Source organism: Arthrobacter vasquezii, from assembly GCF_029455255.1.
Taxonomy (GTDB): Bacteria; Actinomycetota; Actinomycetes; order Actinomycetales; family Micrococcaceae; genus Arthrobacter_D; species Arthrobacter_D parietis.
In genome coordinates this window covers 1-56,930 of record NZ_JAROKN010000005.1, presented here as the reverse complement: position 1 = coordinate 56,930, position 56,930 = coordinate 1, and the positions used below count along the sequence as shown (strand labels likewise).

General features: G+C 63.1%; 57 protein-coding genes (1 of these 57 running past the window's edge). 22 read left to right on the top strand and 35 right to left on the bottom strand.

From position 1 onward, the window contains the following. The 4 genes in view from hpaD to P4U43_RS03790 are tightly spaced (at most 36 nt apart) and all read right to left on the bottom strand, a layout consistent with a single transcriptional unit that may run on beyond the window. A protein-coding gene (hpaD, locus tag P4U43_RS03805; protein WP_056545274.1) for a 3,4-dihydroxyphenylacetate 2,3-dioxygenase crosses the window boundary here: on the bottom strand, window positions 1-911 show its 5' portion. 181 nt of this gene lie to the left of the window's left edge; only the first 911 of its 1,092 coding nucleotides appear in the window; it begins with the start codon at window positions 909-911; the stop codon falls past the left edge of the window. Window positions 912-947: 36 nt separating this feature from the next. After that, complete coding sequence (hpaE, locus tag P4U43_RS03800; RefSeq protein ID WP_277357519.1) at window positions 948-2,483, bottom strand: 5-carboxymethyl-2-hydroxymuconate semialdehyde dehydrogenase; 1,536 nt, start codon at window positions 2,481-2,483, stop codon at window positions 948-950. 24 nt (window positions 2,484-2,507) lie between these two features. Then, window positions 2,508-3,206: a GntR family transcriptional regulator gene (locus P4U43_RS03795; protein WP_277357589.1), complete on the bottom strand. Its 699-nt coding sequence runs from the start codon at window positions 3,204-3,206 to the stop codon at window positions 2,508-2,510. A gap of 1 nt (window position 3,207) precedes the next feature. After that, entirely contained in the window at window positions 3,208-4,710 is a 1,503-nt protein-coding gene (locus P4U43_RS03790) for a fumarylacetoacetate hydrolase family protein (protein WP_277357518.1), read from the bottom strand. Window positions 4,711-4,950: 240 nt separating this feature from the next. On the opposite strand from P4U43_RS03790, the gene P4U43_RS03785 reads away from it, so the two are divergent. Continuing rightward, complete coding sequence (locus P4U43_RS03785; RefSeq protein WP_277357517.1) at window positions 4,951-6,843, top strand: FAD-binding monooxygenase; 1,893 nt, start codon at window positions 4,951-4,953, stop codon at window positions 6,841-6,843. Between the two features lie 363 nt (window positions 6,844-7,206). Beyond that, the gene (locus P4U43_RS03780) at window positions 7,207-9,168 is read left to right on the top strand and encodes an FG-GAP-like repeat-containing protein (RefSeq protein ID WP_277357516.1); all 1,962 of its coding nucleotides are present in this window, start codon (window positions 7,207-7,209) and stop codon (window positions 9,166-9,168) included. A gap of 27 nt (window positions 9,169-9,195) precedes the next feature. On the opposite strand, the gene P4U43_RS03775 is transcribed toward P4U43_RS03780, so the two are convergent. From P4U43_RS03775 to P4U43_RS03730, 10 genes are all read right to left on the bottom strand, one after another. Beyond that, a complete protein-coding gene (locus P4U43_RS03775) occupies window positions 9,196-10,233 on the bottom strand; it encodes a zinc-dependent alcohol dehydrogenase family protein (RefSeq protein ID WP_277357515.1) in 1,038 nt (345 codons plus the stop codon). 27 nt (window positions 10,234-10,260) lie between these two features. Continuing rightward, window positions 10,261-10,704 carry a PRC-barrel domain-containing protein gene (locus P4U43_RS03770; protein ID WP_277357514.1) on the bottom strand — a complete coding sequence of 148 codons (444 nt, stop codon included), beginning with the start codon at window positions 10,702-10,704 and terminating at the stop codon, window positions 10,261-10,263. Between the two features lie 215 nt (window positions 10,705-10,919). Continuing rightward, window positions 10,920-11,210 carry a type II toxin-antitoxin system RelE family toxin gene (locus P4U43_RS03765; protein WP_277357513.1) on the bottom strand — a complete coding sequence of 97 codons (291 nt, stop codon included), beginning with the start codon at window positions 11,208-11,210 and terminating at the stop codon, window positions 10,920-10,922. After that, complete coding sequence (locus tag P4U43_RS03760) at window positions 11,210-11,473, bottom strand: hypothetical protein (protein WP_277357512.1); 264 nt, start codon at window positions 11,471-11,473, stop codon at window positions 11,210-11,212. The genes P4U43_RS03765 and P4U43_RS03760 overlap by 1 nt, the downstream gene beginning before the upstream one ends. A gap of 53 nt (window positions 11,474-11,526) precedes the next feature. Further along, window positions 11,527-11,808 (bottom strand): hypothetical protein, encoded by a 282-nt coding sequence (locus tag P4U43_RS03755; RefSeq protein ID WP_277357511.1) that lies wholly within the window; start codon window positions 11,806-11,808, stop codon window positions 11,527-11,529. Further along, on the bottom strand, window positions 11,798-12,079 hold the full coding sequence (locus tag P4U43_RS03750; RefSeq protein WP_277357510.1) for a hypothetical protein: 282 nt from the start codon (window positions 12,077-12,079) through the stop codon (window positions 11,798-11,800). Before P4U43_RS03750 ends, P4U43_RS03755 begins: the two co-directional genes overlap by 11 nt. Beyond that, a complete protein-coding gene (locus tag P4U43_RS03745; RefSeq protein WP_277357509.1) occupies window positions 12,076-12,333 on the bottom strand; it encodes a hypothetical protein in 258 nt (85 codons plus the stop codon). The genes P4U43_RS03750 and P4U43_RS03745 overlap by 4 nt, the downstream gene beginning before the upstream one ends. Before the next feature lie 172 nt (window positions 12,334-12,505). Beyond that, entirely contained in the window at window positions 12,506-13,921 is a 1,416-nt protein-coding gene (locus tag P4U43_RS03740) for a GntP family transporter (protein WP_277357508.1), read from the bottom strand. A 119-nt stretch (window positions 13,922-14,040) separates the two neighbouring features. Continuing rightward, on the bottom strand, window positions 14,041-14,943 hold the full coding sequence (locus P4U43_RS03735; RefSeq protein ID WP_277357507.1) for an NAD(P)-dependent oxidoreductase: 903 nt from the start codon (window positions 14,941-14,943) through the stop codon (window positions 14,041-14,043). A 50-nt stretch (window positions 14,944-14,993) separates the two neighbouring features. Then, complete coding sequence (locus P4U43_RS03730) at window positions 14,994-16,448, bottom strand: four-carbon acid sugar kinase family protein (protein ID WP_277357506.1); 1,455 nt, start codon at window positions 16,446-16,448, stop codon at window positions 14,994-14,996. A 131-nt stretch (window positions 16,449-16,579) separates the two neighbouring features. Between P4U43_RS03730 and P4U43_RS03725 the strand changes: the two genes are divergently transcribed. From P4U43_RS03725 to P4U43_RS03690, 8 genes are all read left to right on the top strand, one after another. Continuing rightward, on the top strand, window positions 16,580-17,281 hold the full coding sequence (locus P4U43_RS03725; RefSeq protein ID WP_056545251.1) for a FadR/GntR family transcriptional regulator: 702 nt from the start codon (window positions 16,580-16,582) through the stop codon (window positions 17,279-17,281). Between the two features lie 41 nt (window positions 17,282-17,322). After that, window positions 17,323-19,611 (top strand): beta-galactosidase, encoded by a 2,289-nt coding sequence (locus tag P4U43_RS03720; protein ID WP_277357505.1) that lies wholly within the window; start codon window positions 17,323-17,325, stop codon window positions 19,609-19,611. A gap of 293 nt (window positions 19,612-19,904) precedes the next feature. Next, complete coding sequence (locus P4U43_RS03715) at window positions 19,905-21,200, top strand: ABC transporter substrate-binding protein (protein ID WP_404800698.1); 1,296 nt, start codon at window positions 19,905-19,907, stop codon at window positions 21,198-21,200. A 57-nt stretch (window positions 21,201-21,257) separates the two neighbouring features. Beyond that, complete coding sequence (locus P4U43_RS03710) at window positions 21,258-22,382, top strand: carbohydrate ABC transporter permease (protein WP_277357504.1); 1,125 nt, start codon at window positions 21,258-21,260, stop codon at window positions 22,380-22,382. Next, window positions 22,379-23,278, top strand: a complete 900-nt coding sequence (locus P4U43_RS03705; protein WP_277357503.1) for a carbohydrate ABC transporter permease — start codon at window positions 22,379-22,381, stop codon at window positions 23,276-23,278. Before P4U43_RS03710 ends, P4U43_RS03705 begins: the two co-directional genes overlap by 4 nt. Beyond that, complete coding sequence (locus P4U43_RS03700) at window positions 23,278-24,777, top strand: GH1 family beta-glucosidase (protein ID WP_277357502.1); 1,500 nt, start codon at window positions 23,278-23,280, stop codon at window positions 24,775-24,777. The genes P4U43_RS03705 and P4U43_RS03700 overlap by 1 nt, the downstream gene beginning before the upstream one ends. A 50-nt stretch (window positions 24,778-24,827) precedes the next feature. After that, entirely contained in the window at window positions 24,828-25,847 is a 1,020-nt protein-coding gene (locus tag P4U43_RS03695; protein WP_404800693.1) for a LacI family DNA-binding transcriptional regulator, read from the top strand. A gap of 16 nt (window positions 25,848-25,863) precedes the next feature. Next, the gene (locus P4U43_RS03690; RefSeq protein ID WP_277357501.1) at window positions 25,864-26,940 is read left to right on the top strand and encodes a Gfo/Idh/MocA family protein; all 1,077 of its coding nucleotides are present in this window, start codon (window positions 25,864-25,866) and stop codon (window positions 26,938-26,940) included. Window positions 26,941-27,219: 279 nt separating this feature from the next. On the opposite strand, the gene P4U43_RS03685 is transcribed toward P4U43_RS03690, so the two are convergent. The 7 genes from P4U43_RS03685 to P4U43_RS03655 are packed head-to-tail and all read right to left on the bottom strand — an operon-like array spanning window position 27,220 to window position 35,136. Further along, window positions 27,220-28,170 (bottom strand): carbohydrate kinase family protein, encoded by a 951-nt coding sequence (locus tag P4U43_RS03685; RefSeq protein WP_277357500.1) that lies wholly within the window; start codon window positions 28,168-28,170, stop codon window positions 27,220-27,222. Beyond that, window positions 28,163-29,443: a glycoside hydrolase family 32 protein gene (locus P4U43_RS03680; RefSeq protein WP_277357499.1), complete on the bottom strand. Its 1,281-nt coding sequence runs from the start codon at window positions 29,441-29,443 to the stop codon at window positions 28,163-28,165. The genes P4U43_RS03685 and P4U43_RS03680 overlap by 8 nt, the downstream gene beginning before the upstream one ends. A gap of 57 nt (window positions 29,444-29,500) precedes the next feature. Beyond that, window positions 29,501-30,874, bottom strand: a complete 1,374-nt coding sequence (locus tag P4U43_RS03675; protein ID WP_277357498.1) for a glycoside hydrolase family 172 protein — start codon at window positions 30,872-30,874, stop codon at window positions 29,501-29,503. Next, complete coding sequence (locus tag P4U43_RS03670) at window positions 30,871-31,824, bottom strand: carbohydrate ABC transporter permease (protein WP_277357497.1); 954 nt, start codon at window positions 31,822-31,824, stop codon at window positions 30,871-30,873. Before P4U43_RS03670 ends, P4U43_RS03675 begins: the two co-directional genes overlap by 4 nt. Beyond that, window positions 31,817-32,764, bottom strand: coding sequence for a carbohydrate ABC transporter permease (locus P4U43_RS03665; RefSeq protein WP_277357496.1), 948 nt, complete (start codon window positions 32,762-32,764; stop codon window positions 31,817-31,819). The genes P4U43_RS03670 and P4U43_RS03665 overlap by 8 nt, the downstream gene beginning before the upstream one ends. Beyond that, a complete protein-coding gene (locus tag P4U43_RS03660) occupies window positions 32,757-34,067 on the bottom strand; it encodes an ABC transporter substrate-binding protein (protein ID WP_277357495.1) in 1,311 nt (436 codons plus the stop codon). The genes P4U43_RS03665 and P4U43_RS03660 overlap by 8 nt, the downstream gene beginning before the upstream one ends. 25 nt (window positions 34,068-34,092) lie before the next feature. After that, complete coding sequence (locus P4U43_RS03655) at window positions 34,093-35,136, bottom strand: LacI family DNA-binding transcriptional regulator (RefSeq protein WP_277357494.1); 1,044 nt, start codon at window positions 35,134-35,136, stop codon at window positions 34,093-34,095. Between the two features lie 693 nt (window positions 35,137-35,829). Between P4U43_RS03655 and P4U43_RS03650 the strand changes: the two genes are divergently transcribed. Then, a complete protein-coding gene (locus tag P4U43_RS03650; protein WP_277357493.1) occupies window positions 35,830-36,807 on the top strand; it encodes a NosD domain-containing protein in 978 nt (325 codons plus the stop codon). Between the two features lie 54 nt (window positions 36,808-36,861). Continuing rightward, window positions 36,862-37,539 carry a Gfo/Idh/MocA family protein gene (locus P4U43_RS03645; protein WP_404800697.1) on the top strand — a complete coding sequence of 226 codons (678 nt, stop codon included), beginning with the start codon at window positions 36,862-36,864 and terminating at the stop codon, window positions 37,537-37,539. Here P4U43_RS03645 and P4U43_RS03640 read toward each other — a convergent pair. From P4U43_RS03640 to P4U43_RS03630, 3 genes are read right to left on the bottom strand one after another with little or no spacing between them, the layout of a single operon-like run. After that, a complete protein-coding gene (locus P4U43_RS03640; RefSeq protein ID WP_277357491.1) occupies window positions 37,529-38,569 on the bottom strand; it encodes an N-acetylglucosamine kinase in 1,041 nt (346 codons plus the stop codon). The genes P4U43_RS03645 and P4U43_RS03640 overlap by 11 nt on opposite strands. Beyond that, window positions 38,557-39,834, bottom strand: coding sequence for a 6-phospho-beta-glucosidase (locus P4U43_RS03635; protein WP_277357490.1), 1,278 nt, complete (start codon window positions 39,832-39,834; stop codon window positions 38,557-38,559). The genes P4U43_RS03640 and P4U43_RS03635 overlap by 13 nt, the downstream gene beginning before the upstream one ends. 48 nt (window positions 39,835-39,882) lie before the next feature. Beyond that, a complete protein-coding gene (locus P4U43_RS03630) occupies window positions 39,883-40,428 on the bottom strand; it encodes a GNAT family N-acetyltransferase (RefSeq protein ID WP_277357489.1) in 546 nt (181 codons plus the stop codon). Window positions 40,429-40,717: 289 nt separating this feature from the next. Here P4U43_RS03630 and P4U43_RS03625 point away from each other — a divergent pair, with 289 nt between their 5' ends. Both P4U43_RS03625 and P4U43_RS03620 read left to right on the top strand, forming a co-directional pair. Further along, complete coding sequence (locus P4U43_RS03625; RefSeq protein ID WP_277357488.1) at window positions 40,718-40,933, top strand: hypothetical protein; 216 nt, start codon at window positions 40,718-40,720, stop codon at window positions 40,931-40,933. A 140-nt stretch (window positions 40,934-41,073) separates the two neighbouring features. After that, window positions 41,074-41,472 carry an ArsR/SmtB family transcription factor gene (locus tag P4U43_RS03620; RefSeq protein WP_277357487.1) on the top strand — a complete coding sequence of 133 codons (399 nt, stop codon included), beginning with the start codon at window positions 41,074-41,076 and terminating at the stop codon, window positions 41,470-41,472. 56 nt (window positions 41,473-41,528) lie between these two features. Here P4U43_RS03620 and P4U43_RS03615 read toward each other — a convergent pair whose 3' ends face one another. The 3 genes from P4U43_RS03615 to P4U43_RS03605 form a co-directional block, all read right to left on the bottom strand. Further along, window positions 41,529-41,768 (bottom strand): YegP family protein, encoded by a 240-nt coding sequence (locus tag P4U43_RS03615; protein WP_277357486.1) that lies wholly within the window; start codon window positions 41,766-41,768, stop codon window positions 41,529-41,531. A gap of 130 nt (window positions 41,769-41,898) precedes the next feature. Next, window positions 41,899-42,645: an alpha/beta hydrolase gene (locus P4U43_RS03610; protein WP_277357485.1), complete on the bottom strand. Its 747-nt coding sequence runs from the start codon at window positions 42,643-42,645 to the stop codon at window positions 41,899-41,901. 30 nt (window positions 42,646-42,675) lie between these two features. Beyond that, window positions 42,676-43,338, bottom strand: a complete 663-nt coding sequence (locus tag P4U43_RS03605) for an alpha/beta hydrolase family protein (RefSeq protein ID WP_277357484.1) — start codon at window positions 43,336-43,338, stop codon at window positions 42,676-42,678. Between the two features lie 57 nt (window positions 43,339-43,395). Between P4U43_RS03605 and P4U43_RS03600 the strand changes: the two genes are divergently transcribed. Continuing rightward, a complete protein-coding gene (locus tag P4U43_RS03600) occupies window positions 43,396-44,526 on the top strand; it encodes a winged helix DNA-binding domain-containing protein (protein WP_277357483.1) in 1,131 nt (376 codons plus the stop codon). Here the strand turns inward: P4U43_RS03600 and P4U43_RS03595 are convergent. The 7 genes from P4U43_RS03595 to P4U43_RS03565 form a co-directional block, all read right to left on the bottom strand. Beyond that, the gene (locus P4U43_RS03595; protein ID WP_056545215.1) at window positions 44,507-44,845 is read right to left on the bottom strand and encodes a hypothetical protein; all 339 of its coding nucleotides are present in this window, start codon (window positions 44,843-44,845) and stop codon (window positions 44,507-44,509) included. The genes P4U43_RS03600 and P4U43_RS03595 overlap by 20 nt on opposite strands. 133 nt (window positions 44,846-44,978) lie before the next feature. After that, window positions 44,979-45,182, bottom strand: a complete 204-nt coding sequence (locus P4U43_RS03590; protein WP_056545214.1) for a hypothetical protein — start codon at window positions 45,180-45,182, stop codon at window positions 44,979-44,981. 108 nt (window positions 45,183-45,290) lie between these two features. Then, window positions 45,291-46,925, bottom strand: a complete 1,635-nt coding sequence (locus P4U43_RS03585; RefSeq protein ID WP_277357482.1) for a RecQ family ATP-dependent DNA helicase — start codon at window positions 46,923-46,925, stop codon at window positions 45,291-45,293. Next, the gene (locus P4U43_RS03580) at window positions 46,922-47,677 is read right to left on the bottom strand and encodes a ZIP family transporter (RefSeq protein WP_277357481.1); all 756 of its coding nucleotides are present in this window, start codon (window positions 47,675-47,677) and stop codon (window positions 46,922-46,924) included. Before P4U43_RS03580 ends, P4U43_RS03585 begins: the two co-directional genes overlap by 4 nt. Before the next feature lie 2 nt (window positions 47,678-47,679). Then, the gene (locus P4U43_RS03575) at window positions 47,680-49,011 is read right to left on the bottom strand and encodes an APC family permease (RefSeq protein WP_277357480.1); all 1,332 of its coding nucleotides are present in this window, start codon (window positions 49,009-49,011) and stop codon (window positions 47,680-47,682) included. Between the two features lie 13 nt (window positions 49,012-49,024). Next, window positions 49,025-50,140, bottom strand: a complete 1,116-nt coding sequence (locus P4U43_RS03570; protein ID WP_277357479.1) for an AI-2E family transporter — start codon at window positions 50,138-50,140, stop codon at window positions 49,025-49,027. Window positions 50,141-50,276: 136 nt separating this feature from the next. Next, window positions 50,277-50,756 (bottom strand): nucleoside deaminase, encoded by a 480-nt coding sequence (locus P4U43_RS03565; protein ID WP_277357478.1) that lies wholly within the window; start codon window positions 50,754-50,756, stop codon window positions 50,277-50,279. A gap of 78 nt (window positions 50,757-50,834) precedes the next feature. Between P4U43_RS03565 and P4U43_RS03560 the strand changes: the two genes are divergently transcribed. From P4U43_RS03560 to P4U43_RS03530, 7 genes are all read left to right on the top strand, one after another. Continuing rightward, window positions 50,835-51,605 carry a MerR family transcriptional regulator gene (locus P4U43_RS03560; protein WP_277357477.1) on the top strand — a complete coding sequence of 257 codons (771 nt, stop codon included), beginning with the start codon at window positions 50,835-50,837 and terminating at the stop codon, window positions 51,603-51,605. 85 nt (window positions 51,606-51,690) lie between these two features. Next, window positions 51,691-52,788 carry a PLP-dependent cysteine synthase family protein gene (locus tag P4U43_RS03555; RefSeq protein ID WP_277357476.1) on the top strand — a complete coding sequence of 366 codons (1,098 nt, stop codon included), beginning with the start codon at window positions 51,691-51,693 and terminating at the stop codon, window positions 52,786-52,788. Further along, entirely contained in the window at window positions 52,785-52,910 is a 126-nt protein-coding gene (locus tag P4U43_RS03550) for a hypothetical protein (protein WP_277357475.1), read from the top strand. Before P4U43_RS03555 ends, P4U43_RS03550 begins: the two co-directional genes overlap by 4 nt. Before the next feature lie 31 nt (window positions 52,911-52,941). Further along, window positions 52,942-53,259, top strand: coding sequence for a dihydrofolate reductase family protein (locus P4U43_RS03545; RefSeq protein ID WP_277357474.1), 318 nt, complete (start codon window positions 52,942-52,944; stop codon window positions 53,257-53,259). 80 nt (window positions 53,260-53,339) lie between these two features. Continuing rightward, a complete protein-coding gene (locus tag P4U43_RS03540; protein ID WP_277357473.1) occupies window positions 53,340-54,170 on the top strand; it encodes a DUF1206 domain-containing protein in 831 nt (276 codons plus the stop codon). A 145-nt stretch (window positions 54,171-54,315) separates the two neighbouring features. Further along, a complete protein-coding gene (locus P4U43_RS03535) occupies window positions 54,316-54,804 on the top strand; it encodes a hypothetical protein (RefSeq protein WP_277357472.1) in 489 nt (162 codons plus the stop codon). Between the two features lie 28 nt (window positions 54,805-54,832). Continuing rightward, window positions 54,833-56,161 carry a hemolysin family protein gene (locus tag P4U43_RS03530; RefSeq protein WP_277357471.1) on the top strand — a complete coding sequence of 443 codons (1,329 nt, stop codon included), beginning with the start codon at window positions 54,833-54,835 and terminating at the stop codon, window positions 56,159-56,161. Here the strand turns inward: P4U43_RS03530 and P4U43_RS03525 are convergent. Next, on the bottom strand, window positions 56,158-56,930 hold a 773-nt coding region (locus P4U43_RS03525; protein WP_277357470.1), incomplete at its 5' end, for a DMT family transporter. The genes P4U43_RS03530 and P4U43_RS03525 overlap by 4 nt on opposite strands.

The window sequence follows — 56,930 nt, the reverse complement described above, 5'->3', positions numbered from 1 at the left end:
CAGGACGGCACAACCGGATTGCCCCACCAGTCGCGGCGCTGGTTGTCATGCACGTCCCAGGTGATGGTGGGATTGTCGGGATCCCCGGTGTAGTAGTCCTGGGTGTAGATCTCGATGCGGTGGCCGTCCGGGTCCAGGATGTACAGGTAAAACGCGTTGGACACGCCGTGCCGGCCGGGGCCGCGCTCAATCCGGTCACTGATGCGCAGCGCGCCCATCTTGTCGCAGATCTGGATGATGTTGTGCTTCTCGTGGGTCGCGAAGGCAACGTGATGCATGCGTGGTCCGTTGCCGCCTGTCAGCGCCGTGTCATGGACGGTCTGCTTGCGGTGCATCCACGCGGCGTAGGTGACACCGTCTGAATCCTTGATGTCCTCGGAGACGCGGAAGCCGAGGTCCTCGAGGTACTTGCGGCCGCGGGGCACGTCCGGGGTCACCTGGTTAAAGTGGTCCAGACGGACAAGCTCACCTGCGGAGTAGAGATCATAACGCTGGGTCAGGCGCTCCACGTGCTCCACATCGTAGAAGAACTCGTAGGGGAAGCCCAGCGGATCCTCGACTCGGACGGAATCACCGATGCCCTTGGTGAAGCCTTCCTTGCGGCGTTCGGTGCGGCAACCCAACTCCTTGTAGTACGTTTCCGCAGCGTCCACCTCAGCGGGGGACTTCACGCGGTAGGCGAAGGCGGCCACGGCGGCAATCGGTCCCTTGCGCAGCACGAGGTTGTGGTGGATGAACTCTTCGAGGGGTCGCAGGTAGATGGTGTTGTCGTCTTCCTCGGTGACGTGCAGGCCGAGGACGTCAACGTAGAACTCGCGCGACCTGGCCAGGTCGGTGACCACGATCTCCATGTAGGCACAGCGGACAATGTCCGGAGCCGGGGCGGCGGGCGTGGGAACGAAGTTGGTCATGATGTTCTCTCTTCTTCGAGCAGTGCAGGAAAGTTACTAGCCCTCGTTGGCGGCGGAGTCTTCGACGCTGCCGAACTTCGGGGTGTGGACGGCGCCAAGGGTGATGTGTACGGCTTGCTGGTCGGTGTAGAAATCGATGGAGCGGTAGCCGCCCTCATGGCCCAGGCCGGAGGCTTTCACCCCGCCGAACGGCGTGCGGAGGTCACGGACATTATGGCTGTTGAGCCAGACCATGCCGGCCTCCACGTTCTGGGCGAAGTTGTGCGCGCGGGTGAGGTTCTGGGTCCAGATATAGGCGGCCAGACCGTACTTCGTGTTGTTCGCGAGGACCAGCGCTTCGTCGTCGTTCTCGAAGGGGGTGATTGCTACAACCGGGCCGAAGATTTCCTCCTGAAAGATCCGTGCTTCAGGCGCGACGTCGGCAAAGACAGTCGGAGCGATGTAGTTGCCTTCGGGCAGATTTTCCGGACGACCGCCGCCGGCAAGGAGCCGGCCCTCGGATTTGCCGATCTCCACGTAGGAGGCCACCTTCTCGTAGTGGTCGGGGTGGACCAACGCGCCGACCTGCGTCTTCGGGTCATGCGGATCTCCGACGACGATGGTCTTCGCGCGCGCCGCGTACCTCTCGCAGAAATCGTCGTAGATGGCGCGTTCCACGAGGATGCGGGATCCGGCGGTGCAGCGCTCGCCGTTGAGGGAGAAGACGCCGAAGAGCGCGGAGTCAATGGCGGCGTCGAGGTCCGCGTCGGCGAAAACCACGCACGGTGACTTTCCGCCGAGCTCCATCGACAGGCCCTTAAGGTTGGCCGAGGCATTGCGGAAGATCGTTTGCCCGGTGGTGGTCTCGCCGGTGAAGGAAATCAGCGGAACATCTGGGTGCTTGACCAGGGCGTCGCCCGCTTCCTCGCCGAGCCCATTGACCAGGTTGAAGACCCCGTCGGGGAGCCCCGCGTCCTTGAAGATCTGCGCCCAGAGGGAGGCGGAAAGGGGCGTGAACTCAGCCGGCTTGAGTACCACGGTGTTGCCGGTCGCCAGCGCGGGGGCCAGCTTCCAGGATTCGAGCATGAACGGTGTATTCCACGGGGTGATCAGGCCAGCAACGCCGATGGGTTTCCGGTTGACGTAGTTGATCTGGGATCCGGGAACCTTCATGGCGTCGTCGAACTGGGCCACGATGAGGTCGGCGAAGAAGCGGAAGTTCTCGGCTGCCCGCAGCGCCTGGCCCTTGGCCTGGGTGATCGGAAGGCCGGTATCGAAGGTCTCGAGCTCGGCGAGGCGGGCTTCCTGCGCTTCCACGGCGTCAGCGATTTTGTTCAGGACGCGGGCCCGTTCGCGGGGCTTCATCTTCGGCCAGGGACCGTTGAGGAACGCATCACGTGCGGCGGAAACCGCGAGGTCGATGTCTTCCTTCTGGCCCGCCGCTGCGGTCGCGTAGTTTTTGTTGGATACCGGGTCCAGGACATCGAAGGTCTTGCCACTGAGTGAGTCGACGAAGTTGCCGTTGATGTAGTGCTGGATGTGCGTGGGCAGGTCCTTCGGCACGTAATGGGTCTCAGAAACGGTGGACGTCATTGTTCTCTTCCTGACTGCTGGAATCTACTGGGTGGTGGCGGGCGCTTGCGCGAGGTAAGCGTCGAGAGTGGCAGAGCGGTGTCTTCGCGCCGCGCGTTCAATGGTGTCGGCGTCGGCATCCGATTCGATGAGTTGGAGCAGGTCTTCGTGTTCGCTGACCGATTCGCGTGCGCGTCCGGGGACAAACCGGAACGTTGAGGACCGCAGCGTTGCGAGTCGATTCCAGCCCCGATGAACCAGATCAAGGATGTGCGGGTTGGGGCAGTGCTCAAACAGAACGCTGTGAAAGTCCTGGTTGAGCCTTGTGAAGCGCACGGGGTCGAAGTGATCAAGGCAGTCGTGCATTTCCTTGTTGACGGCCCGCGCCCGCGCGACCGCCGCGGAGTCAATCAGCGGCGCGGACAGCGCGGTGGCCGCCCCCTCCACAATGCTGAGCGTCTGCATTGTATAGAGGTACTCCGTAGGGTCGATCCCGGAGACTGTGGCGCCGACGTTGCGCTCGAACTTCACAAGCCCTTCGGCTTCCAGCCGCCGAATCGCTTCCCGCACCGGCACCACGCTGAAGCCGAGGTCCTCGGCGATCTTCGCCAATACGAGCCGGTATCCAGGGGAGAAGGTCCCCTCGACGATGCGAGCCTTGATTGAAATGTATGCCTGCTCGGATTTGCTGCCGGGCTTGATGTCACCGGCGGTCTGTACAACGACGGATGGCCCGAAGGCGATATCAACCACCTGATGCTCCTTCCGAAGCTGAGGCCGCCCACTCCTGGTATTTCGCTTTCCACTCCGGGTTCATCGGAAAAAGCCCGTCAACGCCGTTGCCCTGCTTGACCATCTCGAAGATGAAAGTCTCTTCCTTTTCCTGCTGGATGCAGTCCTCGACGAGGTCTTCGGCCAGGGCCGGTGGGATTACGATGATGCCGTCGGAATCAGCCACGATGATGTCTCCGGGCTGCACGGTGGCTCCGCCGCATGCAATGGTGATGTCCGTGTCCCACGGAATGTGCCGGCGGCCTAAGACCGCGGGGTGGGGATTGGCGAAGTAGGTTGGCATATCAAGATCAGCGACGGCCGAGAAGTCCCGGACGCCGCCGTCCGTGATGATGGCTGCCGCACCGCGTACCTGGGCGCGCAGGGCCAGGACGTCACCCACTGTTCCCGTGCCCTTCTCGCCGCGTGCCTCCATAACGATGATCTCGCCGCCGTTCACTGAATCGATGGCGCGCTTCTGCGCATTGAAGCCGCCCCCATGGGTTTTGAAGAGGTCTTCACGATTGGGCACAAAACGCAGAGTGCGGGCCAGGCCCACAACCCGGCGGTCCGGGCGCGTGGTCTGCAGACCGTCGATGCTGACGTTGTTCAGACCGCGCTTGCGCAGCTGGGACGACAGGGTAGCGGTGGCAACGCTTTCGAGTTTTTTCCTGAGTTCCGGCGACAGTGCCTGCCTGCTCGGTTCCAAACCGGCGGCCTCGCGTGATCCGTACGCCTCTTCACGCTGGGCGTCATCCGCCTTGGGCTGCGCGCCGAAGTCCGCGAACGGCGCGGTTCCCTCCACCACTCGGGTGGTGAGCTTGCCGCTGCTGTAGCTGCCGGCGGTGACCTCGATCTCGACGACGTCACCGGGCTGGGCGACTGACGCTCCGGCGGGCGTGCCGGTGAGGATTATGTCGCCCTCCTCCAAAGTGAGGAGCTGCGAGAGGTCCGCAACGAGCTGGGCAAACGGGAAGAGGAGGTCCTCGGTGGTGTCATCCTGCACCAGGTCACCGTTGTGCCAGGTGCGCACCCGCATTGCGGCGGGATCGACCTCACCCGCGGGGATGAGCTGCGGCCCGACGGGGGTGAATCCGTCACCGCCCTTGGAACGGAGATTGGAGCCTTTGTCTGCGTAGCGGAGATCATAGACGCCCAGGTCATTGCTTGCGGTGATCCACTCCACGTGGCTCCAGGCGTCCTCCAAGCCGACCCGGCGTGCCGGCTTGCCGATGATGAGGGCGATTTCCCCTTCATAACCGAGCAGTTCGCAGCCGGCCGGGCGTTCGACCGAACCGGGCGCTTCGGAGGATCCCACCGCGAGCGACGACGGCGGCTTGAGGAAGTAGGAGGGCTTCTGGGGGGTGCGCCCACGCTGCGCGGCGCGGCTCGGGTAGTTGATGTGGACGGCGATGACCTTGCGGGTGCGGGCAAGGAGCTGGGTGCTTGCTTCGGTGGTCTGTGACTCCGTTGTCATGCCGCGTACTCCTCATTAGATCCAGGCAATGTTTCGATGTACGAAATCGTATACGATAACTCTGTCTTGTGAAGTGCGGCACGTCAACCCCCGTTCACGTGTTCGGAACGGTTGTGCTGTGCATCATGTTCGTCGTACAGTTTTGGCACCGTCATTCGATTATAGAAATAGCTGTTCAGATAGTGAACACGGTGACGGGCATCCCCAAAAGTTTCACAAAGAAGTGAGTGAGGACAGCGCGTGCACTTCCATCATCATGGCTACGTCTCCGGTGATCCACGTGTCCAGGCGGCAGCCGGCGTCGGCGTAGATCGGCCCGAGGAGTTGCCGGAGGAGGTCGATGTCCTGATTGTCGGCAGCGGTCCGGCCGGCATGCTTGCCGCTGCGCAGTTGTCACAGTTCGCGAATATCACCACGCGTTTGGTGGAGCGCCGCCCAGGGAGGCTCGCAATTGGGCAGGCGGACGGTATCCAGGCCCGTAGCGTTGAGACTTTCCAGGCCTTTGGGTTCGCCGAGCGCATCATCGCCGAGGCGTACCGGATCACCGAGATGGCGTTCTGGAAGCCGGATCCGGCGGATCCTTCACGCATCATCCGAACGGCTCGCCCGCTCGATGACCCGACGGGCATCAGCGAGTTTCCACACCTCATCGTCAACCAGGCGCGGGTGCTGGACTACTTTGCTGAGTTCATGGCAAACGCACCTACCCGCATGACCCCGGACTATGGACTCGATTTCCAAAGCCTCGAGGTCGATGAAGGCGGAGAGTACCCCGTGACCGTCACCCTGCTTCACACCGCCGGGCCCCGCGAAGGGCAGGAGCGCACGGTCCGCGCCAAGTACGTGATCGGGGCGGACGGAGCACGCAGCAAAGTCCGCCAGGCGATTGGGTGCACGCTCGCCGGTGATGCGGCGAACCACGCATGGGGCGTCATGGATGTCCTCGCCGTCACCGACTTCCCGGACATCCGGCTCAAGTGCGCCATCCAATCCGGTACGGGCGGAAGCATCCTGCTCATTCCGCGCGAAGGGGGCCATCTGTTCCGCATGTACGTGGACCTCGGTGAGGTGGACGCGCACACCAAGGGTGACATCCGCAGCACCACCATCGAGGAGGTCATCGAGAAGGCCAACGCAATCCTGCACCCTTACACGCTCGATGTCCGCAACGTCGCCTGGAACAGTGTTTACGAGGTTGGCCACCGACTCACGGACAGGTTCGACGACGTCCTTCCGGAGGACATTGGAACCCGCACCCCGCGCGTCTTCATCACCGGAGACGCCTGCCACACACACAGCGCCAAAGCCGGCCAGGGCATGAACGTCTCCATGCAGGACGGCTTCAACATCGCCTGGAAGCTCGGCCATGTGCTGGAAGGCCGGAGCAAGGAAAGTCTGCTGTCCACCTACTCGGCGGAACGCCAGGTGGTTGCGAAGAACCTCATCGACTTCGACAAGCAGTGGTCCTCGCTCATGGCGAAGAAGCCCGAAGAGTTCGAGGACCCCACCGAACTCGAGAACTTCTACGTCCGAACCATGGAGTTCCCCGCCGGATTCATGACGGAGTACTCGCCATCGATGATCGTTGCCGAGGCAATACATCAGGAACTGGCAACCGGCTTCCCCGTGGGCAAGCGCTTCAAATCTGCACCGGTAGTCCGGGTGTGCGACACCAACCCGCTTCACCTCGGCCACCATGCAACGGCTGACGGTCGTTGGCGGATCTACGTCTTCGCGGACGAGCCACTGCCGGGCAATCCATCGAAGGTAACCAACTTCGCCGAGTGGCTGACGAACTCACCGGAGTCGCCGCTCGCTGCCACACCCGAGGGAGCCGACCTCGACGCGTGGTTTGACGTCAAGGTGATCTATCAGCAGGACCACCAGAGCATCGACATCAACGCCGTGCCAGCGGTCTTCAAGCCTGAAGTCGGGCCGTTCAAGCTGAACTACCTGGAGAAGGTCTTCGGCACCGACCAGGCGGAGGACATCTTCGAGTTGCGCGGGCTGGACCGTGGCGGCGTCGTCGTCGTTGTCCGCCCCGACCAGTACGTGGCCAATGTGTTGCCTCTGACGGCGACGGCGGAGCTGGGCGAGTTCTTTGCGGGAATGCGGGCGGGCGTGCCGCGCTGAATGTTGTCGCTACTGCTGCAACCTACTGAGTAGATATTCGTGCATGTAGGGAAACTCGAAGTCGACGAAGGCTGAATCGTTTCCAGGTCGACGTTATTGCCTTCCTTATACCGCGTGGTCTGAATGTAAATTTTGAGGTACCCACGCTTTGTCTACCTGCGCGCGCACTGTCCCGTTGATCACGCGTTCCAGCTTAAGGTGAGTCGGGGGCCTGCGCGGCACCTGTTGGTTCGAGCATGCGGGCCGAGCGCTCGTCGTCGAACTATTCCCTCACTGATGCCAGCCGATATACACTACGCGCGGGGGAAGCAACCGGGCGTCCCACTGCCCGGAGTTCCCGGGGGTCTCACTCCGAGGAAGCCAATGAGCCGTCCCCGTCTTGTCCGTGCTACGGCCACCGTTGTCGCGGCACTGATCGCCAGCCAACTTCTCAGTCTCCCGGCTAACGCTGATTTCCTGCCGGCCGTCCCGCACCGGACCCTAGAGTCGGAAGCCCTCACCTCGCCGACACTGGTGCTCGAATCGAACGCCGGGCACGTAGTGAATTCCACGCTCACCATACAGCCGGGCGACTGGAGCCCCCTCCCTGCCGACCTCGCCTACTCATGGACACGCGACGGCCGCATCATAGACGGCGCCGCCAGCGCCAGCTACACGCTGACCGATGAGGACTTGCACAGATTTATTCAGGGCTTCGCCACGGGCAGAGACGAGAGCGGCACCTTGCTTGCCCGCGCGACTGAGCAGATTGGCCCGATAAGACCCGCTCAAATGCTCACCCACCGGGGACCCGTAATCACCGGTATCCCGCAGGTAGGTTCCACGCTTGCGGAGGTTGGACCGGAATGGGGGCCCGCACCGGTTACACGAGCTCACCAGTGGTTGCGGAACGGAGCAGAAATTCCGGGAGCGACGGAATCTACCTACATTCCGGTGGAAGCAGATATCGGCGCGAACATCAGTGTCCGAGTGACGGGATCGAAACCCGGATATGTCACCGCGGTTCAGCAATCCAGCAGCACGGGCCAAGTGCAACCGGAAGGCTTTTCGGTAACGGTCCCGACGATCCTGGGCACTGCCAAGGTTGATCAAACACTGACCGTCGTACCAGGGATATGGTCCCCTGCACCGGAAACGTTCACTTATCAGTGGAACCGCAATGGCGTCCCGATCGCCGGCGCCACCGCAGAGAAATTTACGACGACGGCTGCCGACTACATGAAGTACCTCACCGTCACGGTGACTGCGACCAAAGAAGGTCTCCCGCCGACCTCGCTGACATCCGCTCACACAGGCATTCATCGCGGGGAATTTATCTCGCCCGTTCCCACCATCGCGGGAGCCCCTCGCGCCGGCAGTACCCTCTCGGCTATCACTGGCGACTGGACGCCGGGAGCGACTCTCTCGATCCAATGGCAGCGTAACGGGGCCGACATCACCGGGGCGATCAGCGCTGACTACACCTTGCAGCGCGTTGACATCGGAGCCGCGATATCCGTGAGAGTAACCGCCACCAAGGCGGCATACTTTCCATACTCGACATCTTCCAAGCCCACACCTTTCATTACCGGCACCCTGAAGGAGTTTTCCGGCGACGGCCATTCAGACGTGCTCGCGCGTGACTCCGCGGGAAGGCTGTGGCTGTATGCCGGAAACCCACTGGGTGGATGGAAGCCCCGGAAGCAGGTGGGTTCCGGCTGGAACGTTCTCACCAGCATCGTTGCACCCGGCGATTTCAATGGGGATGGCTTTGCGGACGTGCTCGGCCGGGATGTCAAAGGCGGCCTGCACGTATATCCCGGAAACGGTGCAGGCGGTTGGGAGCCGCCCGCCGCTGTCGGCTCCGGTTGGAATGCGATGACCAGCATCATTGCACCAGGAGACTTCGATGGTGACGGCAACGCTGACGTGCTGGCGCGTGATCGGCAGGGCGCTCTCTATCTCTATCCCAGTGACGGCTGGCACTGGTGGCTTCCGCGGGTGCAGGTTGGTACCGGGTGGAACGCTATGACTGCGATCCTCGGGCCGGGCGATTTCAGCGGTGATGGCAACGTGGACATCCTCGCACGCGACGCCAGTGGATACCTTTGGCTCTACCCGGGCAACGGAGCCGGTGGGTGGAAGACTCGTGTGAAGGCCGGTTCAGGGTGGAACGGATTCACCAGCATCCTAGTCCCCGGTGACTTCGACGGAGACGGGCATGTCGACGTGATGGCGCGCAGCTCCGACGGAGCGCTCTGGCTGTATCCAGGTAACGGAGCCGGCGGCTGGAAGGCCCGTTCCAAGGTCGGTTCCGGATGGAACATTTTCAGTACAATCCTCTGACCGGACCACGTCCACCCACCTGAATCGTCACCGCCACGGATCGATGATCGTCATCCCCGCGGGCTTGGCCCGATCGAACCCGGGCAACAGGAAAGCGGCCTCCGCGAGTCCAACGGTGCGTTCAATCAACAGGTCCGGCCGCAGCGAACCTTCCTCGATGAGCGCCATCATTCCCGGATAGTCGGCGGCGGCCATGCCATGGCTGCCCAGCAGATCAAGCTCCCACGCAATCACCCGTGCCATCGGAACGCGGGGATTGCCGCCAACTGGAGGCAGCAGCCCGATCTGCACATGCCGGCCCCTGCGCCGAAGACTCAGAATGGCGTCAGCGCAGGTCTGCTCACTGCCCACCGCATCAATGGCGACGTGGCTTCCGCCGTCGGTCAGTTCAGCAACAGCGGACGGGATGTCACCGCCGTCGGCCGTGAGAACGTGCTCCGCGCCGAGGGCGGACGCCACGGCAAGGGCCTCGGCGTGACGGTCAACGGCGATCACACGTGCGCCTACCGCGCGTGCGATCATCACCGCGCTCAAACCCACACCGCCCGCACCTACAACGGTCACCCACTCGCCGGGTCTAACCTGCGCGCGGCTGACCAGCGCGCGGTACGCGGTAGCGAACCGGCAACCCAGGCTGGCCGCCGTCGTGAAATCTATCCCTTCGGGAATGGCCACCAGATTGGTATCGGCAGCATACAGGCCGACGTACTCGGCGAAAGATCCCCAGTGTGTGAAGCCCGGCTGCTGCTGGTTGGGGCACACCTGGGCATTTCCGGTCAGACACCATTCGCACCGGCCGCAGCCGCACACAAAGGGGACCGTCACACGGTCACCGGCCTTCCACCGGACGACGTCGGCGCCTACCTCGGTGACGATGCCGGCAAGCTCATGGCCGGGAACGTGGGGAAACGCTATGTCCTCGTGGCCCGCCCAAGCATGCCAATCACTGCGGCACAAACCTGTTGCCATCACTTTGACCACGACGCCGCCCGGAGTGACCGCTGGAGCCGGTACCTCCCGAACATCGGGCCGGCCCTGAACCTGGTCGAAAACTACTGCGCGCATCCTCGGAGTCTAAGCGTGGAATCGCCCTTACTTGTCCGCAGAGCGGTCAGGCGGAACAGGCGGGTAGTACGGGAAGGTCGGGTAGGCGTATCCGGCGCCCCAATACGGCACGTATCCGTAGTACCCGTACACGTCCTCGTAGTAGGAGGCCTCGTCGACGAGCTCAGGATCATAACCTGGAGCTCCGGCGACCAGTTCGCGGGACTGGTCAATCGTGACCTCATCGGCAATACGCGTGATCGCCTCGACCGGGATGAACGACTTCTCCTTGCCGATCCCGAGGAATCCACCTGAGGCGACCACCAGGAAGCGAACCTTTTTCTCGGCGTCGTCAATCAGCAGTGCATCGATCTGCCCCAGATCTTCGCCGTCCTTGTCCTTGACGTTGAGTCCGCGGATGTCTTCCTCGGCGGTCACCGTCTGATCGCTGTCGCTTAGCTTGATCAGTTTGGCGGGGTTGTTCGTAGCCATGTGCCTCTCCTACTCTCGGTTTCCTCTATGGATTCGGTGAGTCGGAACCCGACCGGGGCTGTCAGCCCCACTTCCCACCGAATCACGGGCCGGAGGATCAGGCAAGGGCGCGGTCAGATGTATGGCACGTCTACGCGCCACGGAGAATCCCGGAGTAGTCCAGCGAGGGGCGAAGCTTCGCTACTGGATAGCTACGTAACGTCCAGCAATCTCGCTCAGCGCCCTAGATGACGCCGCAGCTCCTGATGGATTTCGTTCCGCTCGTTGATGACAATCACAAGTATGAGTAGCTCGCCGCCGTCTACGCGGTAGCAGATCCTGTAGTTGCCTACTCTGATACGGAATATGCCGGAGTAGCCCTTGAGTTGTTCGCATCCGGGCGGATGAGGTGATTCCGCCAGGCTTTGAATCGCTTCTTCAATATTCTGCGCATCGGACGGCTGTTGTCTCACTAACTTGGACAAGAATTTGTCTGCTGAACGAAGGAGCGCAATGGAGTAAGTCACTATGCGGGGTTAGCGCCACTGCGGCGGATGAAGGGCACTCGCTCGTCCTTCCCGGAGTCAAGGTTTGCGAGGGCGATTTCAACGCTCCTCGCGTCGATAAGATCCTCCAGTTGTTCGAGCAACTCGGCAGATGCTGCCGGCACCACGGCTGCGGCGCGATGCCCGTGTTTGGTGAGGTAGGTGGTCTCGCCGCCGAATTCTGCACGAGCGGTCACGGCGCTGAGTGCAGCCCGGCCCTGACTTACCGTCATGTCTGTGGTCATGTACAAATTGTACATCGCCACGCTGAAACGAGATGGCCCAGGACTAGCCGGAGCTAACGACGACGACGGCCGAGCACGAACCCGCCGACGCCCGCCGCCAGCGCCACTCCGGTGCCGAGCAACACCCCTCCCATCGTGGGACTGAGCAACAGCGGCCCATTGCTCAGGACGCCGTTCGAGGTGATGTGGAATTCCTGGCCCTGCCCTCCGACAAAACCGAAGTCCTGCGTGGGAGCCGGCTGGGAACCGATCACCAGAAACACGCCAAGAACCACCAGCAGCGCTCCCACAGACAACACCGCGATCGCTTTCCGCCAACCGGAATCAGTCCGCATCCGGAGCCTCCCTCGCGAGCCGGCCGCCGTAGGCGCCGGCGCTGATCATCAGGCCGCCCAGCACCAGCAGGCCAGCGGCGGTGGTGAGCAGATCGGAGGAGGAGGCGCCGTCGTCGTACGCGATCACGAGCTCCGAACCGTACGCGATGCTCGCTTCAGACTGAGCGGTGGGAAGCGGGAGAGCGGCTGGCGGCCGGCCAAACAGCAGCGACACTCCGGCCAGTATCAGGAGCGCGGCGACCCCCAGCAGCGAGATCAGCAGCGGCCTCATGTGCCGCGCCGTCCCCGCAGGTAACCGAGGGCTCCGGCGCACAGGATGAGACCCGCTCCGGCGAGGGACGCTCCGAAGATTTCACCCGCAGTCGGGCCGGGTGCTACGACGGCGTTGTTTGCCAACGGTGCATAGGCGAACCAGCCGAACGTCGCAGGCGGCGCGGTGGCCCCGGCAACAAGAACGAGCACAAGCCCGACGACGGCGATGCCAAAACCGGCTGCAATCAGCCGGTTGGCGCGGATCCAGTTCATTTCCCCCCTCGGCGCCCCTCCACAAGGAGCGGACTGTTCCGAACAATAACGGGTGGGAGAGCGGATGACTACAACTGATCCGATAACAGTTTTGCCATCCGATAGCGGAAGGCCGCTATCGGATGGCAAAAAAGCTAACGGGAGGCGCGAACGGTATCGCGCGAAGGTGAAACTAGACCGCGAACCCGCCCACGAGCGTCCACGCCACAAGGGTGAGTAGGAAGCCGGCAACGCCGAGGATGGTCGTCAGCACGGTCCAGGTCCGAAGGCCATCCGCCACGGAGAGGCCCAGGAAGCGGGTAACAATCCAGAAGCCGGAGTCATTCACATGGCTCAAACCGAACGCTCCGAAACCAATCGCGATCAGGATGAGCGCCGTCTGCACGGGGGAGTAGCCGCCGGCCGCGACGGCCGCGCTGAGAAGTCCCGCCGTCGTGATGATGGCGACGGTTGCCGAACCCTGCGACGCACGCAGAACTGCGGCCAGGATGAACGCCATGATAATGATGGGCAGACCAACGGCAGCGAGACCCTCAGCCAGCGCCGTGCCGATCCCGGAAACGGTCAGCACCTTGCCGAAGACGCCGCCGGCGCCGGTCACGAGGATGACGATCGCGGTGGGAGCCAGCGCTGAATCCATGACCTCGCCGGTGTGCTGGGAGGACCAGCCGCGGCGGATGCCCAGGAAGTAGTAGGTCAGGCCCAGAGCCGTCAGCAGCGCGATCAGCGGTGAGCCGATGAAGCCGGCGAGGTCGCGGCCGAAGGTATCTTCGGGCAGGAGGATGGCGCCGACCGTCCCGACCATGATCATCAGGATGGGAAGCACGATCAGGGAGATGATCATCGCGGGGCTCGGCGCGGTGCGGACCTGCGTGGCAACTCCACCCGTACTGCCGGCGGCTGTGTCGCGCTCGACGTCGGACTCACCGGTACCGAAAAGCCTGAACTGGGCGGCGGTTGCGGGAAGCATCTCGTACTCGCGGCGGTTCAGCCTCTGCGCAACGAAGTAGCCCAGTACGCCGACCGGGATGCAGAGCAGCAGGCCCAGCACAGTGGTCCACCCGATATCCGCGCCGAGGATCCCGGCTCCTCCCACAACACCGGGGTGCGGCGGAACAACCACGTGGATGGCGAGCATGATGGCGCCCACCGGCAGGCCGAACTTGACCGGGTTCACGCCGGCCGCCTTGGCGAAACCGTAGATAATCGGCACGAGGATGATGAAGCCGACATCGAAGAACACGGGAATGGCCAGCAGGAACGCCGCGGAGGTCAACGCTGCAACCACGCGGCGCGGGCCGAGCACCGAGGTGAACTTGCCTGCAAGCGCTTGGGCGCCGCCGGAGATTTCGATCATCTTGCCGAGCATGGCACCGAGGCCCACGAGGATCGCGACGTTGCCGAGCGTTCCACCCATACCTTCAGTGACGGTGCTGACGATGTCGCCGAGCGGAATGCCCGCGACCAGCGCCACCAGCACGCTCACCACCAGCAGCGCGAGGAACGCGGGAATCTTGAACTTGATAACTCCCACGAGCAGCAGGGCAACGCCCGCTACTGCAATGGCGAGGAGAGCGAGAGGGCTCATAAGGGGGTGTCTCCTGTGACAACGGGAGCCTCACGGTGAGGCTGCTGATACGAACGACGACGGCGGGAGCCGCCTGAGAGCGAACGGTGCGCTCAGTGATGGTGCAGTGAGCGACGACGTCAGGCGCTGCGCCTCGTGGGCGCAACAACCCGGATGACGGCGGAATCATCCGCAGCGGCGAGGCCCTGGGCCTGACCTAGAAGGTAGAGCTGTTCAGCCGCGGCCGCGACCGGCGTCGCCAGCTCGGCGCCCCGCGTGGCCTTGCCGACAATCCCCATGTCCTTGACGAAGATGTCGAGCCGGCTCAGTACTTCGGCGCCGTCCTCGCTGTAGGCCTCGAGGATCCGCGGGCCGCGGTTGGAGAGCATGAAGGATCCGGCGGCTCCAGCCTCGAGGGCGGCCAAGGTTTTCTGCTGGTCGAGGCCAAGGGCGTCGGCCAGTGCCATCGCCTCAGCGGCAGCGGCAATGTGAACGCCGCACAGCAGCTGGTTCACCGTCTTCAGGGCCTGGCCGTCGCCCGGCTTGTCGCCGACGATGCTCAGCGTTGACGCCAGCAGCTCCAACACCGGGCGGGCCGCTTCCACAGCCGAAGGGTCGGCGCCCACGACGATGAGCAGGTCCCCCTCCCCGGCACGCTTCGGTCCGCCGGACAGCGGCGCGTCAACGAGGGCAACGCCGAATTCCGCGAGACGCGAGACAGTGCCGGCGATCGCCTCGGTGCCGACGGTGCTGGTAAGAATGACGACGGCGCCCGGCTTCAGCGCTGCGGCGACACCGTTTTCGCCGAACAGGACCTCGGTGAGCTGCTCGCCGTTACGGACGGCCAGCAGGAGGGCGTCGGCGCCGTGCGTCGCGTCCCGCCCGGAAGCGAAGGTGTGCACACCGGCGTCGTTCGCCAGCTTGAGCCGCTCCTCGGCGATGTCGAAGCCGTGCACGGTCAGCTGTGTTGCGAGTCGGGTTGCCATCGGCAGCCCCATCGCGCCGAGGCCGAGGACGGTGACCTGGTAATCAGTGGTGCTCATCTGTATCTCCATTGGTACGTACTGGGTTGAACTGTGCAGTGGGAAAGCCGTCAGAAGGTGACGCTGAGGGTGCGCGTCACGTCTGCGAGGGAGCGGTCGTCGCCGACGTTCCCCGCGAAGACGATGTAGGGGATGCCCTTGGCGGGGCCGTCAACGGGCGCCCAGAGGCTCACGATTCCGGGCAGCATGGGACCGCGCACAATCGCGTGGCGGATCTCGAGGCCGTGGGCTGCAACATCGGATGAGGTGATGCCGCCCTTTGCAATGACGAAGCGGGGAGGGAACGCCTTCAACGTCCGGTTGACGACGTCGACGACGGCGGCAGAAACGGTGCGCGCAATGCGCAGGCTCTCGGCCGGGTCATCGGCGCGCACCAGGAGCCGACTGGTGTGCACAATGACGTCCGCGCCGTTGAGGGCGGTGCTGACGGTGTCCACGACCTCGTCGAGGTAGCGGTCCGCCTCAGCGGTGAACAGGCGCTCGACATCGATCTCCACGATGCGGGCTGCGCTGTGCTCGGTGGTCAACACGTTCAACTGTCGTGTGGTCACGCCCACGTGGGAGCCGACAACAATAAGGCCACCCGCAGTGCCCGGGCTGGTACCGGCGAACGCTTCGTCACTGGTGAGCGGCTCGCGGACATCCTGCCCGATGCGTGCGCGCATGAACGGCGGGCCCACCCGGTACAGCAGGCGCTTGCCGCGCCGCTCAGCTTCGGCGAGGCCGAGCGAGAGCGCGCGGAGATCGTTCTCGGTGACGATGTCCGCGACGATCGGAGTGGAGCCGGTAGCGCCGTCGAGCGCGTCGGCGATGGCTGTCGCTGAAAACTCCGGATCGCTGGTTTCGCTGCCGGCGCGGATGATGTTCAGGTCGAGAACGATCACGTCACCGGAGGAGAACCGCCCGCCGGACTTCTCCTCCACATACTTCGGCAGCGCGGAGTTCGTGAAGCCGAAGGTTGCGTCCTTCGCAAATTCGGTCTCGGCGACCGGAATGAGTTCGTCATCGCTTCCGCGCGTGTAGTGCACTCCGCCGATGGTGATGCGGCCGGCGTCGGGAAAGGCGGGGATGATGACGACGCCGTCGGTAGCTTCACCGGACATCTCGGCCACGGTGGCGGCAATAACGTCCGGCTCCAGCGGATAGTGCCCTCGTAGGGTGGAGTCGCTGCGGCTGACGAAACTCACGCGAAGGTCGGATCCTAGTCGGGTAGAGGCGTCGAGCGCGTTGCGGACCACTTCCTCATTGCGGGCGGCGGCTTCCGCGGGATCAAGGCTTCGGGTGTTGGTTAGCACGTACACCGCAGGCTTTCCCTCGCCGAACGCCCAGGTGAAATCCTCGGTCTCCCAGCGGGTGAGGACCGGCAGATCCGAGACCGACTGCGTGCCGGTGGGGTCGTCGTCGAGCACTACAAAGATGCGGTTCTCAAGCGTTTGCGCCACCGCGTCGGCGGATACGGCGAGCTCGGCCGGGTAACCGGCGAGGAGGTTCGTCTCAGTAGTCACTGTGCACTCCGTTGTGTATAGCTGGCCTTTATTCTAAATGTAATATGTCAGACATCTTGCATATCGATTAGTGTGACACAGGCCATGCAGACACGCAAGTACACTTGGCTGGTTACTGGAAGAGGGGGAGCATGGCACGCAAATCGCTGGTCGATGAAGTTGCTGATGAACTGCTCGACCGCATCGTTGCCGGTGAATTCCCGCCTGGATCAGGTGTCCCCGGCGAACTGGAGCTGAGCGCGCGGCACGAGGTCAGCCGCATGACCGTCCGCGAAGCGATGAAGACTCTCGTGGCACGCCGGATTCTCCGCGTGGAGCGTGGGCGGGGGACGTTCGTGAACCCGCTGAACCAGTGGTCGTCACTTGAAGCCGTGCTGCGTGCCGCGTCCGAGGGCCAGGAGGATGCTGCGGTGGCCGTCCAGCTGATCGAGTTGCGGCGCATGCTCGAGACCGGCGCCGCCGAACTCGCCGCGAGCCGCATCACCGCCGAGGAACTCACCGAGATGGACGGGCAGCTGGCGCAGATGCGCGCCGCCCATGAAGAGAACGACGTCGACCGCTTCGTCGCTGCCGATCTCGCCTTCCATGACCTGATCCTGCATGCGTCCGGAAACGTGTTTGTTGCGGTGCTGTTTGAGCCGCTGACCCGGATCCTTGCCTCCCGGCGCGCGCAGACCTCGAAGGTGGTCCAGATTCAGATCAACGCCATTGCCGAGCACGCCAACATCATGGACGCCATGCGCTCGCATGACACCGAACGCGCCCGGCTGGCGATGGACCGGCACATGGAGCAGACGCTCAATGATCTGTTGGCGTACGTCCTCGAGCCCTGACGTTGTTGCCCGGCGCGCGGAATGCGCTTACCGTCGAAACCATGCCCGCCCTGAAGATCTCCCACGTTGGCTGGGACGCTCCCGAAACCCGCCCGCGGATGGCCAACGACGTCGACGCCCGCCCCGGCTTAGCGCTCACCAACCGCAGCATTCTCCGGAACGGTGAACCGTGGATTCCCGTCACCGGCGAGATGCATTACAGCCGCCAGCCGCGCGAACGCTGGGCCGATGCGCTGCGGCTGATGAAGGCGGGCGGCATCAACGTCGTCGCCACCTACATCTTCTGGATTCATCACCAGCCGGAGGAACACGGCACTCCAAGCTTCGAGGGCAACCTCGACCTCGCGGCGTTCGTGCAGCTGTGTGAGGAGATTGGCCTCGAGGTCATCCTTCGCCTCGGCCCGTGGTGCCATGGCGAGGTCCGCAACGGCGGTCATCCGGACTGGGTGGTCAACGCGGACTACACCGAACGCACCAACGATCCCCGCTACCTCGACGCCGTCAGAACCTGGTTCGGGCAGATTGGCCGTGAGGTGGCCGGTCTCTGCGGCAGCGATGGCCCGGTGATCGGCATCCAACTTGAGAACGAGATCTATGACCGGCCCGACCACATTCTCGCCCTCAAGGACCTTGCCCGGGAGAGCGGGCTCTTCGCGCCGCTGTGGACGGCAACGGCGTGGGGCAGTGCGGACATCCCGGTGGGCGAGGTGTTCCCGCTCTACGGCGGCTACTCGGACGGCTTCTGGGTGGACACGAACCAGGGCTGGGACGAGAGCTTCCAGGCCCACTTCACCTTTTCCCACCAGTGGGATGATCCCGGAATCGGCAAGGACCTCGCGGGTGAGAGCTGGACCGGCGTCGTCGGCGCCAAGCATCCCGACTTCCCGGCCGCCACCTGCGAACTCGGCGGCGGAATGGCGAAGGCCTACCACCGGCGTCCGGCGCCTACCGCACGGGATATTGCCGCCGTCGCGCTCTGCAAGCTCGGCAGCGGGTCCACCTGGCAGGGCTATTACATGTACGTGGGCGGCACCAACCCGCGCAAGGGCTTGCAGGAGTCCCACGCAACCGGCTACCCGAACGACCTCCCGGAGCTGAATTACGACTTCGGCGCACCCATCGGCGCCCACCTCCAAATTCGGGACAGCTTCCACCGGTTGCGGAACCAGCACTCCTTCCTTGAGGCTTTCGGCTCCCGCCTCGCGGCGATGAATGCCACCATCCCGGAAAACGACGACGACGGCGGCCTGCGCTGGTCACTGCGCAGCGACGGTGCGAGCGGATTTGTATTTATCAACAACCACCGGCCGCATGAGCCGCTGCCCGCCCGGACCGGCGTGCAGTTCGAGATCGGATTGGATGACCAGAGTGTCCTGTTCCCGCACCGGCCGGTCGATCTCCCAGCCGGGGAGTTCCTGTCCTGGCCGGTCCAGCTGGAGGTGGCAGGCGTCGTCGTCCGGTGGGCCACGCTCAACGTCCTGACGGTGCTTGAAGCCGCAGGGGAGCCGCCGGTTCTGGTCCTCACCGCGAACGACGGCGTCGATGCCCACCTGGCCGTGCCGGCCGCGTACGCGGTTGAGGGCCACCCCAGTGTGCCGGTGGGCGGGGAGCGGGTACTCGAAGACCTTCGCCCGGGTTTCTTCACCCTGACCAGTGAGAGGGGTGGGCGGTTGCGCGTGCTGGTTCTTTCGGCGTCCCAGGCGCTGGAAGCGTGGACGCCCACTGTCAGCGGCCGTCGTCGTCTGGTGCTTTCGTCTGCCCCTGTGGTGGAGCGGGATGGCGGACTTGCGGTGTATGCGCACCAACCCGGCACCGTGGCCGTATTCCCTCCCACGGGAGAAGCGGACGACGACGGTTTCTCGCGCGACCCGTTCACCGTATCGTCCGAGGCGCACGAAGTGACGATCACGCGGACAGCTCCCGCTTCCGCACCGCCGGCACGGCCCGTAACCGTACCGGGGCGCGCCTCCGCGCCGTCCCCCGATGACTTCGCTGCGCATGCCGCCCGCTACACCATCAGCGTTAGCGGCCAGGCGACGGCAGGGGAGCGCTCCCTGCTGCGCCTTGAGCTGGTGGGTGACACGGCGTCGTCGTTGTTTGAAGGCCGCGAGGAAGACGTCTTCTGGGACGGTTCGGTGTGGGACATCGACATCACGCCGGCTCAGGACACCGACCGGCGGGTGGTCGAGGTGGCCGTGTACCCGCTGACGGCTGATACGCCTACCTGTCTTCCGGAAGCGGCGCAACGGATCAAGGCATCCCTGGCGGAGCCGTCAGCGGAGATCTGCAGCGCCTCGGTGCTCACGGGTAGGCTCACGCCGCTGACATAGCGGCTAGTCAGGCGGGTGCACGCGGTCCCGCACCGGGGCTGTCAACAGCTCTAGCCCGACGGCGCCGCGATGGGCCCAGAATTCTTGATGGAGCGCTCTATTGACATGTGACCCAGGTCATCTGTAGATTGACTGAACCGCCGATGGAGCGCTCCATCAAACTTTCGCACCATTCTCCACGCAGGCTAATCGCGTCCGTTTCCAGAAGGCCAGCCAGTGGAATCCAGCACGCCCTTTCCCCATCGAAGCACGCACACAAAGGAGTGACCGTGAGCCTTTCACGACGCACCAAAATGATCACCGCCCTCACCGGCACTATGACCCTGGCATTCGTTGCCACGGGCTGCGGCAGCAGCAGCGATGAACCGGCCAGCGCCGAGAACCCCATCGAGTTGTCCATCACCACCTTCGGCAACTTCGGCTATGACGATCTGTATGCCGAATACGAAGAAGCCAACCCCGGCGTAACCATCGAGGCCAACAACATCGACGGCAGCGCCAACGCCCGCGTCGATGCGTTCACCAAACTCGCAGCCGGATCGGGTCTGAGCGACGTCGTCGCCGTCGAGGAGGGCTGGCTCGGCCAGATCATGGAGGTGTCTGACCAGTTCGTGGACCTCAATGAGCACGGTGCCCAGGACATCAAGGAGAATTGGGTGGACTGGAAGTTCGAGCAGGGCACCGATCCCAACGGCCGCGTCATCGGCTACGGCACCGACATCGGGCCACAGGCACTGTGCTTCAACCAGGACCTCTTCGAGGCAGCAGGTTTCCCCACGGACCGCGAAGAAGTTGCTGAACTCTTCGGCGGCGACGACGCCACCTGGGAGACCTACTTCGACCTGGGCCGGCAGTACAACGAGGCCACCGGCAAAGCCTGGTATGACCAGTCCGCGTTCGTGTGGAACTCCATGGTGAACCAGATGGAGGAGGGCTACTACACGGCCGATGGCGCGCTGAATGTCGAGGGCAACGAGGCCATGCGCGCCAAGTTCGATCTCCTTGCAGCCGGCACAGCCGACGGACTGTCCGCCAACCAGAAGCAGTTCGACTGGGGCAAGGGTAAAGCTTTCGTTGACGGCTCCTTCGCCGTCCATGTGTGCCCCGCCTGGATGCTCGGCACCATCCAGGAGCAGCTTGAATCCGCAGGCGGTGGACCCGAGACCGGTTGGGACGTAGCTAACGTCTTCCCGGGCGGCGCTTCCAACTGGGGTGGAGCTTTCCTCTCCGTTCCTGAAAGCTCGGAACACCCGGCAGAGTCAGCCAAGCTGGCAGCATGGCTGACCGCCCCGGAGCAGCAGGTCAAGCAGTCCGCCGCAGCGAACAACTTCCCCAGCACCATCGAGGCACAGCAGCAGATTGTGGAAGACGCCGTACCCAATGAGCTTTTCAATGACGCTCCCTACGGTGCCATCTTCGCCTCGCGGGCCGAGGGCGTCGTCGCGCAGTTCAAGGGTCCGAAGGACTCGGTGATTCAGGAGAACGTCTTCGCGCCGGCACTGAAGATCCTCGATACAGGCTCCGGTACGGCTGACGAAGCCTGGAACGAAGCCGTCAAGCTCCTCAACGAGCTCGTCGTCAACAACTAGCACACCGGCCGTGGGGCCTCCGGAGTACCGGAGGCCCCCTCATGGACTGGAATCGTCATGACCACGACACTGAATCGACCGGCAGCCGGGACTCCCGCTGCCAGCAAGACCGCACCGACCTTCCGCCAGCGCCTGAATGTTTTCGATGTGAAGGCGTCGCCGTACCTCTATATAGCCCCGTTCTTTCTCCTGTTCGGGCTCGTGGGGCTGTTCCCTCTCGGCTACACCTTTGTTGTCTCCCTCTTCGACTGGCATCTGTTGAAGGGTCAGGGCGAGTTTGTGGGACTGCAGAACTTCGTCGAGGTACTGCAGGACAGGTTCTTCTGGAACTCACTGTTCAACACCGTGAGCATCTTCCTGCTCTCCACCATCCCGCAACTGGTGGTCGCAACCGCCATTGCGGCCGTCCTGGACCAGAATCTGCGGGCCAAGACGTTCTGGCGCATGAGCATCCTGCTCCCCTACATCGTTACTCCGGTAGCGGTTGCCATGATCTTCGCGAACATGTTCGGCGAGCAGTACGGGCTCATCAACAACATTCTGGCGAGCATGGGCATTGACCGGATCATGTGGATGAACGAGACCCTGCCCAGCCACATCGCCATTGCCACCATGGTGAACTGGCGCTGGACCGGCTACAACGCCCTGATTCTCCTCGCAGCCATGCAGGCCGTGCCGCGGGACATCTATGAATCCGCCGCCATTGACGGCGCCGGGCCATTCCGCCGCTTCTTCAGCATCACCCTGCCGAGCATCCGCCCCACCATGATCTTCGTGGTCATCACCGCAACCATCGGTGGCCTGCAGATCTTCACCGAACCCAAGCTCTACGATCCCAGGAGCGCCGGTGGAACCGCACGTCAGTTCCAGACCACCGTCCTCTACCTGTGGGAAATGGCGTTCCAGCGCCAGAACTTCGGCAAGGCTGCGACCATCGCGTGGCTCCTGTTCCTCATCATCGTCCTGTTCGGCATCGTGAACTGGCTGATCTCGCGCCGCATTGCAACCACGGGAGACGAACGCGGCTCTCGCCGCGGGGCACTCAGCCGGCGCAGGAAGAAGTCCTCGGCTCCCGCCGTCGTACTCCCTGCCGTCGGAACGCAGCCGCCGGCACCGTCGGGGGAATCAGCGGCTGGAAACCCAGCCAGCACAGACGACGCGACCACAAGGAGTGGAAAATGACCGTCATCGACAGGACGCAGACCACCGATCGCAAGAAAGGTACGCGCCCGCCGGCTCTGCGGAGAAAGCTGCTCGGCAATGGGTACCGTCCCGGGTTCCTGACCTACGGGTTGCTGTTTGCCTTCTTCCTCGCCTCGGCGTACCCGCTGTGGTGGTCCGTCATCATCGGCAGCCGGTCCAATTCGGCACTCGCCGGAACCTGGCCGCCGCTCCTGCCCGGCGGCAACTTCTGGAGCAACGCCGGCGAAGTCTTGGACACCATCCCGTTCTGGCTGGCGCTGGGCAACAGCGTCCTGATCTCGGGAATCATCACCGTTTCGGTGGTGTCCTTCTCGACCCTTGCCGGCTACTCCTTCGCAAAGCTTCGCTTCAAGGGGCGCAACGGTCTGATGGTCGCGGTGATCGCCACCATGGCGATCCCCACCCAGTTGGGCATCATCCCTCTGTTCATGATGATGCGGACCCTGGGCTGGACCGGCGAGATCGGCGCCGTCGTCATCCCCACGCTGGTGACGGCGTTCGGTGTGTTCTTCATGCGTCAGTACCTGGTGGACGTCATTCCCGATGAGCTGATCGAATCCGCGCGCATGGACGGGGCATCCATGATCTCCACGTTCTGGCACGTGGCGCTTCCCGCCGCGCGGCCGGCCATGGCGATTCTTGGGCTCTTCACCTTCATGACCGCCTGGACGGATTTCCTCTGGCCATTGCTGGTGCTCGACGCCGGCAACCCCACCCTGCAGACGGCGCTGAGCCAACTGCAGGCCGCCCGGTACGTCGATTACTCGATCGTGCTTACCGGTGCGGTTCTCGCGACACTTCCCCTGCTGGTGCTCTTCGTCATCGCAGGCCGACAACTCATTTCAGGAATCATGCAAGGAGCAGTGAAAGGCTAATGCCACTCGACGCAACCCGCCCCCTACCCATCAGCGGTGAACCCGTGTCAGGAAGCGCGACCAGAACCTGGCCGGAGGGGTTCCTCTGGGGATCAGCCACCGCAGCAGCGCAGGTTGAAGGAGCAAGCCATCAGGGCGGTAAGGAAGATTCCGTCTGGGACGCCTTCGCCCGTGTACCCGGGGCTATTGCCCACGGCGACACCCTGAAGGACGCGGTCCAGCACTATGACCGCATGCCCGAAGACGTCCGCATCATGAAGGAGCTCGGGCTGGGCTCCTATCGGTTCTCCACCAGCTGGGCGCGCGTCCGGCCGGGGGACCGTGGGCCAAACCCGGAAGGCCTGGACTTCTACTCCCGGTTGGTGGATGAACTGCTCGACGCCGGGATCCTCCCCTGGCTGACCCTCTACCACTGGGACCTGCCGCAGGCCCTCGAGGAGAAGGGCGGCTGGGCCAACCGGGACACCGCGTACCGCTTTGTGGACTACGCGAATGACGTCTATTCGGCGCTGGGCGACCGGGTGCAGCACTGGACGACCTTCAACGAACCCTTCTGCTCCTCCCTGCTTGGATACGCTGCCGGAGTGCATGCGCCGGGCCGGCAGGAACCGAGTGCTGCCGTTGCCGCTATTCACCACCAGCACCTCGCGCACGGCCTCGCCGTCAACACCCTGCGCTCTCGGGGGGCCGAGCAGATCGGCATCACGCTGAACCTGAGCAACTCGATCCCGAAGGACCCAACGGACCCCATTGACCTCGATGCCGCGCGCCGTTTCGATTCCCTGCAGAACCGGATCTTCCTCGACCCGATCCTGCGCGGGGAGTACCCCGAAGACACCCTCGCGGACCTCGAGCAGTTCGGCATCCGGGAGGTCATCCAGTTCGGTGACCTGGAAATCATCGGAACGCCGATCGACTTCCTCGGCGTCAACCACTACCACGACGACCTCATCAGCGGTCACCCGACCGGGGGCGGCGACGGCCACTCCGGCGGCACCACCCGCAAGACGTCCTCATGCTGGATCGGCTCTGAGGACATCGCCTTCCCCAGCCGCGGCCTGCCGCGCACGGCGATGAACTGGGAAGTGAACCCGGACGGGCTCCGGAAACTGCTGGTCCGCCTCGGCGAGGAGTACCCCACCCTCCCACCGCTGTACGTGACGGAGAACGGTGCAGCCTACGACGACGCCGTCAGCAGCGACGGCGCGGTGCATGATACCGAGCGAACCGCGTTCGTACTCGACCACATTGCCGCCGTCGGTGAGGCAATCGATGCCGGCGCGGACGTCCGCGGCTACTTCGTCTGGTCCCTGCTCGACAACTTCGAATGGTCGTGGGGCTACGGCAAGCGCTTCGGGATTGTCCGGGTGGATTACAACTCCTTTGAACGGACCATCAAGGACAGCGGCCACGCCTACCGGCAGCTGATCAGCTCCGCGAGGGCCAATGGGGAGGTGGAACAGTCGAGGGTGCAGGTGCTCACGCCGTCAGGAGCCTGAGCCAACCTAGACTGGACCCACAGGTTCCAGCACCATGCACGGAGATGATTGTGAAGACAGACGCAAGCCGGTCGCGGCCCGCGCCGACCCTCGAAATGGTGGCCGCGCTGGCCGGCGTCTCACGATCAACGGTGTCCCGGGTGGTCAACGATGCACCGAACGTTGACCCGGACATTGTGAAGTCCGTCCAGAGCGCCATCTCCACACTGAACTACATTCCCAACCGCGCTGCCCGTTCGCTTGCGAGCAGGCGCACCAACTCGGTTGCAGTGGTGGTTCCGGAGTCCACCTCGAAAGTGTTTGCCGACCCGTTCTTCGCCACCCTGGTGGAAAGCATCGCGCAAACGCTGGTGGAGACGAAGTACACGCTGAACCTGATCGTCTCGTCTGAAGCAAGGCCTGAAAAGACCAGAAGCTACCTGTTGGGCGGGAACGTTGACGGTGCGCTGGTGGTCTCTCACCACAGCGGGGACCACTCCTGGACGAGAATCAGCGATTCGCTCCCCGTGGTCTTCGCGGGACGTCCTTTCCGGGGTGAGGGTGACAGCTACTACGTCGAGGTGAACAACCAGGCCGCTGCGGCACGCGCCGCACAACACCTGGTTGACGCCGGACGCACCTCCATCGCCACCATCGCCGGTCCGCAGGACATGTACCCGGGGGTCGACCGGCTGCGCGGCTGGGAGACTGCCCTGCGATCAGCTCGGCTGGACACCTCGCTGGTGGAAGTCGGCGACTTCACGCAGGCCTCCGGCAGGGAGGCGATGCGGCGGCTCCTGGACCGCGGGCAACGGATCGACGGGCTCTTTGCGGCCAACGACCAGATGGCGGCCGGTGCCTGCTCGGTGCTCACCGACCGGAACATACGCATCCCGGCGGATATCGCCGTCGTCGGCTTCGATGATGACTCCTTTGCCACCTCCGTAACGCCCGCCCTGACTACCATTCACCACCCCATCGTCGAAATGGGACACCGGATGGCCGAGATCCTCCTCGCACTGATCGAGGGGGAGCCGGCGGACCGCGTGAACCTGCTGCCCACCTCGCTGGTGGTCAGGGACTCCGCCTAACCTTCCAAGGAAACCCGTGCGCCAACACATCCTGCCCGTTCCGCCCTGCGCTGAGCCCGGAGCTGACCCGCTGAAAGCCACCGGGAAGAACGTGCGCTGGGGAGTCGTGGCCCCGGGCACCATAGCCCGACGGGTTACTGCAGACCTGGCGTTGCTGGAAGACTCAGTGCTGCACGCGGTGAGCTCACGCAGCGAAGCCAATGCTGCCGGCTTCGCCGCCGACTTCGGCTTCGCAACCAGCTACTCCGACACGAAGGGCGTGAGCGGTTATCAGCAGTTGTTCAATGACCCGGATGTGGACGTGGTCTACGTTGCCACGCCGCATAGCCAGCACCGCGAGGTGGCGGAAGCGGCCCTGGCCGCGGGCAAGCACGTCCTGTGCGAGAAGCCTTTCACCGTCAACGCTGCGGAAGCCCGGGCGCTCGCCGACGTCGCAGCGGCCAACGGCGTCTTCCTGATGGAAGCGGTCTGGACGCGCTTCCTGCCGAGCATCAACCGGGCGTGGGACATCATTGCCTCGGGGGAGCTGGGAGAGGTCCAGTGGGTCCAGGCGGACCTGGGTTTCGTGTCCGGTTACGACCGGAACTCCCGCCTCTGGGATCCGGCTGCCGGCGGCGGCGCGCTGTTGGATCTTGCGGTCTACCCGCTGACGTGGGCGCTCGGAGCGCTGGGGGTTCCTACCGGCGTCGCGGCCCAGGCAACCCTCACTGACGACGGCGTGGACATGCGGAACGCCCTGACGCTTTCCTATGCGAACGGGGCGAACGCCCAACTGATCACCTCGATCGTTGCCGCCTGTCCCGGCACCGCTACGGTGAGCGGAAACGCAGGCTGGCTGACTGCCTCCACCCCACAGTGCAATCCTTCCGACCTCACCATTACGACGACGGACGGACGATCCCGCGTCGAATCCTTCGGCCAGGTGGGAAGCAACTATGTGTACCAGCTTCGCGAAGTCACCCGCTGTATCCAGGACGGACTCACCGAAAGCCCCACCATGCCGTGGGCTGACTCGGTCGCCACGATGCAACTTCTCGACGACGTCCGCGGGCAGATCGGCATGCGGTACGGAAGCGATCAGGTCACGGTGTAGCGGGCGGTCATCTGGAGCGCAAGGGAACGGCCCTCCAGATGAGCGTGGGCGACCGGCGAGTCCGCTTTTGACGATCGGCGATGCAGTCACCAGATGGATGTGCGCGCTCGGTGCCGGCCGGTCCTACTGATCCGGCAGCAAGCGTCTCGCAACCTGCTCCACAGTCGCGGCTACCGGCGTGTCGCTATACCGTTGCTGGCTCAAGGGGAACTTCCTCAGATTCCGCTCTCGTATTCGTGGTCTAATTCTTATCCCACGATGAAGTGGTGGTCGGGCAACTCATCGCAAATGGTGCGGGGGACAGCTCACCGTGGGTGAGACGCCGGCAAACTGGTATAGATCCTGTCGGGTGGGAGGTTGGGCGCCTGCTCGGGAGACAGTGATCGCAGCTGCAGTCGCCGCAAGCGAACCTAGTGCTTCCAGCTCCGCCAGATCCCTAGGAAGGCGCTTCGTCGTGGCCACTAGATTCAGAACCGCGGCCATATATGAGTCACCTGCCCCGATTGTATCGACCACGTCTACCGAGTCTGCTGGCATCCGGCAGCGGTTTGCTTTGGTTGCGAGGTTCGCCCCGGCTGCTCCCCTGGTGATGATGATGAGTCCCGGTCCCCGTGTGAGGAGTTTTTCGATTACGCCGTCTATAGCGATCTGGGGATACAACCATTCCGCGTCCTCGTCGCTGAGCTTCACCACATCAACATTCTCGACCATCATCTCGAACATTCCGACCGAGACGGGATGTGGGGGCAGCAGTTGAGGGCGTATGTTCGGATCGAAGCTCAGGAGCGCACCATCCTTACTTGCCTGTTGGAATATCCGACGGACACTTGCCGCACCAGGTTCCAGGAATGCCGCAATGGATCCGGTGTGTATGACGTCGAAGGCAGCGTCCAGGGGCCGCGCTGGGAGCGTCCATTCCACATCGAAGTGGTACTTTGCCGCCCGATCGTTCTGGAGAACTGCGGTGGCTGAGGAAGTCCGGGCGGCGTGGAGTGATGATGGCAGTAACTTAACGCCCTGGCTCTCGAGATAACGCCAGATGGTGAGACCCATGGCATCCTCGGCCAGCCCGGTGAGAAGTGAGACGTCGGACCCAAGTCGCGCCAATCCGACGGCCACGTTGGCCGGTGAGCCACCAGGGTGTCGGTCTAGTCCTTCTTCCCTGCTCACGATGTCCATGAGGGCTTCGCCGACCACCAGGATCCGGGACTGGGGCATCACGCTACTCATCTTTCCGTGAGAGTTGGCGGACGAGGACCGGTGCGGTGCTGTCTACTGTAACTTTTTGGTCGGCTTGAAGGCCTGATCCCAATGCGAATGTCCCACGCGAGGTGAATAGCTCTAGGATGGGCCCGTCGATGATCATTGTGACTCGACCGTGGGTGTGGTCGATGTGTTGTTCATCGCCCCCGGTTGCGATGTAGAGGGTGCCAGCTTTTCCGGTGACCGTGACCTGCTGCACGTCTTCTTGAATAAGCTGCAGACTTGCCTTTTCTGTGCCGTCCCAGGTGAGGATGTAGGCGTTGTCGGCGGCAAGGTGGAATTCGCTTCCCTGATCCGATGAACCCTCATAGGCGGCGAGGTCTGGGTGCGGTTCGCTGATGAGGGTGTTGCCGATCAGTCGCAACCTGTGGGGGATGCTTAGGGCGCTGGCGCGGCCGGCGGTTTCGTCAAGGTAACCGCGGATCCAGAAAATGAGCCCGGGCGCTCCGTCTTTGTCTCGGAAGAATGAGGGGGCATAGTAGCCAGAGCCGTAGGTGAGTTGTCCCCAGCTTTCGGCCTTGAATTTCCCGTCTTCGTATGTGCCGATGCCGTAGGCGACGTAGTGCAGTACGTCGTCTTCCCACACGGATGTCACTAGCACTGAACGGCCGTCGATTTCGAATATCTGTGGGCACTCCCATAAGGTTCCGGTCCAGACCTGTGAGGTTTCGGAGCCCGATCGTTGTGCTGCGAGCCCGTCGTAGTCCCATTTGTTGAGATCGGTCGCGGAGAAGGAGGTGGCGGCGGCGGTGCCACCGCGTAGACCGGTTCCGACCAGCATCCGCCACTTCTCTCCGTCACGGAAGACAAAGGGGTCGCGGAATGCGATGGTGTCGAGTTCGGCTGGCACATCAACGACGAAGTCGCCTTTTGTCCAGGTGTTCCAGGTGTCGTCGGTGGGGAACGCTTGGCGTACCCGACCGATCCCGAAATCAGGGACCGAGACTGAGGTGTAGAACATGGTTGCGTCCCCGGTTTCGGGGTGGACGGCTATGGATCCTGACCAGATGCCGTCGTCCCCCTCCCCGGGGGCGATAGCAACTCCTTCTTCCGTCCAGCTCATCAGGTCGGTGGATGTTGCATGGCCCCAATGGCAGTTGGGCCCCCACACGGTCGAGCCGGGTACGTATTGGTAGAAGAGGTGGTAGCGGCCGTCCTTATAGGTGAGCGCGAGGGGGTCGTTGATCCACCCCTGGTGCGGAGTGAAGTGGAACTCGGGTCGCAGTGGAAGTTTGGACACGTTGGTCGTGCCTTTCGAGAGGTTCATGGGTTGTCTTGTGCTGGCAGAAGGTAACGGTCAGCTGTTCTTGCTGTTGATGGAGGCGCGAATCCGTTGGGCATGATCGCGGTTTCCTGCCTCCCAAATGTCCACTTCTTCCGACCGTGCCTCGCGGAGGGCATCCCGGGCAGCGGTGAACTTCTCCATCCTCTCGGCGGTGTCCCTCCGTGCCTTCTGCTGGTCCTCGCTGAGGTCCGGCAGCGGTGTCTCGATGACCCGATCGACGGGCCGGAGCGGCAGCCGCTCCTCGACCCCGGGGATGGTCAGATCGGGTGACGGGAGGCTTTGGTACCAGTAGGCGGTCGAAGACCAGTCGTCGGAGAGGTGGTTGGCGTGGCCGTGTTCGAAGGTCACTTTGATGCGTTTTTTGAATCGGATCGGGTCGGTGAGGTGGAAACGGTAGCTGTGGTGGAAACCTGGCACATCTTCTTCGTGGACGATCGTTCCGTTCATGGCGTACGCGTTGCGCTGCATGCCCCAGGCGTGTCCGAAATAGTCCTCCATGCCGGTGCCGTGCAGGCTGGGTGGCCAAGTATCGTCGTCGATGAAGATCATGTCGTCGCCCTCGCCCCACCATGAGCCTTGGAAGTGGCGCACGGCGAGGTTGCAGCCTACGTAATGGCCCTCGCCCTCAGTTTCCAGGACGACGTAGTTGTCTTTGCCATCAAGGTTGGGAATGGTGACCTCGATGCTGTTGGTCTGCAGGTCAGGACCCCACCCTTTGTTGGGGAGCTGCCGGCGCCAGTGGCTATGGAAGTAGGCAGTTTCCTCGGAGAGGGGCTGGGTGTACAGCTCGTAGTCGATGTAGAAGTACTGCAGGTACGGAACGTCATTCTGGTTTTCCACGACGACGCGGGCGCGCTTGTTGAAGGGCATAGCGAAGTAGCTGTTGAAAGCTGCGCTTCCGCCGAAAGTGTGCAGTTCGGCTTCTTTCGCCGACACCGACAAGGGCAGCGAATCGTAAGATCCGGAGAGGGAGTTCATCAGCCCGAAGAAGTCCCCCAGAGGGGCGATAACGCTTGGGGTTTCCTGATCGTCCCAGTAGATCTTCAGTACGATCTTTCGATAGTAATCGGGGTCTACGACTTCCCAGCTCACGCCGAGTGCGTTGTGGATCTCGAGCATGGGGACGCCGACTGCCGCCGGATCGATTTGGCCCGGCCCGGGCTGGAGCCGGCATGACTGGGTCATCCAGATATGGGTAATGCATCCGGGACCTTCGATGTCGGCGAGCACCCGTTCCTGGCCGGGCATGACGATCCAGTTGTCCCGGTTCCGCCCGGTTTGGTCCCAACTTGAAGAGCGGGCCGAGCGTGCGTCCTTGATCCTGACCAAGTCGGCGAGCGGCCCCTGGGAAGGACCGGCGGTTCCCGTCGTGGGCATGGGGGTCATCCTTTAACTCCTGATTGTGTGAGGCTCGCGATGATCCACCGCTGAGCAATGATGAAAACGATGAGCGCTGGCAGGATTGCGATCACGGTGGCGGCCATGACCAGTGAGAGGTTCCCGGCACCGTAGGGTCCTAGCAGCAGCACGAGTGCCAGGGGGAGGGTGGCGGTCGATGTGTCGTTGAGGAAAATCGACGGGGCGAAGTATGCGTTCCAGCTCCCCAAGAAGGTGATGATGCCCAGTGTGCTGATGCCGTTTTTCGCCAAGGGCAGGGCGATCAGACGGTAGACCGTCCACGCGTTCGCTCCGTCCAGCCGGGCAGCTTCGAGCATTTCTTCCGGGAGGGAGAGGAAGAACTGGCGCATGAGGAAGACGCCGAGCGCTCCGGTGATGCCAGGCAGGATAAGGCTCAGGGGATTATTGATCAGACCCCATTCGCTCATCATGAGGAACAGCGGGATGATCGTCACCTGCGGGGGCACCATAAGGGAGGCCAGCAGCAGGATGAAGATGATGTTCCGGCCAGGGAACCGCAGCCTGGCGAAGGCAAATCCTGCCATGGGCGCCGTGATGATCATCCCAATGCTGACTGCTATAGCGATCACTGCGCTGTTGAACATGTTGCGCAGGATCGGCACCGGACCGTTGACTGCATCCGGGTAGTTCTCCCACTGGAATTCGTTGGGGAACCAGAGAGGAGGCAAGTCGTATGCGTTGCCGGGGGAGCGCAGCGACGTTGTGAACATCCATAGAAATGGGGCGATCATGGCTATCGCGCCCAACGTGAGCAAGACGAGCGAGATGGCTTTGCCGATCGACGGGCGACGGCGCCCGCGACGGTAGTTCCGCCGGGCCGCAGTTCCCAGTTTGCCCGTGCCCGCACTGTTTAGATCTTTGTCGTGGGGTGGTGCTGGGAGTGGTCCGCCGAGAGTGGAAACGGTTTGGTTACTCATAGTGCACCCAGGACTTTCTTACGCGGAACTGAATGAGCGTGACGAGCAGGATCAGCATGAAGAGTGAGGTGGCGATCGCTGAGGCGTATCCCATGTCGAAGTCGTTGAAGGCTTTTTCGGTGAGGTACATGACGACGCTGCGGCTTGAGTCGCCTGGTCCTCCACGGGTCAGCACAATGATGGATTCGAAGATCTGGAAGGCACCTATGGTGGTCGTGGTGACGTTGAAGAAGGTCGCTTGGCTGATCATCGGAAAGGTGATGCTCTTGAACCGACGCCAGGGCCCGGCGCCGTCAACTTCTGCCGCCTCAATCATTTCCTTTGGAACTTCCTGGAGGGCCGCGACATAGATCAGCATTGCGAATCCGATATTGCGCCAGGTATCGACGATGATGACGGAGAGTTTTGAAACCTCCGGGCTGTTGAGCCAATCGATCTCTGGAAGGCCGCTGCTGGTCAGGTAGTAGTTGATAACGCCGGTATCCTTCTGGAAAAGCGCCTGCCAGATAATGGACACGTAGACCAACGCGACAAGGTACGGGAAGAAGTACGCCGACCGGAAGATCGTGTTGAGCCACTGCGGCATGTTCTGGTTGATCAGAACCGCCGCCGCCAGCGCGATCGTATTGATGAGGACTACGGCGGCACCGACATAGATAAAGGTGTTTCCGTAGCTTTGTAGCAAGCGCGAATCCGTGAACATTCGGACATAGTTGTCGATTCCAACGAACTCCGGCGGCCTGAGAATGTTGTATTTTGTGAAGCTCAACGCCAACGCCGCGACGAGAGGGCCGAGGATGAAGAGGAGGAAACCGACGACGGAGGGGCCGATAAAGGCGTAACCGGTGAGGGCTTCCCGGCGGCGCCCGCCGGAGAGCCGACCCCAAAGCCTTGCGGCCGGCCTCTCCGACGGGTTAGAGCGAATCTCAGTGCTACTCACGATCAAGCGCTTCCTGTACTTCATCGTTGGCTTCGGAGAGTTCCTTTTGGGGGTCTCCGCCGGCGAGGATCTCGTCCATTGCCCTCATGAACGCCGGTTCCAGGGTGTTGTAAACCCGGGGCGCGGCCACCGGCTCGGCGTAGGTGATGGAGTCGTAGTAGAGCTCGGCATGTTCGGGGTAGGCCAGGAAGCTTTCGGACTGGGCCGCGTCCTTGTTAGCTGGAATGGCGGCGCCGGCGGCTGCCCATTCCTGCTGCGTCTTGATGTCGGTCAGCATTTTGATGTACTCCCAGGCGAGGTCCTTGTTGTCGGACTGCTCGGAGACAGCAAACCCGCCGCCGCCGAACACCGTGGATTTCTCGCTGTTCTGTGGCCAGGGCAGGATGTCGTAGTCGGAGAACCCTGCGTCTTCAAAAGGACCGACGACCCAATGGCCGGCACCGGTCATAGCCACTTTGCCCGCAGGAAAGAGCTGGTACGGGTCTGCTCCCTTTGGTTGCGGTGCTACACCTTCTTCGGTGACCAGATCTCGGATCCAGGTGGCGGATTCGACGGTGGCTGGGTCGTCCAGGGTTGGGGTTTCCCCGTCTTCGCTCATCTGGGAGGCGGAGTTCGAGTAGAGCCAGGGTGTGAGTCCGAAGTTGAAGTACGGAAGGCCGAAACCATAAACCTTGTCTTCGCCTTCACCGGTGGTGAGCTTCCTGGAAATTTCGAGGAATTCGTTCCAGGTCCAGTCCTCGGAGGGACGTTCGATGCCCGCTTCTTCGAACAGTTTGGTGTTGTAGTAGATCAGCATCGAGTTCCAGGTGTTCGGCATGAGGTAGGTGCTGCCGTCTTCGGTGAACCCCTCGACCAGTGCCGGGTCGAAGCTGGCGATAAGCTTTTCCCCCTCAGGGTCGTTCTGGATGTAGCCGTCCAGCGGGGCGAAGAGCTCGTTGTGGAGGCCCAGATCCACACCCTCAGTGGCGATGTTGATGACGTCTGGCGCGTTTCCAGCAGCGACCGAAGAGACTAGTTTGTTGACATATTCGGTCCAGGTTGTGATGGGGGTGAAGTCATTGTTGACCGTGACGTTGGGGTACTGCTCGTTGAACCGCTCAGATACATCGTCGTAAATAGCCTCATCGCCGGGATCCCCCCAATTGGAGATGGTGATTTCGGCTGTGATGTCCGATGCCGGTGCCTCATATGGTCCCTCGGCTGCGGGGACTTCCTGATCGTTTGAACCTCCACATGCGGTGAGGAGGCTGAGTGAAAGTACAGCAGCCAGGCTCAGGCCGAGGCGCGAAGTGATGGGGGACATGGTGGTGCTCCTTTGCATCTGTGGTTTAGAAGTTCGAGGGCGTCATACGGACGGTGGTGCCGCTCGAACTTCGGTACTCAATCGTGGGAGATAGCCGTGTGGTTGTGGGGGCCAGGCGTACGGGGGAGGAGCCTCGCGCCTTGTCTGCTAGCCGGTGGGCCAGCAATTCGGCCGCTGCTACACCAACTTCGAAAGCTGGTTGCCTGACGGTAGTCAGTTGCGGTGTGAAGAGGTCCGAGTAAGCGAAGCCGTCAAAAGTTGCGAAGGCGATGTCGGTGGGTAGCTGCAGATTCCGGTTCTGCACTATTTTGAGCGCCCGTGCCGCCAGCACAGTGCTGCAGGCGATCAAGGCCGTCGGTCTAGGACCGGCATCCAGTGCCTGCTCCAACTGACCGTCAATGACGTCGAAGGCCGGCACATCAGCGATGATTGTCTGCGCGGACGCGTCAAGATTCAGCTGGGCCATCGCTTCGACAAAGGCATCGCGTCTCTCACGCAGGGTGGGAACCCTGCAATCGCCCGCGACGAAGACGAACCGTTGGTGCCCTTGATCGACAAGATGCTTCACCAGCTCGATAGTGGGGAGTCGGTTCTCGACTCCTACCTGGTCGACCCGCATCCCGCAGAGACGGTCCATAAGGACCAGTGGCGTACCCTCGCCTTGGATGCCGTCAACAACATCCTGGCGCGACCCTGCAGCCCGCGCCAGAATCAGGCCGTCAACGCGCCGTTCCAGGAGAGCTTCTACGGCCTGCGCTTCCCGGTCGGGATCCTCAGCGGAATTGGCCAACAGTAGTGTGAGTCCGAGTCTGGCGACTGCATGCTCAACCCCATGCACCATCTCCGCGAAGGCCGGCTCGCCCGCATCCGAGACAATCAGGCCCACGCTGTCCGTCTGCGACCGGCGCATAGCTCTCGCCACGGCGTCTTGGCGATAGGAAGTCGCCTCGATAGCCTTCAACACCTTCTCGCGCGTCTCCGGTTCAACGTGGCGAGTCCCGTTCAAGACGTGGGAAACCGTCGAAATAGACACACCCGCCAGACTGGCAACCATCGCCATTGTGGTCATAGAGGCTCCTCAGAAAATCGTTTGCGCGAACGATTCGATAGTAGGGTGTGAACTTCAACACATGCAAGAGCAAAAGGGGAAAACTTTGAGAAGACCTCAAACGGAAAAGTGGTCCCACCTGCCAGTCTGGCTTCGACGACTGACCTTCTCGTATACGTCAGGCCCTCGCGCATCCGAGGAAGCCGAAACCCCCCAGAAATCCGCCTACTCTGCTTCAATCTACCCACATCTCTGGTAGCGCGTTCGCTCCTGAAGTGTCCGCGGTTCTCTAGTCCTTGCGTCCTACGAAGCCACTATGACCCCAACCCTTGACAACATGGTGCAGCTCACACTTAGATGCTCGAAGTTACGCAATCGTTTTTCTCGGCGACTGATCTACTGTCCACGAGTAGTGAGACAGAAACACAGGGCCCTCGGAAAAAGCGGCAACTCGACTATCAGTGCTCGAGGCACTTGGAGGAGCTGCGGGCCTTCTCGCATGCACCTTGGTGCAGCCACCGCAGGCACTCGCCCGTTCTGTGGAGATGGAAGCCCGTGCTCAGCCTGCGGCGAACCCCACTGCTGACACTGGCGCGAGCATTGTCGGCGTCCTGTAATCAGGAACGCCCGGCAACTTCGGCACTGACGAACCGAACCCCACCCGCACACACGAGATAAGACAGACATGGCCCAAACTGTTTATGACGTGACCACTTGGACCGGCGCCAGCGTGTCCCCGTATACCGATATCGGGAAGGTGATGAACGAATCGTCGCCGACATTAAGGCCACTCAGACAAGCCAGACCACCCGTCCGGGCGCGGTGATATACAGTCCACCCGGGCACTTCGATCTCAGAACCCGCGTGTTGATCGACATCAGCTACCTGCAAATAAAAGGCTCCGGGCACGGGTTCCTATCAGAAGCGATCCGCGATGAGAGCGACTCATCCCAGTGGGTGGAAACACTGCCAGGCGGCAGCCACATTCGTGTAATGAACACGGACGGGCACGGCGAAGCCTTCCTTATCGCTCGTTCCGGCAGTCCCGCAACTGTCGGGCGCCTCAACTCAGTTGAGTTTCGGGACTTTTGCATCGACGGAGTCGAAAGCTCTAAGCCGTACATTCCGGGAAACGGGAAGACCGGCATCCGCGCTCAAACCGACAATGACGCATTCCGGATCGAAGGATTGGGGTTCGTCTACCTCACGCACGCCATCATCCTCCGCGGCGCGGACGCCCCATACATAACCAACAACTTCATAGCCGAATGCGGTAGTTGCATCGAACTCCTTGGCGCTTGGCAGGTAATGCGCGTTACGAACAACTTCCTGATTAGTGCGTGGGCGGGTTCCGCGGTCTTCGCTGAGAACGCGGAGGGACTCCCCATCTCGGGCAACTCGATCCTTTGGTATGGCTCCGTGCGCTTAGTCAACAGCAAACGCTGCTCCGTCACTGCGAATAAGTTCGTCAGTTCCTGGCCGGGGATGGTGATTTTTGAACCTGGAAGCGAGGAGAACCTGATCTCAAGCAATCAGTTCTTGCGCACAGACACCGAAAGCTCTATCGACAACGGAAAGGACGACTACTTCGGCATGGTGCACCTCAACGGGAGTAACAACACCGTGAGCGCGAACCACTTCTCGTATCGGGTGGCTACGCAGTTCATTCGGCCATTATCTCGCGTCGAATAACATCGTGAGCAACGTGCCCTCCCGTATCGTTTTCGAGTACCACCTTTGACGAGCATGATGGTCGGCACCGCGCCTGCGGCCAACGGCGTCTTCCTGATGGAAGCAGTCTGGACGCGCTTCCTGCCGAGCATCAACCGGGCGTGGGACATCATTGCCTCCGGGGAGCTGGGAGAGGTGCAGTGGGTCCAGGCGGACCTGGGTTTCGTGTCCGGTTACGACCGGAACTCCCGCCTCTGGGATCCGGCTGCCGGCGGCGGCGCGCTGTTGGATCTTGCGGTCTACCCGCTGACGTGGGCGCTCGGAGCGCTGGGGGTTCCTACCGGCGTCGCGGCCCAGGCAACCCTCACTGACGACGGCGTGGACATGCGGAACGCCCTGACGCTTTCCTACGCGAACGGGGCAGTCGCCCAACTGCTCACATCGATTGTTGCCGCCTGCCCCGGCACCGCTACAGTGAGCGGAAACGCCGGATGGCTGACGGCCTCCACCCCACAGTGCAACCCTTCGAGCCTCACCATCACGACGGCGGACGGACGCTCCCGCGTCGAATCCTTCGGCCAGGTGGGAAGCAACTATGTGTACCAGCTGCGCGAAGTCACCCGGTGCATCCAGGACGGACTCACCGAAAGCCCCACCATGCCGTGGGCTGACTCGGTTGCCACGATGGAGCTTCTCGACGACGTGCGCGGGCAGCTCGGCATCCGGCACGGGAGCGACCACGTCACGGTGTAGTTCGCACGTTTCGCTGGAGCGGAATGGAGCGGCTATCGAGAGCTGACCGTGCGCGGGCCAATGCATCCGCCTCCGCACCGGCCACTTCGAGCGCCAGAATGCCCGCTCCCACGATCGGGGGAGCGGTCACCAAATGCAGGTGGGTGCGGGGTGCCTGCTCCTCCAGACCTGACCTGATCCTGGTGAGGAGCCGGCTGTCATTCGCAGCGAGGACCCCTCCGCCCAGAACGACCGGCACCGGAGCGTCCAGCAGATCGAGACGTCGAAGCGCAGTGACCGCCAGGACAACGATCTCATCGGCTTGGCGGTCAACCACTGATGCGGCGACGTCATCCCCGGCCGTCGAAGCTGTGAACAAAACGGGAGTGAGGTCCGCAACCGATCGCGCGGGGATTTTCCCGAGGTGGATGGCTTCGATGACTTCGCGCACGGAGGGCAGGTTGAAGGCCGCCGGAACCAGTTCGGTCAAGGATGTCCGTGGTCCCCTGCCGTCTTCTGACCTGGCCGCGTGCCACAGTGCAGCCGCGCCGAGGTCCCCTCCGCCGCCCCAGTCTCCGGACAGGAGGCCAAGCGCGGGAAATCGTGCCGTCCGGCCGTCAGCTCTCACTCCCACTGCGTTGATTCCGGTTCCACAGACAACCGCGACGGCATCCGGGCTGTCGGTTCCGGCCCTGAGGAGGGCAAAGAGGTCATTGTCGACGAACGCTCGTCTACCGCCTGCTCCTCCCGCCCAGTCATCTTCGGCGATGGCCGAGGAGAATTTCTCAATCTCGACCGGGAGGTCCATACCGGCGAGATAGACGTTTGTCTGCAGCAGCGGCCGGTTCCCGATAACCGCCATCGCCTCGGCAGCAAGCGCCCGGACCACCGCGACAGATGCGTCGAGGCCTACCGTCTGGGGATTCGCGCCACCGCCACGCGCGTGAAAGACCACCTCACCCTCAACCGAGAGCACTGCAAGGTCCGTCTTCGAACCGCCGCCGTCAACCGCTATAACAACAGGGCAGCCGGGCTGGTTCAACGGGCCCACGCCAGGTGCTCACGGTTGGCGGCAAGCAGTGCATCGGTGAGCTTCTCCGCCTTATCGAACTGGCCAACCAGCGGATGGGCGAGCATCGCCTTGAGCACCCGCTCCCTACCGCCGTGCAGTGCGGCGTCGAGGGCCAGCCGCTCGTAGGACGCCACGTGGCTGATCAACCCGGCTATCTCCTCCGGCAGCGTGCCGATCGGAGGCACAGCCAACCCACCGGACTGAATGACGGCAGGGACCTCGATCACGTGATCGTCCGGCAGGAAAGGCAGCGTGCCGTCATTGCGGACATTGACAACCTGAACATCGCCCCGCCCCGAGATCAGCGACGACATGAGGTCAACCGCTGCTTCGGAATAGAAGGCGCCGCCCCTCAGGGACAGTTCCTCCGGTTTGATGTCCAGCGCCGGGTCCGCGTACTTTCTCAGCAACGCATCCTCAACCTCCATGACAGCCTGCGCCCGGGATGGCTGGCTCAGCTGGTCCCGGAGCACCTCGTCGTGGACGTAGAAGTACCGCAAGTAGTAGGACGGCACAGCCTGCTGCAGGGACAACAAGGCGGGTGGTAGCTGCACCTCCCGCGCCACTTCCTCGAGATGTTCTCCGAGGATTCGGGGGAGGACGTTCACGGAGCCGCCATCCCTTTTCAGGTTGACGCCCAGTTCCCAGGTGAGGTGATTGAGACCCACATGATTCAGGGAAACGTTGCTGTAATCAGCGTCGAGGAGCGCTGCGAACCGACGCTGGAAACCGATGGCCACGTTGCACAGCCCCACGGCCCGGTGCCCGGCCTGGAGGAGTGCGCGCGTCACTATCCCGACCGGGTTGGTGAAATCGATGATCCAAGCATTCGGCTTCGCCTTCTCGCGGATGATTTCAGCGATTTGAAGTACCACAGGCACGGTCCGCAGCGCCTTGGCGAACCCGCCGGGGCCGGTGGTCTCCTGCCCCACACAGCAGGCTTCATGGGGAAACGTCTCGTCGCCATGGCGTGCGGCCTGCCCGCCGATGCGCAATTGCAGGAGAACGACGTCGGCGTCGCTGACCCCCTCTTCGACGCTGGAAGTGGTCCGAATCTTGCCGGAATGTCCCGCCCTGGAGAAGATGCGGCGGGAAAGACCTGATACCAGTTCGAGCCTCGACCCGTCGGGATCAACCAGCCAGAGCTCTTCGATGGGCAGCATCTCCCGGAGGCGGGCGAAGCCATCCACGAGCTCGGGCGTATAGGTCGACCCGCCCCCAACAACAGCAACTTTCATGGTCATCCCTTCCATGCGATGCGCGAGCTTCTGAACTCAATCCTCGCATTCAGTTCACCGGGGAAGCGGCTCGATATCATCCGGTGAACTGTCAGTTGCCAGGCGGGCGTGCGTCTCCACGTCGTAGCGTTCAACACCGTAACGCAGTTTCGAGCGCTCAACTCCCTCCGCCTGGAATCCGGCGCGCGTTGCCACCCGGCACGAGGCAGGGTTATTGACCCGGTGCCCCAGCTCCAACCGGAACAGGCTTTCGGAAAATGCCCATTCCGACGCCGCCGCGAGACCTCTGGTGATGAGTCCCCGTCCGCGGAACTCGGCGCTCATCCAGTAGGAGACCCAGGCCGTGCCGTGATTGAACTCCATTGAGCTGATGCCGACATCACCGACCGCTACGCCGTCGACCGCTACTGCGAAATGGCAGGCTGAAGCGCTTTCGACCGCCAGCCGGTTTTCGATGTACCGTCTGCAGGCGTCGTGGGTAGCGAGATCCTGCTGCCCGAATTGGATGCGTAAGTCATCGCTGCAAGCTACGGCGCGGTGGAGGGCGCCGGTGTCGTCGGGCGTCCAGCGCCGGAGGACTGCGCCTGTACTGTTCTGCACGTCTGGCACTCCTTGCCTGAGCTTGTCGGACCTGTTTCAGCGTAGCCGCGGGCACCACCGGCACCTCTTCACAAAGATAGCAAGCGTGCTTATGATCGTACGCATGGGCCCCTTCCATCGTGCTGGACCTGTTCCACTCATCAAAAGAACGCAGGAAAGGGGACTGATCATGACAACCGCACGAGACCGCAACTACCCTGAGGACCGGGTCGGCGAACTCGTCGAAGTGATTTCCTACTGATTCCTCCCAACAGGAGCAGGGGAGGAACTGAGCGAGGAGGAGCCAGACATGTCGATCGAAGACAATGAGCCGTTGACGGCAAATGATGCCGACCGGATTGAGCAGCAACAAGCAGTTGGTGAGGATTCCGTCGAGGACGTGAGCGAGCAGCCGCTTGAGGCGGGGGCCCGCGAAGCTAACGAGGCGGACGTCGTCGAACAGGCGCAGGCGGTTTACGGTGAGGACGATTATCCGCGCGGACCAGTGGGAGAAGAATCTGTCTGACAGGAGAAGCTACCGGTGAGTAGCACATGACGGTATGATGAAGTCCTCAACTGCCCAGGCGATCGCCGCGAGGCACTTCTTTGAACCGGCTGTCATCCTGTGATCGTCCCGGTCCATGTTCGCAAAGGATGATGGTTTTCTTGGAGGCATTTCCAGGAGCGCACCGGCCCCTCTATGAGGTGAAGGCGAACCTGTTCAAAGGCATGGCGCATCCCGTACGCGTGCGCGTTCTTGAAATACTCTCCGCGTCGCGGGACGTCTCAGTGACGGATCTTATGGCGGATATGGGCGTTGAAGCATCCCGCCTTTCCCAGCACCTTTCCGTGCTGCGGACGCACCACCTTGTTGTGTCCGAGCGGCGCGGCAGCCAGGTCTTTTACAGCTTGGCCTATCCGCGTGTCGCCGACCTGCTGGCGACGGCGAAGATGCTGTTGGGTGAGGTCCTTGAGTCTACGCAGCAGCAGTTGCGGGCTTCGGAGTGGGTTGCGCAGGAATCCGTCGAAGCCAGGGAGTCCCAGCAGTCCGCTCCCACACCGTAGCGAGACTTGCACCGTAGCGAGACTCGCACCGTAGCGAGACTCGCGCCGTAGCGAGATTAAGCGGTAGCGCGTTGCCGCACTTGCCGCGCCCGCGGCGCCCGTGCGGTTGTGGCAGGGTCTGAGCAATCCTGGATGTGTCCCATGGCGGCATGCTCACGGACGGCGGTTATGGCTGTTACCACGTCACCTTTGTGTCCGTACCCGGCTGAGGTTACGAGAATGCCGCCTCGCTCATCCATGAGGCGAAAGCGGTACAGCTTGTCGGCGTCCCTGAAAATTTCGAAGTTACCGGCCACGATTTCCTCCTCCGGCGCAGCGGCGCATCAGCGCGCCTGATGACTTTAGGATTTCATTAATTCGTAATATAAGAAAGCCGTGTGACGCCGGAGGAAACACTCCTCCGACCTTTTCCCAAGGTTTGAGGCTCTAGCGGTTGGTCCAGCCCTGCCGCGACAGCCAGTTTCCGCACAGCGCCGTCCACTGGTCAGGGCCCGATTCACCGCCGGCCAATCCCAGCCCGTGTGAGCCGTGAGGGAAGACGTGGACCTCGGCCGGCACGCAGTGCTCGATCAGCGCACGTGCATAGGCGAAGGTATTCTCCACGGGCACCGCGGCGTCGTCGGCCGTATGCCAGAGGAACGCCGGAGGCGTTGCGTCGGTAACGTTCAACTCCGGTGACATTTTTCGCAGCAGTTCCGACGACGGCGAGCGGCCCAGGAGGTTATCGATGCTCCCCTGATGCACAGCATCGGTAAAAGACACCACCGGGTAGCAGAGGATCGACAGGTCGGGGACGGCGGAGGGGACGTCAAGCGCTGGAGTCTTCGCGGACGTAGCTGTCGAGAGCGTGGCGGCAAGGTGTCCACCGGCTGAGAACCCCAGCACTCCTACCCGCCCGCCGTCCACGGCGATACCGTGATCCCCGCCCCGAATCCAGAGCATCGCTTCCTTGGCGTCGATCAGCGGCGCAGGATGTTGATGAGGTGCAACCCGGTATTGAAGGACGAATGCGTGGATGCCGAGCCCTGCGAGCCATTCGGCAACGGGCTCCCCCTCATGGTCAGATGTCTTGCCGTAGCCGCCTCCCGGAAGCACGAGGACCGCAGGAGCGCGAACATCGGCTCCATCCACGGCTGGGATTACTGTCAGGTTTGCGGGAGAGGGGCTCGGCATAGGTTCACCGTACCCAGTGGGGATACGGGCTCAGCCACTCCGCGCAATAAATGACGCCGCCGCGGGAGCCAGTGATGCACCAATCTCCAAAGGGCTGCGCTTGGCGCCCTTGACCGCGAAGGAGTGATCGGCGTCGGGCACGTACTGCAGCGTTGCCCGGTCGCCGAGCTTCGCGACCACCCGATTCAAGAGCTCCTTCCGCGCGAACGCGTCGTTGCTTCCCTGCAGGAAGAGCATCGGCATGTGAATGTGGACCAGGTGTTCGTCGCGGACCTTCTCCGGTTTTCCCGGCGGGTGCAACGGATAACCGAGAAAGATCAGCCCGGCGGCGTCCATCCCCTCCGCTGCTGCCATGGACGCCATTCGGCCGCCGAAGGACTTCCCACACGCCCACACCGGTCCCTCCCGCGTGCGCTCCTGCGCATGCGCCATCACTTCCCGCCAGGCAGCGATCGCCTTCGGAGGGCGGTCCGGGAATCGCCGACCCTGCTCCATATAGGGAAAATTGAAGCGCAAGGTGGCAAAGCCGGCGTTGTTCACGGCATTGCTGAAGCCGAGGAGGAAAGGGTGGTCCATGCCCGCACCGGCACCGTGGGCGATGATCACGGTTGCCGTCGGAGTGTCCGGCTGTTCGTAGGTGCAGGAGAAGTCAGCATCGTCAACGCGCAGGGTGAAGTGCTCGGAGGAGGACATCTGCCCATCATGCCGCAGGTCCACCTGTGCGGGTGCCGATCAACGCATACTGATGCCATGGGAACTCCGATCACCCGGGACCAGTTGCTGCAGCTCCGGCTCGCGCACCACTTCCCCGTGAGCGACGGCCGACCATCATCAGGATTGCCCGGCCCGGCCGGCGTGGTCGACAGGATGCTCGCAGTCCAGGCGCAGGACTTCGGCCAGGCGCTCTGGGCGGTCGGCTCGCGAGTCAATGGTTCCACTCGGCAACGAGTCCTCGCTGTCCTCGATAGTGCGGACGTGGTGCGGTCTGCGCCGGTGCGCGGCACACTCCACTTTGTGCGGCCGGCTGACCTCCGCTGGATGCTCGGACTGACGGCGGAGCGGATGATCAAGTCGGCGTCGCGGCGTCTGGCGGAACTCGACCTTGACCAGCGCACACTCCACCGGGCCCGGGATGTAGCCAGTGAGGCGCTCGCGGGCGGTATGGCGCTTAGTCGGGACGAGTTTCTGGATACCCTCGACAGGTCAGGGCTCTCCACCAGCGGGCAACGGGGTTACCACATCATCTGGTATCTGGCACAGACGCAACTGGTCTGCTGGGGGCCACCGGACCGGTCCCAGCAGGCGCTGGTGCTGCTTGATGATTGGGCTCCTGATGACAGCCCGCGGCCGGATCGGGAAGAGGCTCTGCGGTGGTTCGCCCTCCGGTACTTCACCGGGCACGGCCCGGCACGTCTGCAGGACTTCACCTGGTGGTCAAAGCTCACTCTCGCTGACGCGAAAGTTGGCCTGGCTCAGGCGCGCAGCGAGCTGGTGGAGTACGTCTACGACGGCGCGAGCTACTGGGCGCTGCCCGGCGTAACCGAGCCGGACCCGATGGCCGGAGGCGGGCTCCTGCTGGCTGGGTATGACGAGTACATCCTTGGCTACCAGGACCGCGCGCCATCACTTCCGCCCGAGTACGCCTCCCGCATCCAGCTGGCCAAGAACGGGGTGTTCAAGCCGGCACTTCTGCTGGACGGCCGCGCCGTAGGAACCTGGCGGAGAAATCCGCGGGACAACACGGCGGACATTGCCCCGTTTGCCGAGTCCGCAATCAGCGGCACCGAAGCGTTCGACGGCGCTATCACTGCTTATGAGCATTTTCTTGCCGATGAGCCGCACGCCAGAAAGCCGCGAGAACTCAACCGGACCCGAGGTTAGTCACCCGGACCAGTCTCCAGCCCTCCCAGCGCGGATCCCGGCAGACGTCGAAGACAAGGATGGGTGACGCCGGCCCCGTTTGTGCCCGGAACCGCCAGTACTGCTGTGTCATGATGCTGCCCTGGCCCATGATTCCCGAAGGGCCCGGCTCCCACCAGTTTCGGGAGCTTGTCCAGTGCATCGGGTCACCCAGAACCTGCCAGATGCCCGCCCTCCAACGAAGCGCGAGCGGCTCCCCGCGGGACGTGAAGCGGACGTCTGCCTCCTCATTGAGCGACCGCGACCCGGGCTGAACCTCGTCTACATGTTGCGCCGTCATTACCCTTCACCTTCTTCAGTGCCGGGTTTAAAAGTAGAACGTATTTTCGATTAAGTCACCCCGGTTAAAAGAACATGTCCGGACCAGGCAGGCCAGCAGCCTGTCCAGTCCGGACGTGTTCCCGATGAAGGGGTTAGTTCTCCTGCTCGCGCCGGTTCAACTCCAGGTTGACCTCCTCAAGACGCGCCTCGGTTTCCGGCTCCGGGAGGCCTTCTGCATACTCAGCCTCGAGCTCGCGGTGAATTCTGCTGTTGAGTACCTCGACCTCGACATCATCCAGCACGGTCAAGTCTTCTGGGAATGGGTCTTCGGGGGAAATCTTGTGGTTGGTTTCCATGGGTCACTTTCGCGCTCATTACGGTTCTCTGTCGAAGTGTAACCATGCTGTTGAGCGTTGCGCGAGATCGTATGACCGAACGCGCTGTTCACACGCACACCGGTACCTTCAGGACCGCACCGCAGTCAGCAGGTCCTTCTCCTCCACCAGCGGCACAGACAGCGATTTGTAACCGTGCTCCCCGAACAGGACCGTGATCACATCGTTCTCGTATCCCATCACGACGCCCTCGCCCCACTCGCCATGCCGCACGGTGCTCTGCAGCGGGAAGAGGTGCTTCTCGCCGTCGTCGTCAGTGTGCTCCGCCGACCGTCCGGAATCGCAGTTGTCGCACGCACCGCACAGGCCCTCGTGCTCCTCGCCGAAGTATCCGAGCAGGAACTTCCGCCTGCAACCGCGGTACTCCGCGTACTGCCGCGCCATTTCCACACGTGAACGGTCCACTTCCTGCCGCCGCTTCTGATGCTCGACGACATCGGCAATGACCTGCCCGGCATCCGTTGCCACCGCGCGGTACTTCCCGGAACGCTCACGAAGCGCTCCCACCTCAACCAGCTGGTTCAGGAGCCCGGAGAGCTTGCGCTGGGTCAGCCCGGTCGCTTCCCGGATTCCGGCGGCATCGAGTGCCCTTTCCGCTGCGCGCAAAGCGGCGAACAGCTGACGAAGGCCGTCCTCCTGCACATTCTTCGCAGCAAAGAACCGGCGGATCCCAAGATCCTCAGGGCGGTAGTGAAGCACGACGGCGGCCGGCTCGCCGTCCCGCCCGGCACGCCCCGCTTCCTGGTAGTAGCTGTCGAGGGAATCGGGGATGTCCGCGTGCACCACGAACCGCACATCCAGCTTGTCGATGCCCATCCCGAATGCGGTTGTTGCCACCATGACGTCCAGCTCACCGGCATGGAAGGCTTCATGCAGCGCGGTCCGCTCGGACTTCTTCCGCCCGGAGTGGTAGGCGTCAGCGCGCACTCCCGCACCCCGCAACTCCTGTGCGTACTGCTCCGTCTGCTTCCGGGTGGCGGCATAGAGCAGGCCCTGCCCCTCAAGGGAGGCCGCCTGCTCCAATACTGCGCGCTGCTTGTCGCGGTCGGACTCGTGCTGCTGCACGCTGAGGTGGAGGTTTGGCCGGTCGAAGCCCTCAGCGATCACGACGGCGTCCGTCAACTTCAGCCGCTCCTGAATCTCCTGCCGCATCGGGGGAGAGGCGGTGGCCGTCAGCGCGATGACCGGCCGTTTAAGACGCTCCACCAGCGAGCCGAGCTGGAGGTAGTCAGGCCGGAAATCATGCCCCCACGCGGAGACGCAGTGCGCCTCGTCGATCACCAGGAAGGACACGTCCAGCGCCGTCAGCCGGGCCGCTGTTTCCTCGCGCGCCAACTGCTCCGGCGCCAGGAACAGGAACTTGGCGCGGCGCTCCTCGTCCGGATCTTCTGCGGCTGCCCATGCCTCATCGATCTCGCTGTCCGTCGCGGTGGAGTTCAGGACATAGGCGCGGATTTCGCCGAGTGTCTCATTGATGGCCTCCGCCTGGTCACGCTGGAGGGCGATCAACGGCGAAACAACGACGGCGACACCCGGTGCTGCCATTGCAGCCACCTGATAGATGGCGGACTTTCCGTAACCGGTGGGAAGGACGCAGAGGAGGTTCCGGCCGCCGTCGGCTGCCTCCAGCGCCTTGCGCTGTCCGGGAAGGAGCGAGTCCCAGCCAAAGTGCTCCCGCGCGGTGGCTTCGAATTTTCTGCTCATTCGGCGGCCGCTGTAATGAGGGCAAGCAGCACTGAGTAGATCACCATACCCGCAAGGAACCAGGGAAAACTCGAGCCGCGGTTGGACGGCAGTTCCTCTTTGAAGACGTTCAAGAGCACAGAGCCTCCCAGCAGGGCGGTCAGAATGGCGACGACAACCGTGCTGGTCGGCGCAAACAGGGCTGACAGCAGCCAGCCGAGAAGGAGCGCGCCCGCCAAAACCACCCGGCCGCTGGCAGCGAAGCGGTGCGGATAGTTCTCCTCGAGGTGCCGGTCGGTGAGCACAAAGTGCAGGCCCATGGCGATGGCGAACAGGATTGCGAAGAGGTACCCCGTTTCAACGCGCAGCGCCATCGTGTACGTGATCAGCGCGTTGTAGAACGCGAACGCTCCGAGGTGCAGCCAGTAGACGCCGGCGGAATCCGGCCGTTTGCTGGTCCGCCGCGAGGTTGCCAGCCGGTCCAGCCCGTAGAACACGGTGAAGCCGGTAAGCGCAACGACGAAGATCCCCAGGTCAAACAGCGGCGTGACCTCGATGGTGTCCTCGAGCAGCTCGCCGATCGCCTCGTTACCCTCCGCGATTTCCGGGAGCAGGTGGAGGAAGACGTACGCAACGGCGAGTCCTCCCGCGAAGGAACCGGTCACGCTCTCCGGAACCAACGGCAGCTTCCGGATGCGCGGGGCGGCGAGGTGCAGTGCCGCCAGTACGAGTGCGATGACCAGCGAAGCGATCAGGGCCGCGGTGAAGGTCATGACTATCCAGCTTCCGCCTGGAGCTTACGGTTGCTGCGTTTGGTCACCACCGCACTGATGAAATACAGCACGACGCCGACACCCACCAGAATCGCCGCCCGCAGCCAGATCTCCGCTGACTGCTGGGTGAGAAGAAGGACGCACGAGGCAACGCCGAGGTAGGGAATCACCGTCGGAATGCGGAAGTGTTTGTGCTCGACCCGGTCCCGGCGGAGTACCAGTACCGCGATGTTCGTGCTGATGAAGACGAACAGGAGCAGCAGCACCACCGTCTCGGCCAGCGAGGCGAGGTCGCCGGTGAGGGTCAGGACCATGGCAACCGCCGTCGTCGCAATAATTGCTACCCACGGCGTGCGCCGGTTGGGCAGAACCTTGCCGAGCACCGGAGGAAGGAGACCTTCCTCGGCCATGCCGAAAGTCAACCGGCTCGCCATGATCATGGTCAGCAGAGCACCGTTTGCAACGGCTACGAGGGCGATCAGGCTGAACAGCCACGGCGGGATCCCGAAGCCGGTGGCGGTGACCACGTCGAGCAGGGGTGCGGTGGAGCCGGCCAGGTCGTCGGCGGGTAGCGCGGCAGCGGATACCAGCCCGATCAGCAGGTAGACGGCGCCCGCCGTCGCGAGGGCACCGAACAGGGCTTTCGGGTAGACGCGTGCCGGGTTCTGCACTTCCTCCGCGACATTAGCGGAGACCTCGAAGCCCACGAACGAGTAGTAGGCGATGAGGGACGCTCCCAGGACGGCAACGGCAGGGTTGGCGTTGGTCGGGAATTGGGAAATCTGCTCGGGGTTGCCGCCGCCCTGGCCGAGGAATACGGCAACCAGGACGATCACGAGCACCAACCCGGACACTTCGATGACGGTCATGACCACGTTGGAGCGCACGGATTCCTTGATGCCGCGCGCGTTCAGCAGTGCCAGCAGCGCGAGGAACACCACTGCCGCCCAGCCGGGTGGAACGGCGATGAAGGCGGAGAGGTAATCACCCGTGAATGCGAGGGTGAGCCCGGCCGCGCTGGTCACGCCTGCGGCGAGCATGCAGAATCCCACGACGAAGGAGATGAAGGGGGTTTTGTACGCCCGCTGCGCGAAGACGGCCGCTCCGCCCGCCTTGGGGTACTTGGTGACCAGCTCCGCGTAGGACCCGGCGGTGAGGAGGGCCAGCGCGAGTGCAACGATCAGCGGCACCCAGATCGCTCCGCCGACCTCGGCAGCGATGACACCCACCAGTGCATAGATGCCGGCGCCGAGCACGTCGCCGAGGATGAACAGGTAGAGCAGCTTGCCGGAGATGCCCTGGCGAAGTTTCGATGGAGCTGTTTCTGTGGTCATTCTCTCCCCCTCCTCAGATTGGTTCGGAGCCTGCGGGAGGCAGGTCCGGGTTCAGCGGTTCCATTCTTGGATCCTCATCGGTCCACACCTGCAGGACGGCCCAGGTGACGGCTGCGATCGGAACGGACAGCACGGCACCGATGATGCCGGCGAGGATGGTTCCTGCTGTCAGCGCGAGCAGAATCACCAGTGCATGGAGTCGCAGTGACTTCCCCATCACGATGGGCTGCAGGAGATCGCCTTCCAACTGGTTGACCGCGACGACGACGCCGACCACGATGAGCGCGACAATCGGCCCGTTGGCCACCAGCGCAACGAGGGCAGCCAGCACGCCGGCGAGGGTAGCCCCCACCAGCGGGATGAACGCACCGATGAACACGATCATGGCCAGCGGCAGGGCCAGCGGTACGCCGAGGATGAGCAGCGCGATGCCGATGGCCACCGCGTCAACGAGCGCGACGATTGCCGTTCCGCGGACGTAGCTGCCGAGTACCTCCAGGGTGCGGGCGCCTGAACGGCGCAATTTCTGCTCGCGCTCGCCCTTGAAGGGTCGGAGGAAAAACTCCCAGATCTTCTTGCCGTCCTTCAGGAAAAAGAAGAGGATCACGGCCATCAGGGTGGCGCCGGTGAGGAATTCAGCCACCACGGAAACACCGGAGATGGCGCCTGAGCGGAACTGGGCGCTGGTGGCGAAATCGATGATCGCGGTGCGCGCCTGGTCGAGCTGTTCCGGCGAAATAGGGAAGGGTCCGCTGGTCAGGAAGGCCTGCAGTTCGTCCAGGCCTTCGGTGGCCGCGGCAATCAGCTCATCGGCCTGGCTGCGGACCGAGAAAACGATGATGGTGATGACGCCGGAGATGGCGATCAGCAGGGCAAGGAAGGCGATGGCCGTGGCGAGTGCGCCGGGCACTCCGCGCCGGCGCAGCAGATTGACGAACGGCCCGATGGCGGCTGCGAGGATCAGCGCAATGATGACCGGAATCACGAGCAGCCGGATTTGGAGCAGCCCGTAGATGGCCACCACCGCAAGGGTCAGAATCAGCAGAATCTGCGCTGACCGGGAGGCGGTCCGGCCGAGACCGTCCGTCCAGGGGCTTGATCTGGTGCTGTGCAAGCGGGAGCCGGCCATAGGTTTCCCCTTCCCCGGAAGTATTCGATGTGCTGCGGGCAACTAAATGCTAAGCATACTGTGTAATTTCTGGAGGGACGTCAGCGCGGTGCTGCGGCAGCGGTAGGTCCGCACGTCCGCAGCAGGTGAAGCGGGGTCAGTACTCGATGCGGTTGGCCAGCTCGGCCCAGGCGCGGAAGGGGTTGGCACCGGAGGAGTCCGGAAGGACAAGCTGCCGGACCTGCATGGACCGTTCCTCCACAGGTTGAGTGAAGAAATCGTGGAAGCGGGCGTCGTCGAAGCCGGCCCTTGCAGCATCGTGCCGGTCTGCCGCGTACACAATTCCGTCAACGCGGGCCCAGAGCGCGGCGGACAGGCACAGGGGGCACGGTTCGCAGCTCGTGTAGAGCACGCACCCGCTCAAATCAAAGGTTCCGAGCGATGAACAGGCGTTGCGGATGGCCATCACTTCGGCATGGGCAGTGGGGTCATTATTCGCGGTCACGCGGTTGATTCCGTCAAACGGACGCCCATCACCGGTGACGATGACGGCTCCAAAGGGACCGCCGCCGTCGTGCACATTCCGGATTGCAAGATCGATGGCGCGGGCAAGGAACTGTTCCTCTCCAATGCTCATTCCCGAACCCTACACCCGGCAATTGACCTTGACGCAGCGTCAACCTATACCGTGAGGGAAAGGCGCAGGGAGGAGCACATGGACAGGTCGATTCAGGACGTCGCGCGGCTGGTCGGGACCACCAGCCGCACCCTGCGGCATTACGACCGGCTGGGCCTGCTGCCGCCGTCCAGGGTGGGCAGTAACGGCTACCGCTATTACGACGACGGCGCCCTGGTCCGGCTGCAGCGGATCCTCCTGCTGCGCGACCTCGGGCTGGGGCTTCCTGCGATCGCGGAGGTACTGGACAGGGAAGCGGAGCCTGCCCATGCGCTGCACAAGCACCTGGAGCTACTGAGGCAGGAACAGGAGCGGCTGGCGCGGCAGATCGCGTCGGTCTCGCTGACCATTAAACAACTGGAAGGAGGTGGACAACTGATGGCTGAGAACATGTTCAACGGCTTCGACCACACGCAGTACAAGGACGAGGTGGAGCAGCGGTGGGGCAAGGAGGCCTATGCCTCGGGGGACCGCTGGTGGACCGGCATGAGTGATGCTGAGCGAGCCGGTTGGAAGGCCCGGTCGGCGCAGCTCGGCGCTGACTGGACATCCGCTGCGGAGCAGGGTGTCGCGGCTGACAGCGCTGAGGCGCAGGAGTTGGCGCGGCGGCACTATGAGTGGCTTGCCGGCGTGCCCGGCCTGCCGTCGTCGGGCAGCGGGTCCTCGGGCAACGGGCCCTCGAAGGAGTACGTCACCGGACTCGGTGACATGTACGTCGCCGATGACCGCTTCGGCGCGAACTACGGCGGCCGGAAGGGCGCGGAGTTGGTGCGCGACGCGCTGAAGATCTTCGCCGGCCGCCACCTCTAGCGGCAGAGACGACGACGGCGGCACCCATCGTGGCGCCGTCGTCGTCCGTTGTTCCTTTGTCGGTGTGAATCCGTAAGGTGCAGATATGACGATTTCCGCTGCCGCTGACCGCGCATGGTCGGATGAGGCCATCCGGCGCATCGAGGCCGAGGGCAACCGGTCCGCTGACACCCACCTGCTTGCGCTGCCCCTGCCGGAGAGCTGGGGGATTGACGTTTACCTCAAGGACGAGTCGACGCACCGGACGGGAAGCCTGAAGCACCGCCTTGCCCGGTCGCTCTTCCTTTTCGGACTCGTGAACGGCTGGATCCGGGAGGGCGCCACCATTGTTGAGGCGTCCAGTGGATCCACTGCAGTTTCCGAGGCGTACTTTGCGCAGCTGCTCGGGCTGCCGTTTGTTGCGGTGATGACCCGTTCCACCAGTCCCGAAAAGATTGCGCTGATCGAGCAGTATGGAGGAACGTGCTCCTTCGTTGACGGTGCCTCGGAAGTGTATGCGGCAGCCGAGCGCATTGCGGCGGAGACCGGCGGCCATTACATGGACCAGTTCACCTACGCGGAACGTGCCACGGACTGGCGCGGCAACAACAACATCGCCGAATCGATTTTCCGGCAGATGGAACACGAGAGGTTCCCTGTCCCCGAGTGGGTGGTGGTCGGTGCAGGAACCGGCGGCACCAGCGCCACCATCGGCCGGTACCTGCGGTACAACCGCTACCCCACGCGGCTTGCCGTGGTGGACCCGGAAAACTCGGCTTTCTATCCCACCTGGGCGGAAGGGGTCGCCGCTGTCGGGAAGCCGTCGAGGATCGAGGGGATCGGCCGTCCAAGGCCGGAGCCGAGCTTCATTCCCTCCGTGATTGACGCGATGATCCAGGTCCCCGATGCCGCCTCGGTAGCCGCTTCGCGGCACCTGCGCGCCTGGACGGGTATCTCGGCCGGTCCGTCCACCGGGACCAACCTGTGGGGAGTGTGGAAGCTCGTCGCCGAACTGAAGGCAGCGGGTCAGCAGGGGAGTATCGTTTCCCTTCTCTGCGACTCGGGTGAGCGTTATGCGTGTTCTTATAACGACGACGCCTGGTTGGCGACGCGCGGACTGGATCCGGAGCCTGCGCTCGGGCTGCTGGAGGATTTTTTCGAAACCGGGGAGTGGCCGGTTGCCACGATGAGGAGTGTCAGGTGAACCAGCTGTTGAGGGTCCAGAATTTCGGTGTGTCCAGCGACGGCTTCGGAGCCGGTGAGAACCAGAGCCTGGAAAGGCCGTGGCCCGTGGCAGAACGAGGACTGGCAGGGCTGGTGGGGTAACGAACCGCCCTTTCATACTCCAGTGTTCGTGATGACCCACCATGAGCGGCCATCCTTCGCCCTTTCCGACACCACGTTCCATTTCACCGGCGCTGATCCGGCAACGGTGCTGGCCGAAGCGCGGAAGGCAGCCAACGGCAAGGACGTCAGGCTGGGCGGCGGCGCGACCACCATCCGGGAGTTTCTCGACGCTGATCTCGTGGATACGTTGCATGTAGCTGTCTCGCCGGTTGAACTCGGCGGCGGGTCGCGCTTGTGGGAATCGCCCGATGACCTGCTGGACCGCTTCCATGTCGACGTCGTTCCCAGCGCCAGCGGCGTAACCCATCACCTGTTCTGGCGGCGCTGAACCCTGGCCCGTGGACGTCCGCCCATCGAACGTCACCCGCGGTTGTACCCTGAAATACCAGGGAAATACAGGAGCGTGGCATGTCAACGGATAAAAACTCCCGGGCGCGGGAGGCCGCTGACACCGCAGAAGAGGTGTCGGACCATGCAGTGCTCGACGCCGTCGCGCGTTTCGGGTTCGCGGTTCTCGCCGTCGTCCATATCCTCATCGGCATCATTGCCTTGCAGATCGCGTCCGGGGGAAGCGGCGAGGCTGAGCCGACCGGTGCGCTGGAACAGTTGGCTGGTGGAACGTCCGGCCCGTGGGTCATGTGGGCCTGCGCGATCGGGTGCCTCGGACTCGCCGCCTGGCAATTGAGCGAAGCGACCCTGCGCGCCCGCCACCTGCCCACCGGGGAACGGGTCTCCAAGACAATATCTTCCGGATCACTGAGCATTATCTACGGCAGCATGGCCTTCACCTTCGCCCGGTTCGCCTTCGGCGGCGAAGTCGATTCGAGCGAATCCACTCGCGATTTCACCGCCGCGATGATGGGCTCGCCCTTCGGAGTCTTCGTGATCCTTGCCGTAGGCGGCACCGTCTTCGGCATTGGTGTCTACTTTGTCTTCAAGGGGCTCGCGCGCAAGTTCCGGCCTGAGCTTCGGCACTTCGAAGACACGCACCGCGGGGCCCTCATCGAGGTGCTGGGCGTCATCGGGCACGTTGCGAAAGGGATTGCCCTCATCCTGGTGGGCATCCTGTTCGGCGCCGCCGTGATCACCCATGACCCCAGCCGGTCCACCGGACTCGATGGAAGCCTGAAAGCGCTGACGGACCATCCCTTCGGCGATGCGCTGCTGGTCCTCATTGCCGTGGGTCTTATCTGCTACGGCATTTTTGCGCTGGTGCGGGCGAAGTTCGGGCGGATGTAGCCCCCACCCGTTTCTGGAACTTTTGCGCAGGTCCGGCGACTTCGAAGGGGGCGGAAGCCACCGGATCTGCACGAAAGTTGCCGGGGTTGGACGCCTGGACGAGGTAACTCTGTTCGCTAGCGCAACTTCCAGTTAAGGTTGGCGGATGGGGAAATCCGGGGGACACACACTTGCCCGATTAGTCACTGCGGCAGCGTGGGGCGGGGCAGCGCTCATTCTTAGCTCGTGTTCGGCTATATCCGCCGCGGTGGGCGAGGAATCGAAAGACACTACCGAGGTTGTGGCGAGTGCACCCGAGGCGTCCACGGCGCCGTTGGATCTCGGACTTGATCCCGCGGACGTCATCCAGGAAGGCGCGGGTGATTCCACCACGCTGGGAACCATCGGTTGGCCGGACACCGAGCTTCCCGTGGGCGAGTACCTCGTCCACGCCCAGTGCCGCGGAACGGACCGGCTGACCTTCTCCTACACCACTCAATCTCGCAGCGAGGGCATGACCGGCTTCGCGTGCGGCGGGCCCACCTGGTTCAACGTGTCTGTGCCGGAGCCCGGCTACTTCATCACCTTCAGCGGGGACCCGGCCGCTGCCGCCGGCGTGGAGTACATCTTCGCTGTGGCTGAACAACCGAAGTAGGCCGAGTCGCCACGGATAGAGTGGCGTTGTGGATACCGACACTCTCCTGAATGCCCTGCTGGTTCTCGTCTTCGTGCTGATAGGCGGCGTTTTCGCAGGCACCGAGATGGCCATCGTCAATCTTCGCGAGGGCCAGATCAAGCGCATCGAGGAGTCCGGGCCCAGCGGCATGAGGACAGCCAAACTGGTTCGCAACCCGAATCTTTTTCTCTCCGCTGTGCAGATCGGCGTCACGCTTGCAGGATTTTTCTCGTCGGCCTACGGCGCCTCGACTCTTGCCCCCGATCTCGCGCCGCTGCTCATCAACATCGGCATACCGGACGGCACTGCCGACACGGTTGCCCTGATTCTGATGACCCTGGTCATCGCCTACCTGTCCCTCGTCCTGGGTGAGCTCGCTCCCAAACGACTGGCCATGCAGCGCGCCGTCGGCTTCACGAGGGTCCTGGCGCCTCCGCTCAACATGTTCGCGCGAGTGATGCGCCCCGTGATCTGGCTGCTCTCGGTGTCCACCAACTTCGTCGTAAAGCTCGTCGGCGGGGATCCGAATGCCACCACCGAGGAGTACACCGCCGCGGAACTGCGGCAGCTGGTTCAGGAGACCCCGGATCTGCGGAGGGAACACCGTCAGATTCTCTCTGACGCTTTCAGCGTCGGAGAACGCCTGATTGACGAGGTGAAGCGACCGCGCACTGACGTTGAATTCCTCGCTGAGACCATGCCGTTAAGTGAAGCTGCTGCGGCAATCCGTGACCTTCCCTACACGCGATACCCGGTGTACCGGGAGTCCATCGACGACGTCGTTGGTTTCATTCATATCCGCGACCTCCTCAGCCACGAAGGATCGGGCGGTGATGCCATAGCGTCGATTACCCGGCCGATCCTCGCTGTGCCGGGTTCGAACCGAATTCTGCCCACACTCAGCCAAATGCGTGGAGGAGGGCACCACATAGCCCTCGTCGTCGATGAATACGGAGGCACTGACGGTATTGCCACACTTGAGGACCTCCTCGAGGAACTCGTCGGTGAAATCTATGACGAGTATGACGACGAGAAGGTTGACGCATCCGCGCGGCACACGCTCAGCGACGGTGGCAGCGTCGTGCTGGACGGCGGTCTGATCATCGAAGAGGCTTCCGAGGAGATCGGCGCGGACCTTCCCGACGACGGCCAATATGAGACGCTTGCCGGCCTGGTTCTTGACCGGCTTGGCAGAATGCCGAAGACCGGCGATAGCGTAGAAATCGAGGGACTGCGTTTCGAAGCTGCGGAGATGGCGAGCCATCGGATCGAACGTGTCCGTGTCACCCGTAGTGAAGCGCCCGACGAGTCCAACGGTCCATCAGAGGGCTCCTAGGGAACGCCAACCGCTGTGCGGACATTGCGCCGCACGGGCACGGTGAGGACTGCAAGGCTCGCAATCACGAGTCCGACGCCGATCCATCCTGCCGCCGGCAGCCTTTCACCCACAATGACGACGGCGAGCATCGCCGCCACGACCGGTTCCGCCAAGGACAGCGTGGTCGCCGTGCTTGCCATGACCCGCGCGAGGCCGAGCCCGAAGAAGACGTAGCCCAGGAACATGGGCACCAGCGCCATGTAGGCGCCGACGGCAAAGTTGTGCCAGGACTCAAGCAGCGGCGCGCCGGTGAGGAAAAGCACCGGCATCAACAACACACCGCCCGCCCCGAAGATCGCACCCATTGCAACCCCGGAACGCACGCCCCGCTGCATAGTCCGGTGTGCCGCCCACGAGTACAGCGCGTACGTGACCCCGGCGAGCAGCCCCAGCAAAATCCCGGCAGTGGTGTTGCCTGCACCCGTGTTCTTCGCCGGCTCCACGAAGGTAAGCAGCACTACTCCCACCAACCCGACGCCGGCACCCACCGCCCAGCGCCGCGTCAACCGGTGCCCGTCAATGACGCGTTCGATGACCGCCGACGCGATGGGCGCCGAGCCGATCGAAATGACGGTACCCACGGCAACACCGGCCAACCGCATGGAGCTGTAGAAGGCGAGGGGGTACACAGCTACGGCGACTCCGCCGAGCGCGATGGTGGGCCACCGCCGTCGTAATTCGTGGCGGGCGCGGACCAGCCCCGGTCCGGCGAGGGCTGCCTGAAGCA

Coding starts and splice junctions, on each gene's coding strand:
- P4U43_RS03565 (WP_277357478.1), bottom strand. CDS start 50,756: ATGAGCATTGGAGAGGAACAGTTCCTTGCCCGCGCCATCGATCTTGCA.
- P4U43_RS03655 (WP_277357494.1), bottom strand. CDS start 35,136: ATGACCACAATGGCGATGGTTGCCAGTCTGGCGGGTGTGTCTATTTCG.
- P4U43_RS03545 (WP_277357474.1), top strand. CDS start 52,942: ATGACCCACCATGAGCGGCCATCCTTCGCCCTTTCCGACACCACGTTC.
- P4U43_RS03775 (WP_277357515.1), bottom strand. CDS start 10,233: ATGCGCGCAGTAGTTTTCGACCAGGTTCAGGGCCGGCCCGATGTTCGG.
- P4U43_RS03540 (WP_277357473.1), top strand. CDS start 53,340: ATGTCAACGGATAAAAACTCCCGGGCGCGGGAGGCCGCTGACACCGCA.
- P4U43_RS03660 (WP_277357495.1), bottom strand. CDS start 34,067: ATGTCCCCCATCACTTCGCGCCTCGGCCTGAGCCTGGCTGCTGTACTT.
- P4U43_RS03705 (WP_277357503.1), top strand. CDS start 22,379: ATGACCGTCATCGACAGGACGCAGACCACCGATCGCAAGAAAGGTACG.
- P4U43_RS03710 (WP_277357504.1), top strand. CDS start 21,258: ATGACCACGACACTGAATCGACCGGCAGCCGGGACTCCCGCTGCCAGC.
- P4U43_RS03625 (WP_277357488.1), top strand. CDS start 40,718: ATGTCGATCGAAGACAATGAGCCGTTGACGGCAAATGATGCCGACCGG.
- P4U43_RS03675 (WP_277357498.1), bottom strand. CDS start 30,874: ATGACCCCCATGCCCACGACGGGAACCGCCGGTCCTTCCCAGGGGCCG.
- P4U43_RS03770 (WP_277357514.1), bottom strand. CDS start 10,704: ATGGCTACGAACAACCCCGCCAAACTGATCAAGCTAAGCGACAGCGAT.
- P4U43_RS03560 (WP_277357477.1), top strand. CDS start 50,835: ATGGACAGGTCGATTCAGGACGTCGCGCGGCTGGTCGGGACCACCAGC.
- P4U43_RS03750 (WP_277357510.1), bottom strand. CDS start 12,079: ATGAGGCCGCTGCTGATCTCGCTGCTGGGGGTCGCCGCGCTCCTGATA.
- P4U43_RS03635 (WP_277357490.1), bottom strand. CDS start 39,834: ATGACCATGAAAGTTGCTGTTGTTGGGGGCGGGTCGACCTATACGCCC.
- P4U43_RS03740 (WP_277357508.1), bottom strand. CDS start 13,921: ATGAGCCCTCTCGCTCTCCTCGCCATTGCAGTAGCGGGCGTTGCCCTG.
- P4U43_RS03535 (WP_277357472.1), top strand. CDS start 54,316: ATGGGGAAATCCGGGGGACACACACTTGCCCGATTAGTCACTGCGGCA.
- P4U43_RS03595 (WP_056545215.1), bottom strand. CDS start 44,845: ATGACGGCGCAACATGTAGACGAGGTTCAGCCCGGGTCGCGGTCGCTC.
- P4U43_RS03605 (WP_277357484.1), bottom strand. CDS start 43,338: ATGTCCTCCTCCGAGCACTTCACCCTGCGCGTTGACGATGCTGACTTC.
- P4U43_RS03720 (WP_277357505.1), top strand. CDS start 17,323: ATGCCCGCCCTGAAGATCTCCCACGTTGGCTGGGACGCTCCCGAAACC.
- P4U43_RS03645 (WP_404800697.1), top strand. CDS start 36,862: ATGATGGTCGGCACCGCGCCTGCGGCCAACGGCGTCTTCCTGATGGAA.
- P4U43_RS03780 (WP_277357516.1), top strand. CDS start 7,207: ATGAGCCGTCCCCGTCTTGTCCGTGCTACGGCCACCGTTGTCGCGGCA.
- P4U43_RS03590 (WP_056545214.1), bottom strand. CDS start 45,182: ATGGAAACCAACCACAAGATTTCCCCCGAAGACCCATTCCCAGAAGAC.
- P4U43_RS03755 (WP_277357511.1), bottom strand. CDS start 11,808: ATGCGGACTGATTCCGGTTGGCGGAAAGCGATCGCGGTGTTGTCTGTG.
- P4U43_RS03670 (WP_277357497.1), bottom strand. CDS start 31,824: ATGAGTAACCAAACCGTTTCCACTCTCGGCGGACCACTCCCAGCACCA.
- P4U43_RS03610 (WP_277357485.1), bottom strand. CDS start 42,645: ATGCCGAGCCCCTCTCCCGCAAACCTGACAGTAATCCCAGCCGTGGAT.
- P4U43_RS03790 (WP_277357518.1), bottom strand. CDS start 4,710: ATGACAACGGAGTCACAGACCACCGAAGCAAGCACCCAGCTCCTTGCC.
- P4U43_RS03685 (WP_277357500.1), bottom strand. CDS start 28,170: ATGAGTAGCGTGATGCCCCAGTCCCGGATCCTGGTGGTCGGCGAAGCC.
- P4U43_RS03600 (WP_277357483.1), top strand. CDS start 43,396: ATGGGAACTCCGATCACCCGGGACCAGTTGCTGCAGCTCCGGCTCGCG.
- P4U43_RS03735 (WP_277357507.1), bottom strand. CDS start 14,943: ATGAGCACCACTGATTACCAGGTCACCGTCCTCGGCCTCGGCGCGATG.
- P4U43_RS03570 (WP_277357479.1), bottom strand. CDS start 50,140: ATGGCCGGCTCCCGCTTGCACAGCACCAGATCAAGCCCCTGGACGGAC.
- P4U43_RS03745 (WP_277357509.1), bottom strand. CDS start 12,333: ATGAACTGGATCCGCGCCAACCGGCTGATTGCAGCCGGTTTTGGCATC.
- P4U43_RS03585 (WP_277357482.1), bottom strand. CDS start 46,925: ATGAGCAGAAAATTCGAAGCCACCGCGCGGGAGCACTTTGGCTGGGAC.
- P4U43_RS03580 (WP_277357481.1), bottom strand. CDS start 47,677: ATGACCTTCACCGCGGCCCTGATCGCTTCGCTGGTCATCGCACTCGTA.
- P4U43_RS03760 (WP_277357512.1), bottom strand. CDS start 11,473: ATGACCACAGACATGACGGTAAGTCAGGGCCGGGCTGCACTCAGCGCC.
- hpaE (WP_277357519.1), bottom strand. CDS start 2,483: ATGACGTCCACCGTTTCTGAGACCCATTACGTGCCGAAGGACCTGCCC.
- P4U43_RS03700 (WP_277357502.1), top strand. CDS start 23,278: ATGCCACTCGACGCAACCCGCCCCCTACCCATCAGCGGTGAACCCGTG.
- P4U43_RS03555 (WP_277357476.1), top strand. CDS start 51,691: ATGACGATTTCCGCTGCCGCTGACCGCGCATGGTCGGATGAGGCCATC.
- P4U43_RS03725 (WP_056545251.1), top strand. CDS start 16,580: ATGGCACGCAAATCGCTGGTCGATGAAGTTGCTGATGAACTGCTCGAC.
- P4U43_RS03715 (WP_404800698.1), top strand. CDS start 19,905: ATGATCACCGCCCTCACCGGCACTATGACCCTGGCATTCGTTGCCACG.
- P4U43_RS03575 (WP_277357480.1), bottom strand. CDS start 49,011: ATGACCACAGAAACAGCTCCATCGAAACTTCGCCAGGGCATCTCCGGC.